The 47,434-nt window shown below is 70.7% G+C and carries 47 protein-coding genes, 2 rRNA genes and 1 riboswitch; of the genes, 34 read left to right on the top strand and 15 right to left on the bottom strand.

The features are described 5' to 3' along the window. The 12 genes from GTY56_RS03335 to GTY56_RS03280 form a co-directional block, all read left to right on the top strand. A 23S ribosomal RNA gene (locus tag GTY56_RS03335) occupies nt 1-141 on the top strand; the annotation flags it as partial. An 87-nt stretch (nt 142-228) separates the two neighbouring features. Beyond that, nucleotides 229-345, top strand: a 5S ribosomal RNA gene (gene rrf / locus GTY56_RS03330). A gap of 109 nt (nt 346-454) precedes the next feature. After that, nucleotides 455-1,063, top strand: coding sequence for a cardiolipin synthase ClsA (gene clsA, locus GTY56_RS03325; RefSeq protein ID WP_033307453.1), 609 nt, complete (start codon nt 455-457; stop codon nt 1,061-1,063). Between the two features lie 114 nt (nt 1,064-1,177). Next, on the top strand, nt 1,178-3,673 hold the full coding sequence (locus GTY56_RS03320; RefSeq protein WP_161362304.1) for a mannose-1-phosphate guanyltransferase: 2,496 nt from the start codon (nt 1,178-1,180) through the stop codon (nt 3,671-3,673). Nucleotides 3,674-3,771: 98 nt separating this feature from the next. Then, on the top strand, nt 3,772-4,686 hold the full coding sequence (locus GTY56_RS03315) for a DUF881 domain-containing protein (protein WP_202509675.1): 915 nt from the start codon (nt 3,772-3,774) through the stop codon (nt 4,684-4,686). Beyond that, on the top strand, nt 4,683-5,015 hold the full coding sequence (locus tag GTY56_RS03310; RefSeq protein ID WP_003988855.1) for a small basic family protein: 333 nt from the start codon (nt 4,683-4,685) through the stop codon (nt 5,013-5,015). Before GTY56_RS03315 ends, GTY56_RS03310 begins: the two co-directional genes overlap by 4 nt. Nucleotides 5,016-5,020: 5 nt before the next feature. Beyond that, complete coding sequence (locus GTY56_RS03305; protein ID WP_161362300.1) at nt 5,021-5,932, top strand: DUF881 domain-containing protein; 912 nt, start codon at nt 5,021-5,023, stop codon at nt 5,930-5,932. Between the two features lie 61 nt (nt 5,933-5,993). Then, entirely contained in the window at nt 5,994-6,947 is a 954-nt protein-coding gene (locus GTY56_RS03300) for a zinc-ribbon and FHA domain-containing protein (protein WP_161362298.1), read from the top strand. Between the two features lie 52 nt (nt 6,948-6,999). Beyond that, nucleotides 7,000-7,737, top strand: coding sequence for a transcriptional regulator FtsR (ftsR, locus tag GTY56_RS03295; protein WP_161362297.1), 738 nt, complete (start codon nt 7,000-7,002; stop codon nt 7,735-7,737). 83 nt (nt 7,738-7,820) lie between these two features. Then, a complete protein-coding gene (locus GTY56_RS03290) occupies nt 7,821-8,294 on the top strand; it encodes a bifunctional nuclease family protein (protein ID WP_003988851.1) in 474 nt (157 codons plus the stop codon). Nucleotides 8,295-8,589: 295 nt separating this feature from the next. Then, nucleotides 8,590-9,273 carry a MerR family transcriptional regulator gene (locus GTY56_RS03285; protein ID WP_161362295.1) on the top strand — a complete coding sequence of 228 codons (684 nt, stop codon included), beginning with the start codon at nt 8,590-8,592 and terminating at the stop codon, nt 9,271-9,273. A 136-nt stretch (nt 9,274-9,409) separates the two neighbouring features. Further along, complete coding sequence (locus GTY56_RS03280; RefSeq protein WP_161362293.1) at nt 9,410-10,864, top strand: DNA polymerase IV; 1,455 nt, start codon at nt 9,410-9,412, stop codon at nt 10,862-10,864. Here GTY56_RS03280 and GTY56_RS03275 read toward each other — a convergent pair. Further along, the gene (locus GTY56_RS03275; protein WP_031104789.1) at nt 10,783-11,157 is read right to left on the bottom strand and encodes a PRC-barrel domain-containing protein; all 375 of its coding nucleotides are present in this window, start codon (nt 11,155-11,157) and stop codon (nt 10,783-10,785) included. The genes GTY56_RS03280 and GTY56_RS03275 overlap by 82 nt on opposite strands. Nucleotides 11,158-11,270: 113 nt before the next feature. Continuing rightward, nucleotides 11,271-11,366: riboswitch (glycine riboswitch) on the top strand. 176 nt (nt 11,367-11,542) lie between these two features. Here GTY56_RS03275 and gcvP point away from each other — a divergent pair. Further along, nucleotides 11,543-14,428 (top strand): aminomethyl-transferring glycine dehydrogenase, encoded by a 2,886-nt coding sequence (gene gcvP / locus GTY56_RS03270; protein WP_161362291.1) that lies wholly within the window; start codon nt 11,543-11,545, stop codon nt 14,426-14,428. Nucleotides 14,429-14,492: 64 nt separating this feature from the next. On the opposite strand, the gene GTY56_RS03265 is transcribed toward gcvP, so the two are convergent. Further along, complete coding sequence (locus GTY56_RS03265) at nt 14,493-14,912, bottom strand: TOBE domain-containing protein (RefSeq protein WP_161362289.1); 420 nt, start codon at nt 14,910-14,912, stop codon at nt 14,493-14,495. 75 nt (nt 14,913-14,987) lie between these two features. Next, nucleotides 14,988-15,383 (bottom strand): TOBE domain-containing protein, encoded by a 396-nt coding sequence (locus tag GTY56_RS03260; RefSeq protein ID WP_202509673.1) that lies wholly within the window; start codon nt 15,381-15,383, stop codon nt 14,988-14,990. Between the two features lie 125 nt (nt 15,384-15,508). Here GTY56_RS03260 and GTY56_RS03255 point away from each other — a divergent pair, with 125 nt between their 5' ends. Further along, nucleotides 15,509-16,105: a DUF1707 SHOCT-like domain-containing protein gene (locus GTY56_RS03255; RefSeq protein ID WP_161362285.1), complete on the top strand. Its 597-nt coding sequence runs from the start codon at nt 15,509-15,511 to the stop codon at nt 16,103-16,105. Between the two features lies 1 nt (nt 16,106). On the opposite strand, the gene GTY56_RS03250 is transcribed toward GTY56_RS03255, so the two are convergent. Further along, entirely contained in the window at nt 16,107-18,086 is a 1,980-nt protein-coding gene (locus tag GTY56_RS03250) for an APC family permease (protein ID WP_161362283.1), read from the bottom strand. A 424-nt stretch (nt 18,087-18,510) separates the two neighbouring features. Between GTY56_RS03250 and GTY56_RS03245 the strand changes: the two genes are divergently transcribed. The 4 genes from GTY56_RS03245 to GTY56_RS03230 all read left to right on the top strand — a co-directional run bounded on the left by GTY56_RS03245 (nt 18,511) and on the right by GTY56_RS03230 (nt 22,754). Then, nucleotides 18,511-19,803, top strand: a complete 1,293-nt coding sequence (locus GTY56_RS03245) for an extracellular solute-binding protein (RefSeq protein ID WP_161362281.1) — start codon at nt 18,511-18,513, stop codon at nt 19,801-19,803. A 6-nt stretch (nt 19,804-19,809) separates the two neighbouring features. Further along, nucleotides 19,810-20,811 carry a carbohydrate ABC transporter permease gene (locus GTY56_RS03240; RefSeq protein WP_161362279.1) on the top strand — a complete coding sequence of 334 codons (1,002 nt, stop codon included), beginning with the start codon at nt 19,810-19,812 and terminating at the stop codon, nt 20,809-20,811. Between the two features lie 74 nt (nt 20,812-20,885). Continuing rightward, complete coding sequence (locus tag GTY56_RS03235; RefSeq protein WP_237524362.1) at nt 20,886-21,650, top strand: carbohydrate ABC transporter permease; 765 nt, start codon at nt 20,886-20,888, stop codon at nt 21,648-21,650. Nucleotides 21,651-21,704: 54 nt separating this feature from the next. Further along, complete coding sequence (locus GTY56_RS03230; protein WP_161362277.1) at nt 21,705-22,754, top strand: endo-1,4-beta-xylanase; 1,050 nt, start codon at nt 21,705-21,707, stop codon at nt 22,752-22,754. 60 nt (nt 22,755-22,814) lie between these two features. On the opposite strand, the gene GTY56_RS03225 is transcribed toward GTY56_RS03230, so the two are convergent. The 3 genes from GTY56_RS03225 to GTY56_RS03215 all read right to left on the bottom strand — a co-directional run bounded on the left by GTY56_RS03225 (nt 22,815) and on the right by GTY56_RS03215 (nt 25,321). Next, nucleotides 22,815-23,840 (bottom strand): substrate-binding domain-containing protein, encoded by a 1,026-nt coding sequence (locus GTY56_RS03225; protein ID WP_161362276.1) that lies wholly within the window; start codon nt 23,838-23,840, stop codon nt 22,815-22,817. 210 nt (nt 23,841-24,050) lie between these two features. Further along, entirely contained in the window at nt 24,051-24,254 is a 204-nt protein-coding gene (locus GTY56_RS03220; RefSeq protein ID WP_033307435.1) for a DUF5999 family protein, read from the bottom strand. A gap of 482 nt (nt 24,255-24,736) precedes the next feature. Then, nucleotides 24,737-25,321, bottom strand: coding sequence for a hypothetical protein (locus GTY56_RS03215; protein ID WP_161362274.1), 585 nt, complete (start codon nt 25,319-25,321; stop codon nt 24,737-24,739). 545 nt (nt 25,322-25,866) lie between these two features. Here GTY56_RS03215 and GTY56_RS03210 point away from each other — a divergent pair. Together GTY56_RS03210 and GTY56_RS03205 are read left to right on the top strand one after the other, a co-directional pair. After that, nucleotides 25,867-27,384 (top strand): glutamate-cysteine ligase family protein, encoded by a 1,518-nt coding sequence (locus GTY56_RS03210; protein ID WP_161362271.1) that lies wholly within the window; start codon nt 25,867-25,869, stop codon nt 27,382-27,384. 69 nt (nt 27,385-27,453) lie between these two features. After that, a complete protein-coding gene (locus GTY56_RS03205; RefSeq protein ID WP_161362269.1) occupies nt 27,454-28,254 on the top strand; it encodes a CPBP family glutamic-type intramembrane protease in 801 nt (266 codons plus the stop codon). A 51-nt stretch (nt 28,255-28,305) separates the two neighbouring features. Here GTY56_RS03205 and GTY56_RS03200 read toward each other — a convergent pair whose 3' ends face one another. Next, the gene (locus tag GTY56_RS03200) at nt 28,306-29,124 is read right to left on the bottom strand and encodes a PhzF family protein (RefSeq protein ID WP_161362266.1); all 819 of its coding nucleotides are present in this window, start codon (nt 29,122-29,124) and stop codon (nt 28,306-28,308) included. A gap of 165 nt (nt 29,125-29,289) precedes the next feature. Here GTY56_RS03200 and GTY56_RS03195 point away from each other — a divergent pair, with 165 nt between their 5' ends. Further along, complete coding sequence (locus GTY56_RS03195; RefSeq protein ID WP_161362263.1) at nt 29,290-29,892, top strand: PadR family transcriptional regulator; 603 nt, start codon at nt 29,290-29,292, stop codon at nt 29,890-29,892. A 65-nt stretch (nt 29,893-29,957) separates the two neighbouring features. On the opposite strand, the gene GTY56_RS03190 is transcribed toward GTY56_RS03195, so the two are convergent. Beyond that, nucleotides 29,958-30,386, bottom strand: coding sequence for a type II toxin-antitoxin system Rv0910 family toxin (locus tag GTY56_RS03190; RefSeq protein WP_161362260.1), 429 nt, complete (start codon nt 30,384-30,386; stop codon nt 29,958-29,960). 223 nt (nt 30,387-30,609) lie between these two features. On the opposite strand from GTY56_RS03190, the gene GTY56_RS03185 reads away from it, so the two are divergent. The 3 genes from GTY56_RS03185 (at nt 30,610) to GTY56_RS03175 (ending at nt 33,521) form a co-directional block, all read left to right on the top strand. Beyond that, on the top strand, nt 30,610-31,158 hold the full coding sequence (locus tag GTY56_RS03185) for a Clp protease N-terminal domain-containing protein (RefSeq protein WP_524540070.1): 549 nt from the start codon (nt 30,610-30,612) through the stop codon (nt 31,156-31,158). Nucleotides 31,159-31,336: 178 nt separating this feature from the next. Beyond that, nucleotides 31,337-32,341 carry an EamA family transporter gene (locus tag GTY56_RS03180; RefSeq protein WP_161362255.1) on the top strand — a complete coding sequence of 335 codons (1,005 nt, stop codon included), beginning with the start codon at nt 31,337-31,339 and terminating at the stop codon, nt 32,339-32,341. 229 nt (nt 32,342-32,570) lie between these two features. Further along, entirely contained in the window at nt 32,571-33,521 is a 951-nt protein-coding gene (locus GTY56_RS03175; RefSeq protein WP_161362253.1) for an EamA family transporter, read from the top strand. A 129-nt stretch (nt 33,522-33,650) separates the two neighbouring features. On the opposite strand, the gene GTY56_RS03170 is transcribed toward GTY56_RS03175, so the two are convergent. Next, on the bottom strand, nt 33,651-34,283 hold the full coding sequence (locus GTY56_RS03170; RefSeq protein ID WP_161362250.1) for an FMN-binding negative transcriptional regulator: 633 nt from the start codon (nt 34,281-34,283) through the stop codon (nt 33,651-33,653). Then, nucleotides 34,283-34,969 (bottom strand): pyridoxamine 5'-phosphate oxidase family protein, encoded by a 687-nt coding sequence (locus tag GTY56_RS03165; protein ID WP_161362248.1) that lies wholly within the window; start codon nt 34,967-34,969, stop codon nt 34,283-34,285. The genes GTY56_RS03170 and GTY56_RS03165 overlap by 1 nt, the downstream gene beginning before the upstream one ends. Nucleotides 34,970-35,004: 35 nt before the next feature. On the opposite strand from GTY56_RS03165, the gene GTY56_RS03160 reads away from it, so the two are divergent. Continuing rightward, entirely contained in the window at nt 35,005-36,336 is a 1,332-nt protein-coding gene (locus tag GTY56_RS03160; protein ID WP_161362245.1) for an aminotransferase class I/II-fold pyridoxal phosphate-dependent enzyme, read from the top strand. A 414-nt stretch (nt 36,337-36,750) separates the two neighbouring features. Here the strand turns inward: GTY56_RS03160 and GTY56_RS03155 are convergent, their stop codons facing one another. Beyond that, nucleotides 36,751-37,704, bottom strand: a complete 954-nt coding sequence (locus tag GTY56_RS03155; protein WP_161362243.1) for a DMT family transporter — start codon at nt 37,702-37,704, stop codon at nt 36,751-36,753. A gap of 75 nt (nt 37,705-37,779) precedes the next feature. On the opposite strand from GTY56_RS03155, the gene GTY56_RS03150 reads away from it, so the two are divergent. Continuing rightward, nucleotides 37,780-38,682: a LysR family transcriptional regulator gene (locus GTY56_RS03150; protein ID WP_161362241.1), complete on the top strand. Its 903-nt coding sequence runs from the start codon at nt 37,780-37,782 to the stop codon at nt 38,680-38,682. A gap of 51 nt (nt 38,683-38,733) precedes the next feature. Here the strand turns inward: GTY56_RS03150 and GTY56_RS03145 are convergent, their stop codons facing one another. Next, nucleotides 38,734-39,204 (bottom strand): pyridoxamine 5'-phosphate oxidase family protein, encoded by a 471-nt coding sequence (locus GTY56_RS03145; RefSeq protein ID WP_161362238.1) that lies wholly within the window; start codon nt 39,202-39,204, stop codon nt 38,734-38,736. Between the two features lie 132 nt (nt 39,205-39,336). Between GTY56_RS03145 and GTY56_RS03140 the strand changes: the two genes are divergently transcribed. Beyond that, on the top strand, nt 39,337-39,972 hold the full coding sequence (locus tag GTY56_RS03140; RefSeq protein ID WP_161362236.1) for an isochorismatase family protein: 636 nt from the start codon (nt 39,337-39,339) through the stop codon (nt 39,970-39,972). Between the two features lies 1 nt (nt 39,973). Here GTY56_RS03140 and GTY56_RS03135 read toward each other — a convergent pair whose 3' ends face one another. Next, on the bottom strand, nt 39,974-40,453 hold the full coding sequence (locus tag GTY56_RS03135) for a Rieske (2Fe-2S) protein (protein WP_161362234.1): 480 nt from the start codon (nt 40,451-40,453) through the stop codon (nt 39,974-39,976). A gap of 197 nt (nt 40,454-40,650) precedes the next feature. On the opposite strand from GTY56_RS03135, the gene GTY56_RS03130 reads away from it, so the two are divergent. Together GTY56_RS03130 and GTY56_RS03125 are read left to right on the top strand one after the other, a co-directional pair. Continuing rightward, nucleotides 40,651-41,406: a HipA family kinase gene (locus GTY56_RS03130; protein ID WP_161362232.1), complete on the top strand. Its 756-nt coding sequence runs from the start codon at nt 40,651-40,653 to the stop codon at nt 41,404-41,406. After that, entirely contained in the window at nt 41,403-41,816 is a 414-nt protein-coding gene (locus GTY56_RS03125; RefSeq protein ID WP_161362230.1) for a DUF3037 domain-containing protein, read from the top strand. Before GTY56_RS03130 ends, GTY56_RS03125 begins: the two co-directional genes overlap by 4 nt. 19 nt (nt 41,817-41,835) lie before the next feature. Here GTY56_RS03125 and GTY56_RS03120 read toward each other — a convergent pair whose 3' ends face one another. Then, the gene (locus GTY56_RS03120) at nt 41,836-42,357 is read right to left on the bottom strand and encodes an excalibur calcium-binding protein (RefSeq protein ID WP_161362228.1); all 522 of its coding nucleotides are present in this window, start codon (nt 42,355-42,357) and stop codon (nt 41,836-41,838) included. 230 nt (nt 42,358-42,587) lie between these two features. Between GTY56_RS03120 and fabG the strand changes: the two genes are divergently transcribed. The 5 genes from fabG to GTY56_RS03095 all read left to right on the top strand — a co-directional run bounded on the left by fabG (nt 42,588) and on the right by GTY56_RS03095 (nt 47,328). Beyond that, a complete protein-coding gene (gene fabG, locus GTY56_RS03115; protein ID WP_031143260.1) occupies nt 42,588-43,349 on the top strand; it encodes a 3-oxoacyl-ACP reductase FabG in 762 nt (253 codons plus the stop codon). A 12-nt stretch (nt 43,350-43,361) separates the two neighbouring features. Continuing rightward, nucleotides 43,362-44,120, top strand: coding sequence for an SDR family oxidoreductase (locus GTY56_RS03110; RefSeq protein ID WP_161362225.1), 759 nt, complete (start codon nt 43,362-43,364; stop codon nt 44,118-44,120). A 219-nt stretch (nt 44,121-44,339) separates the two neighbouring features. Continuing rightward, complete coding sequence (locus GTY56_RS03105; RefSeq protein ID WP_161362222.1) at nt 44,340-45,926, top strand: ABC transporter substrate-binding protein; 1,587 nt, start codon at nt 44,340-44,342, stop codon at nt 45,924-45,926. A gap of 91 nt (nt 45,927-46,017) precedes the next feature. After that, the gene (locus GTY56_RS03100) at nt 46,018-46,701 is read left to right on the top strand and encodes a uracil-DNA glycosylase (protein ID WP_161362219.1); all 684 of its coding nucleotides are present in this window, start codon (nt 46,018-46,020) and stop codon (nt 46,699-46,701) included. 126 nt (nt 46,702-46,827) lie between these two features. Beyond that, on the top strand, nt 46,828-47,328 hold the full coding sequence (locus GTY56_RS03095) for a hypothetical protein (RefSeq protein ID WP_161362217.1): 501 nt from the start codon (nt 46,828-46,830) through the stop codon (nt 47,326-47,328). Nucleotides 47,329-47,434: the final 106 nt, after the last annotated feature.

Genomic DNA, 47,434 nt, shown 5'->3' with positions numbered 1-47,434 from the left:
CGGGAAGCCTGCTTCGAGATGAGTATTCCCACCTCCTTGAGAGGGTAAGGCTCCCAGTAGACGACTGGGTTGATAGGCCGGATATGGAAGCACGGTAACGTGTGGAGTTGACCGGTACTAATAGGCCGAGGGCTTGTCCTCAGTTGCTCGCGTCCACTGTGTTGGTTCTGAAACCACGAACAGCCCCACGTGCCACACGTGGTGCGGCGGTTCACAGTTTCATAGTGTTTCGGTGGTTATAGCGTAGGGGAAACGCCCGGTTACATTCCGAACCCGGAAGCTAAGCCTTACAGCGCCGATGGTACTGCAGGGGGGACCCTGTGGGAGAGTAGGACGCCGCCGAACTCCTTTTAGAGCTCTGGCTCTTGGGCACGCAGCCCAAGAGCCAGAGCTTTTTTGCGTTGAGGTAAGGTCAGGGGGCATCGTCGGTACATTTCCCACAGGAGGCCCCCGGGTGGAGGTTCAGGAGACTCGTGTCCAGACGGACCGTGTGCTCACCATCCCGAACATCCTCAGCATGGCCCGCCTCGTCGGCGTGCCCGTGTTCCTGTGGTTGATCCTGCGGCCTGAGTTCGGTGGGCCCCAGAGTGACGGCTGGGCCCTTCTGGTACTGGCCCTGAGCGGTGTCAGTGACTATCTGGACGGCAAGCTCGCGCGGCGCTGGAACCAGATCAGCAGCCTCGGCCGGCTCCTCGATCCCGCGGCCGACCGGCTCTACATTCTCTCGACCCTGGTGGGCCTCACCTGGCGCGAGATTTTGCCCCTCTGGTTGACCGCTCTACTTCTGGCGCGAGAGCTGGTCCTGCTGGTCATGGTCGGCATCCTCCGCCGGCACGGCTATCCGCCGCCCCAGGTGAACTTCCTGGGCAAGGCCGCGACCTTCAACCTGATGTACGCCTTCCCCCTGCTGCTGCTCAGTGACGGAAGTGGTTGGATCTCGTCACTGGCTGCGATTTTCGGATGGGCGTTCGCCGGGTGGGGTACAACGCTGTACTGGTGGGCAGGAGTCCTCTACGTGGTACAAGTCCGCCGCCTGGTCCGAGCGGACGCCACGACCGATTGAACTCCCGGATGGTCCTGCTGCCGTAGCGGAGCGATGGCCCGTACTGGATATGTGCGGGACAATCCTGGCGGGGGAAGTCGGCCAGACCGTCTCTTCGAGGAGGACGCTTCCGACATGAAGGCCGTCGTGATGGCCGGAGGCGAAGGCACGCGCCTTCGTCCTATGACCTCAAGCATGCCCAAGCCGCTCCTGCCGGTGGCCAACCGGCCGATCATGGAGCACGTTCTGCGGCTGCTCAAGAGGCATGGGCTCAACGAAACAGTCGTGACTGTCCAGTTCCTGGCGTCGCTCGTCAAGAACTACTTCGGTGACGGCGAAGAGCTCGGCATGGAGCTCACCTATGCCAATGAGGAGAAGCCACTCGGTACCGCCGGAAGCGTCAAGAACGCAGAGGAAGCACTGAAGGACGACGCTTTCCTCGTCATCTCCGGCGATGCTCTGACGGATTTCGACCTCACCGAACTCATCAATTTCCACAAGGAGAAGGGCGCGCTCGTCACCGTCTGCCTGACGCGTGTGCCCAATCCGCTGGAATTCGGTATCACGATTGTCGACGAGGAAGGCAAGGTGGAGCGCTTCCTGGAGAAGCCCACCTGGGGCCAGGTCTTCTCCGACACCGTGAACACCGGGATCTACGTGATGGAGCCCGAGGTCTTCGACTACGTCGAGCCCGACGTGCCCGTCGACTGGTCCGGTGACGTCTTCCCGCAGCTGATGAAGGAAGGCAAGCCCATCTACGGCTACATCGCCGAGGGCTACTGGGAGGACGTCGGCACGCACGAGAGCTATGTGAAGGCCCAGGCCGATGTCCTGGAGGGCAAGGTCGACGTGGACGTCGACGGGTTCGAGATCTCCCCGGGCGTATGGGTCGCCGAGGGAGCGGAGGTCCATCCCGACGCCATCCTCCGCGGGCCCGTCTACATCGGTGACTACGCCAAGGTCGAGGCCGGCTCCGAGATCCGTGAGCACACCGTCGTGGGCTCCAACGTGGTCGTCAAGAGCGGTGCGTTCCTGCACAAGGCCGTTGTCCACGACAATGTCTACGTGGGGCCGCACAGCAATCTGCGTGGCTGCGTGGTCGGCAAGAACACCGACATCATGCGTGCGGCGCGGATCGAGGACGGGGCGGTCATCGGTGACGAGTGCCTGATCGGTGAAGAATCGATCGTCCAGGGCAATGTGCGGGTGTATCCCTTCAAGACCATCGAGGCCGGCGCCTTCGTCAACACCTCGGTGATCTGGGAGTCCAGGGGACAGGCGCATCTCTTCGGTGCCCGCGGTGTGTCCGGGATCCTGAACGTGGAGATCACGCCGGAGCTCGCGGTCCGTCTCGCAGGCGCGTATGCGACGACGCTGAAGAAGGGCTCGACCGTCACCACGGCCCGGGACCACTCCCGTGGTGCACGTGCCCTCAAGCGGGCGGTGATCTCCGCGCTGCAGGCCAGCGCGATCGACGTGCGCGACCTGGAGAACGTCCCGCTGCCCGTCGCCCGGCAGCAGACCGCGCGGGGCAGTGCGGGCGGCATCATGATCCGCACCACGCCCGGTGTGCCGGACTCCGTGGACATCATGTTCTTCGACGGGAACGGCGCGGACCTGTCGCAGGGCAGCCAGCGGAAGCTGGACCGGGTGTTCGCGCGGCAGGAGTACCGCCGGGCGTTCCCCGGTGAGATCGGCGATCTGCACTTCCCGGCCAGCGTCTTCGACTCGTACACCGGCTCGTTGCTGCGGAACGTCGACACGACGGGCATCTCCGAGTCCGGCCTGAAGGTCGTCGTGGACGCGTCCAACGGAAGCGCGGGACTCGTCCTGCCGAGCCTCCTCGGCAAGCTGGGGGTGGACTCGCTGACGATCAATCCCGGCCTCGATGAGTCCAGGCCCACGGAGACGGCCGACATGCGGCGGTCGGGGATGGTGCGTCTCGGGGAGATCGTGGCGTCCTCGGGGGCCGCGTTCGGTGTGCGGTTCGACCCCGTCGGTGAGCGGCTGTCGCTCGTCGACGAGAAGGGGCGGATCATCGAGGACGACCGGGCCCTGCTCGTGATGCTGGACCTCGTCGCGGCCGAGCGGCGCAGCGGCCGGGTCGCGCTTCCGGTGACCACGACCCGGATCGCCGAGCAGGTGGCGGCGTACCACGGGACGCAGGTCGAGTGGACGACCACCTCTCCGGACGACCTCACGCGGGTCGGCGGCGAGGAGGGGACGATCTTCGGCGGTGACGGTAAGGGCGGTTTCATCGTCCCCGAGTTCAGCAGCGTGTACGACGCCACCGCGGCCTTCGTACGGCTCATCGGGCTCGTGGCGCGGACGCAGCTCACGCTCAGCCAGATCGACGCGCGGATCCCGCGGGCGCACGTCCTGAAGCGTGATCTGGCGACTCCGTGGGCCGTCAAGGGGCTCGTGATGCGGCGGGTCGTCGAAGCGGCCGGAGATCGCTTCGTGGACACCACGGACGGGGTGCGGGTGGTGGAGACCGACGGTCGCTGGGTGATGGTGCTGCCCGATCCGGCCGAGGCCGTCACCCACCTGTGGGCCGAGGGGCCGGACGACGCCTCCGCGCAGGCCCTGCTGGACGAATGGTCGGCGGTCGTGGACAGCGCCGGCCGGTAGAACGGGCTGCACGCGTGCGTGCCGGACATGTGTCCCCAACGGGGCCTGTCCGGCACGCCGGTGGGGCCGTTCGGAGGTAGTGCCCGCGACGTGCGACGATGTGCGGCATGCCGCAGCAACCCCCCATTCGGAGTACACCCACGCGGCCCCGGCGCCCGGATGCGTCCATGTCGTTGCTGACCAACGTCATGGACCACAGCCTCGACGACGGATACGCCGAGGCCGCCGCGCGCAAGAAGGCCGCGGGTGACAGCGGCATGCCGAAGACGCTCCGGGCCAAGCTCGGACTCGCCGCCGGACTGGTGCTCGCGGCCCTCGTCGTGACCCTCGGAGCGGCGCAGGCGCGGGTCGCCGCTCCGGTCGTCGCCAAGGAGCGGGAAGAGCTCGTCGACCGCATCGACCGGGAGACCGAGGCGGCGGACAAGCTGGAGGACTCCGTCGACGAGCTGCGCGCGGACGTGAGCGCACGACAGCGCGAGGCGCTGAGGAACAGCGGCGGCAGCGCCGACTCCGACCTGGCGGGCATCCTGTCGGGTGCGGTCGCGGTACACGGCCCCGGCGTGAAGCTCGTGGTGAACGACGCCAAGGAAGCCGCCACAGGCGGCGACGGTGACCCGCGGGAGGCCTCCGGGTTCTCCGACACCGGCCGGGTGCGGGACCGGGACATGCAGCGCGTGGTGAACGGGCTGTGGGAGTCGGGTGCCGAGGCCGTCTCGATCAACGGGCAGCGGCTGACGGCGCTGTCCGCGATCAGGGCCGCCGGCGACGCCATACTGGTCGACAACAAGCCGCTGGTGCCGCCGTACACGGTGCTGGCGGTGGGGGACGGGCAGCGGCTGAGCACACGGTTCCAGAACAGCGCGGACGGGTTGTACCTGAACGCGCTGCAGGAGAGCTACGGCATCAGGACAGGCATCTCCGTGGAGGACGACCTCCGGCTGCCTGCCGCACCGAGTGTGACCGTACGTACAGCACAGCCGAGCGTTGAGAAGAGTGAGAAGGGCACATCGTGATCGCCGTACTGGGCCTCGTCGTGGGAGTCGTGGCCGGCCTCTTGGTCCGGCCTGAGGTTCCGGCGGTGGTCGAGCCTTATCTGCCGATCGCCGTCGTGGCGGCGCTCGACGCCGTCTTCGGCGGCCTGCGGGCCATGCTCGACGGCATCTTCGACGACAAGGTCTTCGTGGTGTCGTTCCTGTCGAACGTCGTCGTGGCCGCGTTGATCGTGTTCCTGGGCGACAAGCTCGGCGTGGGCGCCCAGCTGTCCACCGGTGTGGTGGTCGTCCTCGGTATCCGGATCTTCTCCAACGCCGCGGCGATCCGCCGGCACGTGTTCCGGGCGTGAGGCCGATGAGCGATCACGACGAGAAGAGCGCCGAGGACCGGGGCGACACGCGCGACGGCGGCGGCGAGTCCGGGAACGGGCTGCGCAAGGAGCTGCCCCAGGAGGTGCCCGCGGTGGCGCCCGTCGCCGAGGAGGCACCGAAGGAGCCGGAGCCCGAGCGGATGCCGGAACCACAGCCGGAGCCCGGGCCGCGGCTGACCGGCCGGCAGCGGCTGGTGCAGGGGCTGTGGCCGCCGCGTGTCACCCGGGCTCAACTCATCGTCGCGGTGCTGTTGTTCGGCCTGGGCTTCGGGCTGGCCGTGCAGGTGGCCTCGAACAGCGACAGCGACAGCGCCCTGCGGGGTGCGCGGCAGGAAGATCTTGTCCGCATCCTCGATGAACTGGATGACCGTACTCAGCGTCTTGAGGACGAGAAGCGAGGTCTCGAGCAGCAGCGCGACGAGCTGGAGAACAGCTCTGACCAGGCTGAGGAGGCCAGGAAGCAGACGATCGAGAAGGAGAGGCAACTCGGCATCCTGGCGGGCACGGTGGCTGCGCAGGGGCCCGGCATCACCATGACGATCGTGGACACGAAGGGGACGGTCGAGGCGAACATGCTGCTCGACGCGATCCAGGAATTGCGGGCCGCGGGCGCGGAGGCGATTCAGGTCAACGGCGTCCGGGTCGTCGCCGGCACCTACCTCGCGGACTCCGGCAAGGGCGTGAGCGTCGACGGGAACAAGATCAACGCGCCCTATCGTTTCAAGGTCATCGGCAAGCCGCAGGACCTGGAGCCGGCGCTCAACATCCCCGGAGGCGTGGTGCAGACTCTCGAGAAGGAACAGGCCACCGTGACGATCGAGCGGTCCACCGACATCGTGGTGGACGCCTTGCGAGCAGCGAAGCGGCCTGACTACGCTCGGTCGTCCTCGCAGTGAACCGGGGGTGCATGGGCGGCTTCGGGCGAGGGCATGAGGTTGCGGGGGGTCGGCGCACCGAATGGGCGGTGCGTGGTGGAAACTGTCTGGTGCAGACGGACGTTGTCAGGATGTCCGGGTCGGCCAGAGTGTTCAGTCAGGGTTCGTCCTGCCCCACGGGCGGGTCTGTTTCGGTCAAGGGGAATCGCCCGTGAAGTTGTTTGCGAAGTTGTTCGGCAAGAGCGCGCGAGAGGCCAGCGACAATGCGACCGCCCGCCATCGCGCACAGCCTGACGCGGAAGGTCAGCGGCCGCTGTTCCGGGACCAGGTCGGCGGCCCGGGCGGCGATGTTTCCGGTGGTCAGGGCGCGCCGTCGGTTGACCCTGCGCAGCCCGGCGGCATAGGTTTCGGGCAACCGTCAACCTCAAGTGCGGGTGGAGGGTTTTCCGACCCGTATGCGTCCAACGCCCCCGGTGGGCAGCCGCGGCAGGAGGATCCGATGTCGGCCCTGGTGTGTACGAGGTGCGGTAACCGCAACGCGGAAAACAGCCGTTTCTGCTCCAACTGCGGCGCGCCGCTGCGAGCGGGGGCGACGCCGGAGCGTCCGTCCGAGACGACCTCCACGATCTCCATCTCCGGTCTCGAGGCCTACGACAGCGAGACCACCGGCCAGACGCCGATGCCGACCCTGTCTCCGGAGGCTCAGGCCGCCGTGGAGGCGCTGCCGCTGGGCTCCGCGCTCCTGGTGGTGCGCCGCGGTCCGAATTCGGGCAGCCGCTTCCTGCTGGACGGCGATCTGACCACGGCCGGCCGGCACCCGCAGAGCGACATCTTCCTGGACGACGTGACGGTGTCCCGGCGTCACGTGGAGTTCCGTCGCGGTCAGGACGGTTCGTTCACGGTGGCGGACGTGGGCAGCCTGAACGGCACGTACGTGAACCGCGAGCGGATCGACCAGGTCGCTCTGACCAACGGCGACGAGGTGCAGATCGGCAAGTACCGCCTGGTCTTCTACGCCAGCCAGCGGGGCTACTGACCGGGTCCGTCCGGGCAGACCCCAGCGGGGGTCCATCCGTCAGGGAAGGTCCATGCTGCAAAAACCGAGCGGCGGTGCCGGGCGCGGCGCCGCCGCCACGGACAGTGGGCTGATGAGCATCGGCGCGGTGCTGAACGCGCTGCGCGACGAGTTCCCCGAAGTGACCATCTCCAAGATCCGTTTCCTGGAGTCGGAAGGGCTCATCGAGCCGCAGCGGACCCCGTCGGGGTACCGCAAGTTCAGCGCCCATGACGTCGAGCGCCTCGGTCACGTCCTGAGGATGCAGCGGGATCACTACCTGCCCCTGAAGGTGATCCGGGAGCACTTGGCGGCCATGGAGCGCGGTGAGGCCGCCCCGCTGCCCGTCGTGGGCCGTCAGCGGGACGGGGAATCGGCTCCCGAGCCGCCCGAGGGGCCCACAGCGGCCAGAATCGGGCGTGAAGAGCTGCTCGCCGCCGCGGGTGTCGACGAGCACGAACTCAAGGAGTGGGAGTCCTACGGTCTTCTCACCCCCCTGGAGGACGGGGCCTATGACGCGGAGGCGCTCACCGTCGCCCTGCTGGTCATCGAGCTCGGGCGGTTCGGGATCGAGCCGCGGCACCTGCGGGCCATGAAGGCCGCCGCCGACCGAGAGGCCGGGCTTGTGGACCAGGTGGTGGCCCCGTTGAGGCGGCACCGCAACCCGCAGACCAGAGCTCATGCCGAGGCCCGCACCAAGGAGCTGGCGGGGCTGACGGTGAAGCTGCACGCCGCGCTGGTGCGGACCGCGCTCGGCGTGCGGCTGCCCTGAGGAGGGCGCGCGCGGGGTCCGGATCAGGCGCCCGATACCGGCCCGACTACCCAAACGTCCCGGGCACGGCCTAGGGTTGCTGTGTGAACGAGCTCGATGTCGTAGGTGTCCGGGTCGAAATGCCCTCCAACCAACCGATCGTGCTGCTGCGTGAAGTGGGAGGCGACCGTTACCTCCCCATCTGGATCGGGCCGGGGGAGGCGACGGCGATCGCCTTCGCCCAGCAGGGCATGGCTCCCGCGCGGCCGCTGACTCACGACCTGTTCAAGGACGTGCTGGAAGCCGTCGGCCAGGAGCTCACGGAAGTGCGCATCACGGACCTGCGTGAGGGCGTCTTCTACGCGGAGCTGGTCTTCGCCAGCGGCGTCGAGGTGAGCGCCCGCCCGTCCGACGCCATAGCGCTCGCGCTGCGCACCGGAACGCCGATCTACGGCAGTGACACGGTGCTCGACGACGCCGGCATCGCGATTCCGGACGAGCAGGAGGACGAGGTGGAGAAGTTCCGCGAGTTCCTCGACCAGATCTCTCCGGAGGACTTCGGCAGCAGCAGCCAGTGAGTGCCCCGGACGGGGCAGCGGCCTGAGAAGGCGTGTGGGCGGCCCGGCGGACGACGTGGTCCGTGGTGGGGTCGCCCGCCGTATGTCGGAAGGGTGAAAAGGCCTGCATGTGCCGGTGGCGCGTGTGAGCGTCACACGGCTCGCGCCGGACACATTCGGCTAGCCTTTCCCCGCGGTGGGGCACGGGAAACCACTCTCAGGGTGATTATCACTCGGCGTGGCGAGTGTGGCGATCGTTGACGCACCCCTGGTGACTGCCTACCGTCGAGAAGGCAGGTCAAGGACGGAGGTCGGCGTGAGAAGCAGCGGCGACGGTACGGCTGGGGGCGGCCCCGAGCGCAGTCTCAGGGCGAGCGGTCCGTACCCTCCCCCCGGCTCACGGCCCCTCCCGGGTGGGGGATGCCCTCAGCCCGGAGGCACGGCCGAGCACGCTCCGCAGCGACCGGCAGCGGTGCCGAGCAGCGGAGGGACGACGTCCATGGCGTCCGAGCAGATCGGCTATCGCGGCCCCACGGCCTGCGCGGCCGCCGGTATCACCTACCGGCAGTTGGACTACTGGGCCCGCACGGGGCTCGTCGAGCCGAGCGTGCGCCCCGCCTACGGGTCCGGGACACAGCGGCTCTACAGCTTCCGGGACGTGGTCGTCCTGAAGATCGTGAAGCGGTTCCTCGACACCGGGGTGTCGCTCCAGAACATCCGTACGGCCGTCCACCACCTCAGGGAACGCGGTTTCAGCGACCTGGAGCGCATGACGCTGATGAGCGACGGCGCGACGGTCTACGAGTGCACCTCGCCCGACGAGGTCCATGCCCTGCTCCAGGGCGGCCAGGGTGTGTTCGGGATCGCTGTGGGCGTGGTGTGGCGGGATGTCGAGAGCGCGCTGTCGCAGCTGCACGGCGAGCGGATCGACACCGGCGAGACCCTGGTCGGCCGCAACCCCGCGGACGAGCTCGCACGTCGGCGTAACCGAGCCGTCTGAGGCGTCCCGGCAGCGCAGGACCGCACGCGGCCGCAGGAGGCGGGACGTTTCCGCATCGGAGCGCAAGCGGTTTCCCGTGGGACGTTCAGGGCGGTCGCGCGGGGCGTTGTCAGTGGCGTAGGGCAGCATCGGAGTTGTGAGAACCGCGCCCACGATCCTGCATCTCGACATGGATGCCTTCTTCGCCTCGGTGGAGCAGGCGTCCAAGCCGAGTCTGCGCGGGAAGGCCGTGGTCGTCGGCGGGCTGGGGCCGCGGGGCGTGGTGGCGACCGCGTCGTACGAGGCGCGGGTCTTCGGGGTGCATTCGGCGATGCCCATGGGGCAGGCCCGGCGGCTCGCGCCGAACGCCGCCTATCTCGTGCCGCGCTTCACCTTCTACCGGTCGATCAGCGAGCGGGTGATGGAGCTGCTGCGGGCGCTGTCGCCGCTGGTGGAGCCGCTGAGCCTGGACGAGGCGTTCGTGGACCTGGAGGCCGGGGGAGTGGCCTGGGACGAGCGGTCGGCGCGGCTGGCCGGGGTGAAGCTGCGAGCGGACATCCGGGCCGTCACGGGGCTCACCGGGTCGGTGGGTCTCGCCGCCTCCAAGATGCTCGCGAAGATCGCCTCGGAGGAGGCCAAGCCCGACGGGCTGGTGGTGATCGAGCCGGGGACGGAGCGGGCCATGCTCGGGCCGATGTCGGTGCGGACGCTGCCGGGGGTCGGGCCGGCCACGGGTGACCATCTGAGGCGGGCCGGCATCACCACCGTCGAGGAGATCGTCGAGGCCGGCGAGGACGAACTGGTCCGGCTGCTGGGGAGGGCGCACGGGCACGGTCTGTACGCCATGGCGCTGGCCCGGGACGACCGGCCCGTCGTGGCGGAGCGCGAGGCGAAGTCGGTGTCGGTCGAGGACACCTATGACGTCGACATCCACGACCGGACGCGGGTCGGGCTGGAGGTGCAGCGGCTCGCCGAGCGGTGCGTGCGGCGGCTGCGCGGGGCAGGACTGTCCGGGCGGACGATCGTACTGAAGGTGCGGCGGTACGACTTCTCCACGCTCACCCGCTCCGAGACGCTGCGCGGGCCCACGGACGACCCCGTGGTGATCCGCGAGGCGGCGGGCAGACTGCTGGACTCGGTCGACACGACGGGCGGTGTACGGCTCCTCGGGGTGGGCGTCAGCGGGCTCGCCGACTACACCCAGGAGGATCTGTTCGCGCAGGCGGCGGGGGAGCGGGCGGTCGCGGAGGGCCCGGTCGAGGAGCACACCGTGACGCCGCCCGAGGAGCAGCCGTCGCCGGCCGAGCGGCGATGGCCCGCAGGGCACGACGTGCGGCACACCCGGTTCGGGCACGGATGGGTGCAGGGCAGCGGTCTGGGGCGGGTCACCGTGCGCTTCGAGACGCCCTCCTCGGAGCCCGGGCGCGTGCGGACCTTCCGGGTCGACGACCCGGATCTGGAGGCGGCGGATCCGCTGCCGCTGGTGTTACGAGGACCCGAGGGGGGAGACGAAGTGCCCGGGGCGGGATCTCAGGCTGTCTCGTCGGTGCCCGCCAGCTTGCCGAAGTCGTGGTCCGGGAGCGGGGGCGGGGCGGCGACGTCGAGACCGTAGTGGTGGTAGAGCTGCAGCTCCTGCTCCGGGGAGAGGTGGCGGCCCACGCCGAAGTCGGGGGCGTCCTTGATCAGGGCGCGTTCGAAGGGGACGTGGAGGGCGCCCTCGATCAGCTCGCTGGGCTCCAGGGGGACGAAGGCGTCCCTGCTGAACAGGCCGGTCCGTATGGCCGCCCACTCCGGCTCGCCGGTGGCGTCGTCGAGGTAGACCTCGTCGATGGTGCCGATCCTGGTCCCGTTGCGGTCGAACGCCTTGCGGCCGATCAGGTTGCGCGGATCGATGTCGGTTCGCACGGGCCCTCCACATGGTCGCACCTCATCCGTAAACACTACAAAACGGTACAAGTAGGGATGCGGCCACTCGAAGGTTCGTGCGTTGACCTCGCTGGTACGCTGGCAGCGGCTGTTGACCCCGTGCGGGAGAGTCCTCCAGACACCATCGGAGGCGCCGAAGGAGCAAATCCTCCCCGGAATCTCTCAGGCTCACGTACCGCACGGACGAGGTCACTCTGGAAAGCAGGGCGGGTGTCGACGGCTCCCGCTCTCACCGACGGTGAAAGCCGGAGGCCCTTGGGGCGATCCGGTGAAGCTCTCAGGTTGAGATGACAGAGGGGGAGGCCGTCCGGGTACCCGTGCCGTGGTGCCCCTCGCAGGTCGTGTCGACCAGGAGGCCTCCGTAATGACCGCCCACCGCATTCCGCTCTCCGAGCTCGAAGAGGCAGTCCCCTTCGAGCAGCGCCACATCGGCCCCGACCACGAGGCCTGCGCCAAGATGCTCGCGCACGTCGGCTACGGCTCGCTGGACGAGCTGACCGCCGCCGCGGTCCCGGCCGTGATCAAGAGCGCCGAGGCACTGGACCTGCCGGGCGCCCGCAGTGAGGCCGAGGTGATCGCGGAGCTGCGCACCCTCGCCGACCGCAACGAGGTCCTCGGCTCCATGATCGGTCTCGGCTACTACGGCACGTTCACGCCGCCCGTCATCATGCGCAACGTCATGGAGAACCCGTCCTGGTACACGGCCTACACGCCGTATCAGCCGGAGATCTCGCAGGGCCGGCTGGAGGCGCTGCTCAACTTCCAGACGATGGTCGCCGAGCTGACCGGACTGCCGACCTCCGGCGCCTCCCTGCTCGACGAGGGCACCGCGGCCGCCGAGGCCATGGCGCTGTCGCGGCGGCTGGGCAAGAACAAGAAGGGCCTGTTCCTGGTCGACGCGGACACGCTGCCGCAGACCATCGCCGTGATCCAGACCCGCGCCGAACCGACCGGCGTCGAGGTCGTCGTCGCAGACCTGAGCGACGGCATCCCCGCCGAGATCGCCGAGCGCGAGATCAACGGCGTGCTGCTCCAGTACCCGGGCGCCTCCGGTGCCGTGCGGGACATCAAGCCGGTCATCGACCGGGCGCACGAGCTCGGGGCACTCGTCACCGTCGCCGCCGACCTGCTGGCGCTGACGCTGCTGAAGTCGCCCGGCGAGCTCGGCGCGGACATCGCCGTCGGGACGACCCAGCGCTTCGGCGTGCCCATGGGCTTCGGCGGACCGCACGCCGGCTACATGGCGGTCCAGGACAAGATGGCGCGCAGCCTGCCCGGGCGGCTCGTCGGCGTGTCCGTGGACGCCGACGGCAACAAGGCCTACCGGCTGGCGCTGCAGACGCGTGAGCAGCACATCCGCCGTGAGAAGGCCACCAGCAACATCTGCACCGCGCAGGTGCTGCTCGCCGTCATGGCCGGCATGTACGCCGTCTACCACGGCCCGGAGGGCCTGAAGGGCATCGCGCGGCGCACCCACCGGTACGCCACCGTCCTCGCCGCCGGGCTCGCGAACGGCGGGGTCGAGATCGTGCACGGCTCCTACTTCGACACCCTGACGGTGCGCGCCGAGGGCCGGGCCGCCGACGTCGTGGCCGCCGCCCGTGACAACGGGGTCAACCTGCGCCTCGTCGACGCCGACCACGTCTCCATCGCCTGCGACGAGACCACGACGCGGGCGCAGCTGCGTGCCGTATGGGCCGCCTTCGGGGTCGAGGGCGTCGTGGAAGCGCTGGACGCGGCCGCCGAGGACGGGCTTCCGGGCGCGCTGCTGCGCACCGACGACTACCTGACGCACCCCGTCTTCCACCAGCACCGCTCCGAGACCGCCATGCTGCGCTACCTGCGCAAGCTGGCCGACCGCGACTACGCGCTCGACCGGGGCATGATCCCGCTGGGCTCCTGCACCATGAAGCTCAACGCGACCACCGAGATGGAGCCGGTCACCTGGCCCGAGTTCGGGCACATGCACCCCTTCGCGCCCGCCGAGCAGGCCGGGGGCTACCTCACGCTCATCCACGAGCTGGAGGACCGGCTCGCCGAGGTCACCGGCTACGACAAGGTGTCCCTCCAGCCGAACGCCGGGTCGCAGGGTGAACTGGCCGGTCTGCTCGCCGTCCGCGGGTACCACCGGGCCAACGGGGACGAGCAGCGCATCGTCTGCCTGATCCCGTCGTCCGCGCACGGCACCAACGCCGCCAGCGCGGTGATGGCGGGCATGAAGGTGGTCGTGGTGAAGACCGCCGAGGACGGCGAGATCGACGTCGAGGACCTGCGGGCCAAGATCGAGCAGTACCGCGACGAGCTGGCCGTGCTGATGATCACCTACCCGTCCACGCACGGTGTGTTCGAGGAGCACGTCGCCGACATCTGCGCCCAGGTGCACGAGGCGGGCGGCCAGGTCTACGTCGACGGGGCCAACCTCAACGCGCTCGTCGGGCTCGCCAAGCCGGGGCACTTCGGCGGCGACGTCTCGCACCTGAATCTGCACAAGACCTTCTGCATCCCGCACGGCGGCGGCGGTCCCGGCGTCGGCCCGGTCGCGGTGCGCGAGCACCTCGCGCCCTACCTGCCCAACCACCCGCTCCAGCCCGAGGCAGGCCCGCAGACGGGCGTCGGTCCCATCTCGGCGGCGCCCTGGGGCTCGGCCGGCATCCTGCCCATCTCGTGGGCGTACGTCCGGCTCATGGGTGGCGAGGGGCTGAAGCGGGCCACGCAGGTGGCCGTGCTCAGCGCCAACTACATCGCCAAGCGCCTGGAGCCGCACTACCCGGTGCTCTACACCGGTCCCGGCGGGCTCGTCGCCCACGAGTGCATCATCGACCTGCGGCCGCTGACCAAGGCGACCGGTGTGAGCGTCGACGACGTCGCCAAGCGGCTGATCGACTACGGCTTCCATGCGCCGACCATGTCGTTCCCGGTGGCCGGGACGCTGATGATCGAGCCGACCGAGTCGGAGGACCTGGCCGAGCTCGACCGGTTCTGCGACGCGATGATCGCCATTCGCGCGGAGATCGAGAAGGTCGGCTCGGGCCAGTGGCCCGCGGAGGACAACCCGCTGCGCGGCGCCCCGCACACCGCCGGCGCGCTCGCCGGGGAGTGGGAGCACTCCTACAGCCGTGAGGAGGCCGTCTTCCCGGCCGGGGTGTCGACCGCCGACAAGTACTGGCCGCCGGTACGCCGCATCGACCAGGCCTACGGCGACCGGAACCTGGTGTGCTCCTGCCCGCCGCTGGACGCCTACGAGGACTGATCGGCCGACCGGTCGCAGGGAGGGGCTCCGCGGGGCGGGGCCCCTCTCGCCGTCTCCGGGCCCGTCAGAGGGCGGCGAGTGACACCTCGGTCGCCTTGATCAGGGCGACGACGGGGATCCCGGGTGACAGGGCCAAGTCTTCCGCAGCGTCCCTGGTGATCGCGGCGGTCAGTTCGCCGCCCTCGACCGTGACGCGGACCGACGCCATCGCGCCGCCGGCCGCGATGTCCGTGACGGTTCCGGGGAGCTGATTGCGGATCGACAGGCCCTCGATCGGCGCGGTGGCCAGGGAGACCTCCGTCGACTTCATCAGGGCGCGCACGGGGGCGCCCGGGGTGAGACGGAGGTCTTCCGCGGCCTCGCGGGTGATCGCCGCGGTGAGGTCCTGGCCGCCGGTGAGGCGGACCCTCACCGTCGCCATGGCCTCGCCAGGAGTGACGGTGGTGACGGTGCCGGGGAGCTGGTTGCGGATGCTCAGGCTCATGGGTGCACGGTAGCCCGATGGCGGCGTTCGCCCTGGCAGGCGTGTGTTTGCGTCACCTCCGCGGCCCCTCGGGGCTCAGACGCGGTCGATGTGGACGTTCGTCGACTTCACGCGGGCCGTCGCCTCCATGCCGACCTCCAGGCCCAGTTCCTCCACCGCCTCGCGGGTGAGCAGGGAGACGAGCCGGTGCGGGCCGGCCTGGATCTCGACCTGGGCGGCGACGTCGCCGAGTTTGATCGCGGTGACGATGCCCGGGAACGCGTTGCGGGCCGAGGTGTACGGCGTGTCCTCCTCGGCGGAGCCTGGCCGGGCCAGTTCGACCGAGAACGCGGCCAGGTCCCGCCCGTCGATGAGCCGACGCCCGGTCCCGTCGCGGTGAGTCGTGATGCGGCCCGCGTCCGCCCAGCGGCGGGCGGTGTCCGGGCTCACGCCGAGCAGCCGTGCTGCCTGGCCGATCGTGTAGGACTGCATGCCGGTCACGATAGGCGCGGGGGAAGGGAACGACGGATGCGGGGTTGGCCGTTGGGTATAACGCGATATAGCGTTAGTCTCGACTGGCTGGCCGGGTGCCGTGCCCGGGGGATCGGGGTGGAGTGATGGCGGCGGAGATCGTGCGGACCGGTGGATCGCCCGAGGTGAGGGCGTCGCACGCGGACCGGGACCGGACGGTGGATGTCCTGCGCGTCGCCGCGGGCGACGGCCGGCTCACCCTGGACGAGCTCGACGAGCGGCTGGAGGCCGCATGGTCGGCCCGGACGATGGGCGAGCTCGCCGTGCTGACGGAGGACCTGCCCGTGCCCGCGGGCGGGATGCCCGCCGAGGCCGACGGCGTGGTACGGATCCGCCAGGAGGGGGCCTCGACCCGGCGGGACGGCGGCTGGGTGGTGCCGCGGCGACTGGAGATCCGTTCGGCGTGGGGGGAGGTGACGCTCGACCTCACCGATGCGGTGATCACCCACGACACCCTGGACATCGACCTGGACCTGCGCGCCGGCTCCCTCAAGCTGCTGACCGGGCCGGGTGTTGTCGTGGACACCGACGGCCTGGTCATGAACCACTCGGCGATCAAGGCGCGTCGGCCGGCCGACGCCCCCGTCCTGCTGCGGGTCCGGATCACCGGCGAGGTCACCTACGGACAGGTTGTCGTGCGCTCACCGCGCAGGGGCTTCGGCAGGAGGAGTGCGACGGCCTGACTCAGCCCACGTGCACCCTCGGCCGCCGCTTGCGGTCCGGCTCCGCCTCGCGCAGCACCTCTCGGGTCACCGGGGCGACCTCGCCCTGCCCGAACAGGAAGAAGCGCAGGAAGTTGGCGAAGGGCCCGCCCTCGGTCCACTCGAAGTAGATGTGCGGGGTGCAGCCCGTCGAGTCGCGGACGTGCAGCAGCAGTGCGGCCAGAGCGTTGGGGATGGAGGACGACTCCAGGGTCAGCACGCGGTAGCGGCCGTGCAGCACCTCACCGCGTACGGTCAGGCCCGCCTCGAATTCGGACGGGTCGGTGACGGTCACCTCGACGAAGACGAAGTCCTCCTGGCCGGGCACGTCGTTGTCCTGCCGGATCTGCTCGATCTTGTCGCGGTACTCGGCGATGTCCCGCCGGTCCGGCTCGTTGGCGATGAACCGCATCCGGCGGCTGGCCATGTCACGGACGAAGCGTTCCGCCATGTCGTCCAGCGTCACGCTGGTGACGCGGAGCTCGAACGCCCGGGCCAGCCGTGACAGCAGGGAGACCAGGATGATGCCGGCGATGAAGCAGGCGCCGATCTTCACGCCGTCCGGACGCTCGATCACGTTGAGCACGGTCGTGTACAGGAACACCGCGGAGATCACCGCGAACGCGATCGTCCAGTGCCGCTGCCGGGCCTTGCGGGCGGCGATGGTCACCGCGATCGCGGCGGAGCTGATGAGGACCAGCACGCCGGTGGCGTAGGCACCGCCCTGGGCGTTGACGTCGGCGTCGAAGATCCAGGTGACCAGGAAGGCGATCAGGGTGAAGACGATGACCATGGGCCGCACGGCACGGGCCCAGTGCGGGGCCATGCCGTAGCGGGGGAGGTAGCGCGGCATCAGATTGAGCAGGCCGGCCATCGCGGAGGCGCCGGCGAACCACAGGATGGCGATCGTCGAGGCGTCGTAGACGGTGCCGAAGGTGTTGCCCAGGTAGTCGTGCGCCAGGTACGCGAGGGCACGTCCGTTGGCCTGGCCGCCCGCCTCGAACTCCTTCTCCGGGATGAGGAGCGTGGTGATGAAGCTGGTGGTGATCAGGAAGACGCTCATGATCAGCGCGGCGGTGGTGAGCAGCTTCTTCGTGTCGCGGATACGGCCGGTCGGCCGTGCCTCGGTGTCGTCCGGGTCGCCCTTGACGTGCGGCATCACGGCGACACCCGTCTCGAACCCGGAGAGGCCGAGCGCCAGTTTCGGGAAGACGAGCAGGGCGACGCCGATCATGGTGAAGACGTTGCCGTGCTGGGTGGTGAGGGCGCTCGACCAGTCGGTGACGACATGACCCGCGGTGACGACGTGGTAGAGGCCGACCACCACCACGACCGCGTTCAGCGCGAGGTAGGCACCGACGAGGGCGACCGCGACGCCGATGGCCTCAAGGAAGCCCTTGAGGAACACCGCGCCCAGCAGCGCCACCAGGACCAGCGTGATCAGCATCTGCTTGTCGTGCAGGACGCCGGTCAGATGCGGGTTCTCCACGAGGTGGGTGGAGGCGTCGGCGGCCGACAGGGTGATGGTGATGAGGAAGTCGGTGGCGGCGAAGCCCAGCAGGGTCAGTACGAACAACTTGCCCTGCCAGAAGGAGAGCAGCCTCTCCAGCATCGCGATGGAGCCCTCACCGTGCGGGCTCTCCTCGGCCACGCGGCGGTAGACGGGCAGGGCCCCGGCCAGCGTGACGACGACGAGGACGATGGTCGCGATCGGCGACAGCAGTCCGGCGGCGAGGGCCGCGATCCCCGGCTGGTAGCCGAGGGTCGAGAAGTAGTCGACGCCGGTCAGGCACATCACCCGCCACCAGGGCCGGCCCCGGTGCGGGGGTTCCGGCTCGGCATGGGGGCCGGTGGGGCCTCCGGCCTTGCCCATGTCGGACAGGCCTTCCAGCATCCAGGTGCGCAGACGGCTGGGTGAGGTGGGCACCGCACGGCTCGGTGCCTGGTGCTCGGTGGTGGCCATCGACGTGCTCCCGAAGTGCGGCTCAGCATGGTTCCGGCCATCACTGGACGGCCCGATCAGGGTAAGCGGAGCGTGATGCCGTGGCCCCTGAAAGCGGGGGCCGTGCGCGTCAAACTTCCGTTAAGACTCGCGGCCCGGGCGGACGCGGAGGTGAAAACGCGAGCTGAGAGCGCGTGGGACGGCTCGGCCTGAGCAGTGCGCGGAGTCGGTCTCCAGTCCCCCGGGCGGACACCCTGTGTGATCAGACCCGAGCCGACTTCGTAACGTTCGTCTGTCAAGCCGAATGTTTCGCCTTCCCTTCCCTTCCGCATCCGGATGCAAGATTCTGCATGTACGAGGGGTTGCCACCGTTTACCCGCTGTCTCTAGGGTGCGGCAGCAGCGAAGCTTTCTGGAACTACTTCGAAACTTTCGAGGAGCGCATGATGGGCGACCCCGCACTGTCCCGCCGCGGCTTCCTGGCGGCCTCCGCCGCGGCCGGTCTGGGGATGACGGCACTGACCGCATGCGGCGGGGACTCGGACGGAGGGTCGTCCGGGACGACCACGATCGAATGGTGGAACATCTCCACCACCGAGCCGTCCAAGACCGTCTGGGCCGCCCTCGCCCGGAAGTTCGAGGCGCAGAACCCCAAGGTCAAGATCAAGATCGTGCAGATGGAGAACGACGCCTACAAGTCGAAGATGACGGCTCTGACCGCCTCCGGGAAGCTGCCCGACATCTTCCACACCTGGGGTGGCGGCGTGCTGAAGCAGCAGGTCGACGCCGGGCTCGTCGAGAACCTCACGGACAGCACCAAACCGTGGGGCGAGGCCCTGCTGCCGGTCGCCAAGGAGCCCTACCTGTTCGACGACCAGGTCTACGGCATCCCGTTCGACATCGGCATGATCGGCTTCTGGTACAACAAGGCGCTCTTCAAGAAGGCCGGCATCGCCGAACCCCCGACCACCTGGGACGGCTTCCTCGACGCCGTACGCAAGCTCAAGGCCGCCGAGGTCACCCCGCTGGCACTGGCCGGCAAGGAGAAGTGGCCCGGGATGTACTACTGGGCCTACCTCGCGATGCGCACCGCCGGCGCCGAGGCGCTCCAGAAGGCCTACGACGACAAGGACTTCACCGGCGCCCCCTTCGTCGAGGCGGGCGACCACCTGAAGGAACTCGTCGGACTCCAGCCGTTCCAGAAGGGCTTCCTCGGCGCTGCCTACTCCACGCCCACCGGCCAGGCCGCCAGCGTCGGCAACGGCAAGGCGGCGATGGAGCTCATGGGCCAGTGGGCGCCCACGGTCCAGGCCGATGCGGGCAAGGGCCTCGGCAAGGACCTCGGCTTCTTCCCGTTCCCCGCGGTCGAGGGCGGCAAGGGCTCCATCACCGAGGTGTTCGGCGGAGGCGGCGGACACGCCCTGCGCCGCGGAGCCCCGCAGGAGGCCGTCGACTTCCTCAAGTTCTTCGCGTCCGAGGCGACCGACCTGGAACTCGTCAAGAAGACGGGCGTCCTGCCCGTGGTCCCCGCGGCCGAGAAGGCCATCGCCGACCCCAACATCAAGGCCGTACAGGCCCAGCTGAAGGCGGCCACCGGCTTCCAGCTCTACCTCGACCAGGCGTACGCGCCCGCCGTCGGCCAGGAGGTCAACGACAGTGTGGCCGCGCTCATCGCCGGCTCCAAGTCGCCCGGGCAGGTCGCCCAGTCGATCACGAAGACCGCGAAGGAAGAGCAGTAGCCGGCGATGACCTCCACGTTCCTGCCGGACAAACGGACCGGCCGCGGCGCCGGTTCCCCGCCCCCGGCCGCCGACCGGCGGCCCCCGGGGCGGGCCCGGCGACGCGCGCTGCACTGGCTCACCGCGGCCGGCTTCCAACTCCCGGCCCTGGTGCTGTTCATGGGGCTCGTGCTGCTGCCGATGCTGTTCGCCCTGTACGCCGCGTTCTTCCGCTGGGGCGGCTTCGGCATGCCGTCCGACTACATCGGCGGCGAGAACTTCAGCCGGCTCCTCCAGGACGACGTCTTCCTCGGTGACCTGTGGCGCTGCCTGGTCCTGGTGGTGCTGTCGCTCGCCTTCCAGCTGCCGTTCGCCCTCGCCATGGCCGTGCTGCTCAACCAGCGGATGCGCGGCCGGGCCGTCTACCGGATGCTGTTCTTCGCCCCTTACGTCCTGTCCGAGGCCATCACCGGGATCCTCTTCGGCATGATCTTCGCCCCGGACGACGGCTTCGCCGACCAGGTCCTCGGCAAGGTCGGCCTCGACGGGCTGGGCGGGGAGTGGTTCGCGGATCCGTCCACCGTCATGGCCACCGTCTTCCTGGTCATGACCTGGAAGTACTTCGGCTTCCACATGATGCTGTACCTCGCCGGACTACAGGCCGTCCCCCGGGAACTGACCGAGGCGGCGCTCATCGACGGGGCGAGTGCCTGGCAGCGGTTCCGCAACGTCACCCTGCCGCTGCTCGCGCCCACCCTGCGCATCAGTGTCTTCCTGTCGGTCATCGGGGCCATCCAGCTCTTCGACCTGGTCTGGGTCACCACCGCGGGCGGTCCCGACCACCACTCGGAAACCATGGCCGTGACCATGTTCCAGTACGGCTTCAAGCGCTACCAGGTCGGCTATGCCAGCGCCATCAGCGTGGTCATGTTCGGCATCAGCCTCGTCTTCGCCCTCGCCTACCAGCGGTTCGTGCTCCGGCGCGACCTCGAAGGCGCCACCACGACCATGCGGGGGGACGGAAAGTGACCACCAGCCAGAAGACCCGCGGGGGCGGCAGGACCTGGGGCCTGCACCTCGTCCTCACCGCAGTCGGTGCGGTCATGGCCGTCCCCCTGCTCTACGCCGTGCTCTCCGGCTTCAAGTCCACCGACGAGCTCTCCCGCAACCCGGTCGGTCTGCCCGAGTCGTGGGTGACCTCCAACTACACCCAGATCCTCGGCTCGGGGGACTTCTGGCGGCTGATCGGCAACAGCACGCTGATCGCGGTGGGCACGACCGTCCTGATCGTCGCCGTCTCCGCCCTGTCGGCGTTCTCCTTCGCGCGGTTCGCCTTCCGCGGCCGGGAGGCGCTGTTCACGCTGTTCACCATGGGGTTGATGTTCCCCTTCGCGGTGGCGGCCCTGCCGCTGTTCCTGCTGCTGCGCTCCCTGGACCTGCTGGACAATCCCCTCGGCGTGATCCTCCCGCAGGCCGCCTTCGGACTGCCCATGACGATCATCATCCTGCGCGGCTTCTTCCGGCAGATCCCCGGCGAGCTGGAGGAGGCGGCCACGCTCGACGGGTGCAGCTCGTTCGGGTTCTTCTGGCGGGTGCTGCTGCCCATGGCCCGGCCCGCGCTCGGCACCGTCTCCGTGCTGGCCGTCGTCACCAGCTGGAACAACTTCTTCCTGCCGCTGCTGGTGTTCACCGACGCGCAGTGGTGGACGCTGCCGATCGGCGTCCAGCAGTTCCAGGGGCAGTACTCCGCGGAGTACGCCAAGGTGTTCGCCTATCTGGTGCTCGCCATGGTGCCCGCACTCGCCTTCTACTCCGTCGCCGAGCGTCAGCTCGTCGGCGGTCTCACCGCCGGCGCCACCAAGGGCTGACGCGCTCCGCCAACGTACGGCTCTGCCCACCCACCTGTCGTGAGGAGTCGCACCATGCGCACCACCCGTCTGAGACTCGCCGGCGCCGTCGCCGCGCTCCTGGTCGCCGCCGGCATCACAGCCGGCACCCCCGCCCACGCGGGTCACCAGCAGCCCACCCTCGCCGACCTCGCCCAGCGGCACGGCCGCTACTTCGGCAGCGCCACCGACAACCCCGAGCTCGTGGACGGGCCGTACAAGGCCCTGCTCGGCAGCGAGTTCGACCAGATCACACCCGGCAACGGCATGAAGTGGTACGCGACCGAGCCCGAGCAGGGCGTCTTCGACTTCTCCCAGGGCGACGAGATCGTGAACCTCGCGCGCGCCAACCGGCAGAAGGTGCGCGGCCACACCCTGGTCTGGCACAGCCAGTTGCCCGGATGGCTCACGGACAGGGAGTGGACGGCCCCCGAACTGAGGGCCGTGCTGAAGAAGCACATCCAGACGGAGGTACGGCACTACCGGGGCAAGGTGTTCGCCTGGGACGTCGTCAACGAGGCGTTCAACGAGGACGGTACGTACCGCGAGTCGGTCTTCTACAAGACGCTCGGCCCCGGCTACATCGCCGACGCGCTGCGCTGGGCGCACCAGGCCGATCCGCGGGTCAAGCTGTACCTCAACGACTACAACATCGAGGCGACCGGCCCGAAGAGCGACGCCTACTACCGGCTGGCCAAGGAGCTGAAGGCCGCGGGCGTCCCGCTGCACGGCATCGGCCTCCAGGCCCATCTGGCCCTGCAGTACGGCTATCCGGCCACCCTGGAGGACAACCTCCGCCGCTTCTCCCGGCTCGGTCTCGACACCGCGCTCACCGAGGTCGACATCCGGATGCAACTGCCCGCGACCGAGGAGAAGCTGGCCCAGCAGGCCCAGTGGTACGCCGACCTGACCGAGGCGTGCCTGGCGGTACGCCGGTGCGTCGGCATCACCCTGTGGGACTACACCGACAAGTACTCGTGGATCCCGGCGTTCTTCCCGGGCGAGGGCGCGGCCCTGCCGTGGGACGAGGAACTGCGGCGCAAGCCGGCGTACTTCGCCCTGCGTGAGGCGCTCGGCGGCAGGTAGCGGGGGCGGACGGCGCCCCGCCCGACAGGGGGTGGCGGGGCGCCGTTCCTCGAACCGGACTCATGCCGGAGGTGCGGTGCTTGCCCGTACCACCAGGTCGGTGCCCAGTTCCACCCGCGGGGAGTCCGGCTGCTCGTCGCGGGTCAGCCGGAGCACCGTGCGCACGGCCAGTTTGCCCATGTCCGCCAGGGGCTGGCGGACCGTCGTCAGCGGCGGGGCCGACCAGCGGACTTCCGGGAGGTCGTCGAAGCCGACCACGCTCATGTCCTGCGGCACCCGCAGCCCGCGCCGGCGCAGCGCCTCGATCGCGCCGAGTGCCATCTGGTCGCTGGCCGCGAACAGGGCGGTCGGCGGCTCGGGGAGGCCGAGCAGGGTGGTGCAGGCGGTGAACCCGGACTCGGGCCGGAAGTCGCCGGGGACGACGAGGGACGCGTCCGGTGTGATGCCCGCACCCTCCAGGGCCGCGCGGTAGCCGTCCAGCCTGGCCCGGGAGCACAGCAGGCGGGGAGGGCCGGCGATCAGGCCGATCCGGCGGTGGCCGAGGGACAGCAGGTGCTCGGTGGCAGCGAGACCGCCCGACCAGTTCGCCGCGCCGATCGTGGGGGCGTCCAGGGCGGGGGAGCCCGCCGGGTCGACGACCACCAGGGGGACTCCGAGGATCCGCAGCTCCTCGTGCAGCGTGGGCTCCAGGGCCGACGTGACGAGGATGACGCCGTCGGAGGCGCGGGCCCTCAGGTTGCGCATCCACTCGCGGGCGTCGCCCGAGCGCCCGTGGATGGCCGACACCACCGTGCCCACCCCGGCGGCGTGTGCGACCTCCTCGACCCCGCGGATGATCTCCACGGCCCAGGGACTGTCGAGGTCGTTGAAGACCAGGTCGAGCAGGGCGGCACGGGTGCCCGGGGCCGCGGGACGCCTGCGGTAGCCGTGGCGGCGCAGGAGTTCCTCGACCAGGGCCCGGGTCCGCGGCGACACGTCGGACCGGCCGTTGACGACCCGGGACACCGTCGGTACGGACACGCCGGCCTGCCGGGCGATCTCCGTGATCGTGACCTTGCTCCCGGCGTCGGCCCCACGTGCTTCCACTTGCCCCACCTCCGTCGACGGGTGACCGCGAAACTTCCAGGAGTCTTCCGGAAAACGGGCATCCGTGGGAAGGCGTACGAGCCGGGAACGACCCGTCGCGAGGAGTAACGGTGAGTGACGGCCTTCTGACATGCGTCGGGGCCGGTTCGCAGGGTGTCCTGCGGCCGGCCCCTCATGTGTGCCGGCGGGGCGTCGCCCCGCCGAGCGGCCTCAGGCGGCCGTCATCACCTGGCCGGCCAGCGGACGGTGCGGGGCGATGGCCCGGCCGTCCGGCAGGAGCTCGCCGGTGTCCTCGAAGAGCACCACGCCGTTGCACAGCAGGCTCCATCCCTGCTCCGGGTGGTGCGCCACGAGACGGGCGGATTCCCGGTCGGCGGATTCTGCTGAGGGGCACTGGGTCTGGTGCTGGCACATGGGTGGGATCTTTCGCTGGGTCGAGATGGACGATGTGACTGAGTTGGCTGCGTCGGCTGTCATGTCTGTTCCGCGGCTAGAAGTGTCGTTCATGGCCGCCCCCCGTTGTGATAAGTCGTCGGAACCCAGTGTTGCCCCACGGGCGTAAATCCGCAGGGATTTCGCGGCACCGCTTCTCACAGGTTGATGACGCATCACCCGCGCGGACGGTTCATCCCAACTGCACTGTCCCTTCGGGTGGTTCGCAGTGGCCGAATGGGGCTAGTCCGCTCGGGCGGGCGGCTATTCCGGCTCGTACGAGCCATTCGACGCTCGTACGAGCGATCGCGTGAACGGGAAAGTGATCGTGTGAGCGGGAGTGTGTTCGTGTGAGCGGAAAGCGGGCAGCCGGTCGGGCGCGTGGCGGCGGGAAGGGAAACAACCGAAACGAATGACCCCGCCGCCGGAAATCGGCGACGGGGTGCGAGGGGGTGTGCGGCGCTTCAGGCGGGTGAGCCGAGGAGTCTGGTGGGAGTGACCCGGTGGGTCAGTACCGGGAGGAGTTCGGCGACGCGGTGCGGGCGATGGGCCGCGATGCCGGGAGGCGCGGGTGCCAGCGGCACGAGCAGGTCGGTGGCGGCGGGATGGCCGGCGGCGCCGTCCGCGGTGCAGTCCTCGTGCAGCCAGAGGGTCAGCATGTACAGGCCGGGCACCGACAGCAGGCGGGGCTGGTACGGCTGCGGCATCGTCTCCGCCTGGCGCAGGGCGCGCTCGGTGGAGGTGATGTACGGACCCTCGAAGAAGTGAGAGAAGGCCCAGCCGTCGGGAGTCAGCATGGTCTCCGCCGCGGCCACGGCGTGGTCACCGCAGCGGATCAGGAAGCGCCACCCGGCCAGCCGGGTCGCGGACACGCCCTCGGCCGTCACATGGTCGAGGACGTGCACGGGCAGGGGGAGCTCGGGTGTGGCGGGTCCCTGGGTGCCCAGCAGGGAGGGAGTGCGGGCTTCGCGGACCGCGGTGGGAGAGGAGAGCGCGGTGAGGACGGAACGGAGTGCGGGCGCGGGAGCCGGAGGGACATGCAGCGGCATGGTGGGTCGCCTCTCATTCAAAGGCACGGTGGCGCGAGGGCGGGGGCGGACGGCGCTGTCAGCTCACGAGGGTCAGAGAGGCAGGGGCCGGGGTCATGAGAACGAGAGGGGGTGGGGTCCGCGTCGCCTCGACGGCAAACCCATCGACCGTGGGCGCCAACCTTCTGCCTTGTTCGCGGAGTTTATACGACACGGGTTCAGACTGTGTTTCGTCTAGCCGTTTCCGGTGAGTAGAACAAGGGTACATTCGGTCGGCGATACGCGAGATTCATCCTGATTTCAGGTGGGGGTGCACTGCGGTGACCTCGGCGAATGTCCGCGAACCGGTCGGCCCATTCTCGTCGGCGTTTTTCACGAGTTCCTGGGGTCCCGAAACCTGTCCCGTGCGTCATGCCGAGTGAATGTGCCACCGGTCACTCGTGACCAGCGTAACGGCCGACGGGTACGCCCGGGACGTTATCGATCGCTTTCGCTGGGCATCCTCCACCTGACCGGGAGCCCGGCGGCCCTGGATCCTGGCCCGCAACACCGAGGAAGGACGTCCGATGGGGGAGAAGGTCGCGGCAGGCCGGTTCGACCTGTCCGATCGCCAGCGCTACCGCGACAAGCTGCGTCAGTGCCTGACGGGCTTGGAGCGACTCCTGGCGGAGAAGCGGTTCGATCGCCCCAGGAACCTCATGGGGCTGGAGATCGAGCTGAATCTGGCGGGCGCCGACGGCATGCCGAAAATGTTGAACGGGCAAGTCCTCGAACGCATCGCGAGCCGTGATTTCCAAACAGAACTCGCCATGTTCAATCTGGAAGTCAACATTCCCCCACATCGTCTGGGGGGCCGGGTATTCGACCGCCTCGCGGAAGAACTCCGTACGTCACTGGCATATGCCGACCGGAAAGCCGGCGAGGTCGACGCGGGTATTGTGATGATCGGTATTCTGCCGACTCTCGACCGTGACGACCTGGTGTCGTCGAACCTCTCCGACGTCGACCGGTACACCCTCCTCAACGACCAGATCGTGGCCGCCCGCGGCGAGGAGTTCACGCTCGACATCGAAGGTGTGGAGCACCTGAGCTGCACCTCGAAGTCCATCGCGCCGGAGGCCGCCTGCACCTCCGTGCAACTGCACCTCCAGGTGACCCCGGCCCGCTTCTCCGACGTGTGGAACGCGGCCCAGGCGGTCGCCGCCGCGCAGATCGCCGTCGGCGCCAACTCGCCCTTCCTCTTCGGCCGGGAACTGTGGCGCGAATCGCGGCCCCCGCTGTTCCAGCAGTCCACCGACACCCGTCCGCCCGAGCTCCAGGCCCAGGGCGTCCGGCCGCGCACCTGGTTCGGGGAGCGCTGGGTCACCTCGGCGTACGACCTCTTCGAGGAGAACCTGCGCTACTACCCGGCCCTGCTGCCGATCTGCGACGACGAGGACCCGCTGAAGGTGCTCGACCGGGGCGGTACGCCGTCGCTCGCCGAACTCGTCCTGCACAACGGCACGATCTACCGCTGGAACCGCCCGGTCTACGGCATCGCCGACGGCGTCCCGCACCTGCGCGTGGAGAACCGCGTGCTGCCGGCCGGGCCCACGGTCATCGACGTCATCGCCAACGCGGCCTTCTTCTACGGCGTCGTCCGGGCCCTCGCCGAGGAGTCCCGGCCGGTCTGGACGCGGCTGCCGTTCGAGGCGGCCGCCGCCAACTTCGACGCCGCGTGCAAGGACGGCATCGACGCCCGCTTCACCTGGCCCCGGCGCGGCCGCTACAGCGGTACCACCCAGGTCGACGCCGTGAGCCTGATCCGCGACGAACTGCTGCCGCTCGCCGAGGCCGGACTGGACGCCTGGGGAGTCGAGCCGGCCGACCGTGATCTGTACCTGGGCGTGATCGAGGAGCGGTGCCGGCGCAGGGTGAACGGGGCGAGCTGGCAGTCCGCCACCTTCCACAAGGCACTGGACGCGGGCCTCTCCCGGGACGACGCGCTGGCCGCCACGACCCGGCGGTACCGCGAGCTGATGCACAAGGGCGACCCGGTCCACACCTGGCCGGTGGGAGTGCCGGAGCCGGTGACCCCGGACTGACCGCCGCCGTCGGGCCGGCCTCCCCCTGCGGCCATACTGATCCGACACGTCGGTGAAGTGGAGGCAGGTGTGCAGGCGGAGGCGAGCCCGGTGGGCGGTTCCATTCCCGAGCAGGGGCTCTCACGGCGGATGCTCCGCAACGAGACGCTGCTGGTCCTCGCGCTCTCGCTGGGCGCGAGCGGAGTGTCCGCGCTGATCAGCTTCATCGGGTCGGTCACCAAGCCGGGCGGCCTCAAGGACCAGGCCGCCACGATGAACGCCTCGGCCGCGCCCGGCCGGCCCTGGCTCGACCTCGCCTGGCAGCTCTTCGGCATCACCACGGCGCTCGTCCCCGTCGCGCTCGTCGCGCACTTCCTGCTGCGCGAGGGCGCGAGCCTGCGCACGATCGGCTTCGACCGCACCCGGCCGTGGTTCGACCTCGGCCGCGGGGCGGCGATCGCGGCGGTCATCGGCAGCACCGGCATCGCCTTCTACCTCGCGGCACGGGGGCTCGGCTTCAACCTCACCGTGGTGCCCGAGGCGCTGCCGGCCGTGTGGTGGAAGTACCCCGTGCTGATCCTCGCGGCGATCCAGAACGCGGTGCTGGAAGAGGTGATCGTCGTCGGCTACCTGCTACGGCGCCTGGATCGGCTGGGCTGGTCCCCGACCGCCGCACTGGCCGGCAGCGCCGTGCTGCGCGGCTCGTACCACCTCTACCAGGGCATCGGCGGCTTCATCGGGAACATGGTCATGGGCGTCGTCTTCGTCTGCCTCTACCGGCGTTGGGGGCGGGTCGGCCCGCTCGTGGTCGCCCACTCGCTGCTCGACATCGGGGCGTTCGTCGGATACGCGCTGCTGGCGGGCAAGGTGGGCTGGCTGCCCACGGCGTGACGCGCTGCGAAAGGGGGCGTACGGCACCGTCGTACGCCCCCTTTCCGTCGCTCAGGCCAGCAGGTCGCCCTCGATGACGGTGACCGCGCTGCCGGTCAGCAGGGTGCGGTCGCCGCGCAGCTCCGTTCGGACGCGGCCGGAGCGCGGGGAGGCCTGGAGTCCGGTGAGGCCGGCGCGGCCCAGGCGCCCTGACCAGAACGGGGCGAGGGCGGTGTGGGCACTGCCGGTCACCGGGTCCTCGTCGATGCCGACGTTCGGGAAGAAACAGCGCGAGACGAAGTCGTAGCCACGGGCGGGGTCCTCGGCCAGGGCGGTGGCGATGACGCCGCGCTCGGAGTGGGCGGCGAGGGCCTTCAGGTCGGGGAGGAGTCCGTGCACCGTCTTCTCGTCGGCGACCTCGACGAGCAGGTCGCCCACGTTCGGGCCGGTGTCGAGGACCGTGAGCGGGTCGGTGCCCAGCGCGGCGGCCAGGCCGCCGGGCGGGTCGACGCGGGTCAGCGGGGCCGTCGGGAAGTCCAGTGTCACGGAGCCGTCCCCGCCGGGGGTGGCGACGAGGAGGCCGCTACGGGTGGCGAACCGTACCGGGCCCTCGTGGGTGCCGGTCGTGTGCAGCACGTGGGCGGTGGCGAGGGTCGCGTGCCCGCACATCGCGACCTCGGTGGCCGGGGTGAACCAGCGCAGGGCCCAGTCGGCTTCGGCGCCCTCGGGCAGCGGGTGGGCGAAGGCCGTCTCGGCGTGGTTGACCTCCAGGGCCACGTTCTGCAGCCAGGTGTCGTCCGGGAAGGCGTGCGCGCCGGTCAGGAGCAGGACCCCGGCCGGGTTGCCGGAGAAGGGGCGATCGGTGAAGGCGTCGACGATTCGGATCCGCATGCCCCGACGCTAGGGCCCCGGCGAAGCCGCAGGCCACGGCCAATTCACGGGCGCTGGACCGATTCCGCCGTCCGGCGTCGCAGGAGAGGTCCTTGCCGAGCGAGCACTACCGATATATCGTTGAGGCATCGCGACAGATCAACGATGGAATGGAGAGTGGTTGCGATGCGTACCCACGGATTCGAGCGTGGACATGGACACGGCGGCCCGCATCACGATCGGGGCGGCTTCGAGGGGTTGCGTGCGGCCTTCGGTCCGTTCGGGCCCGGTGGACCGGGCTTCGGTCCCGGCCCCTGGGGCGGACGAGGGCGCGGGGGGCCGAGGGGGAGGGCGCGGCGCGGCGACGTGCGCGCCTCGATCCTGGCCCTGCTCAAGGACCGGCCGATGCACGGCTACGAGATGATCCAGGAGATCGCCGAGCGCAGCGGCGGGGCGTGGAAGCCCAGCCCCGGCTCGGTGTACCCGACCCTCCAGCTGCTGGAGGACGAGGGGCTGATCGCCAGCGCGTCCGAGGGCGGCAAGAAGCTGTTCTCGCTCACCGAAGCGGGCCGTGAGGCCGCCGAGGAGGGGCCCGAGGCGCCCTGGGAGGAGGCCTCGCGCGGAGTCGACTGGGAGGCCCTGGGCGAGATCCGCCAGGCCGGCTTCGGTCTGATGGAGGCCTTCGGCCAGGTCTGGAAGACGGGCAGCAAGGAGCAGCGGGAGAAGGCACTGGGCGTCATCAACGAGGCCCGTAAGAAGCTGTATCTCATCCTCGCCGACGAGGACTGACCTGCGTCGCGGGACAGGCGCCCCCGGTCCGTTCCGGGGGCGCTTCCGCATGCCCGGCGCCGGGGTCAGGTCACCAGGCCGTCCAGCTTGCGCAGTGACTCGTGCAGGGCCGCCGTGGCCGAGTCCTTCAGCTTGCCGGCCATCAGGGACACCGTCGCGCCCGTGAACTCGCCGTCGATGCGGACCTTCGTGGCGTCGCCTTCGGGTGTGAGGGTGTAGCGCGTCGCCACGGTCACGGCCATCGGGCCCTTGCCGCGGATTGCGAGCACCCGTGCCGGTTCCAGTGCCTCGACGGTCCACGCCACCTCGGCCGGGAAGTTCATGAGCCGCATGTTCTCCTGGAACGTCGCGCCCACCTCCAGGGGGTCCGGGCCGCCCGCCGGGAAGCTCGTGTGGGTCGCGTTCCACTCGCCGTAGGCGGACCAGTCCGTGAGCCTCGCCCATACTTTCTCGGCCGGTGCCCCGATGCGTGCCTCCGCGCTGACTTCGGCCATGCGACCACCTCTTCGTGTCGGGGCTGGTTGTCGCGGAACGTAGCCGCGGCGGCCACAATGTTCAATACTGACGAACCGTCAGTCGTGCGGAGGCTCCGCCTGAATCTGCCTGATCTCCTCCGTAAGGAGGAGATTCCGCTCGCTGAGGTCCACTTCCCGTTGGACGCGAAAATGCTTCCCGCCGGGGATGACCCTGGTCCGCGGGACTGATGGGGTAGAGGATGTGCAACCCCTCATCCCCCGGCAGTCGGCCCATGAGCACGGCATTCAGCGCGTGGACAACGATGCCAGGCTCAGTGACGAGCTGGCGTCGGTGGTCGGCGGTGCCCGGCGCCGGGCCGTCCGGGACGGGGACCGGCAGATCGACACCGCCCATCTGCTCCACTCTCTGCTGGAGTCCGACCCCGAGGCGCGTGCCGTCTTCGGTGAGGGACCGCAGATCGCCCGGCTGCTCGGCTATCTCGTCCAGCGCAGCATCGGCTACGGCCTGCGCTGGCAGAGCGGCGTCGAGGACTCCGGCGCCGTCCCCGTGGTGACGGAGACGGCGGGCTTCTCCCCGCTCGCCGCCGGGTGCATGGAGTACGCCTGCGAACGCGCCGCCGGACGCGGCGGACCGGCCCGCGGCACCGACCTGCTCGCGGCGATCCTCGCCGACCCGCAGGCGCGTGCGGTCGAGGTGCTCGAACGGGCCGGCATCGACCCGCGCGAGGTGTTCGCCCGACTCGACGACCGGCCCGGCCTCACCGGGGAGTGCGGCGAACCCGCCCTCTGAGCCCCAGCCGCCCCTCGTGGCCGTCCTCTGGGGCGTAGCCGTCCTCCGATCGGCAGCCACCCGCTGAGCGAGCGGTCACCCTCTGTTCGGCAGTCACGCCCCGAGGGACGGTCCGCCGCGTCCAGGCAGTGAGACAGGTGCCATAGGGGGTGACGCTCCTGTCGCGGCCTGCCATCATGTGCCGGTGCGTACCTCTGACAGCAGCGTGAGCGGACGCGGCAGAGGTGTGGGGCTCGGCCTCGCGCTCCTGTCCGCGGTGGCCTTCGGCGGATCCGGCGTCGCGGCCAAGCCGCTGATCGAGGCAGGCCTGGACCCGCTGCATGTGGTGTGGCTGCGCGTGACGGGAGCTGCCGTGGCCATGCTGCCGCTCGCCGTGCGCCACCGCGCGCTGCTGCGGCGGCGCCCCGGGCTGCTCGCCGGGTTCGGGCTGCTCGCCGTCGCCGGTGTCCAGGCCTGTTACTTCGCGGCGCTCTCCCGCATCCCCGTCGGGGTCGCGCTGCTCATCGAGTACCTGGCGCCCGCGCTCGTGCTCGGCTGGGTGCGGTTCGTGCAGAAACGACCCGTGACGCGAGCCGCGGCCGTCGGTGTCGTGCTCGCGGTCGGCGGGCTCGCCTGCGTCGTCGAGGTGTGGTCGGGCCTCGGTTTCGACGCCCTGGGACTGCTGCTCGCGCTCGGCGCGGCCTGCTGCCAGGTCGGCTACTTCGTCCTGTCCGACCAGGGCAGCGACGCAGGGGAGGAGGCCCCCGACCCGCTGGGCGTCATCGCATATGGGCTGCTCGTCGGCGCCGCCGTGCTGACCGTCGTCGCCCGGCCCTGGACCATGGACTGGCCGGTGCTCCAGGGCACCGCGAGCATGGACGGCAGGCCCGTCGCCGCCGTCGTCCTGCTCGCGTGGATCGTCCTCGTCGCAACCGTCGTCGCCTACGTCACCGGTGTGGTGTCCGTGCGCCGGCTCTCCCCGCAGGTCGCGGGGGTCGTGGCCTGTCTCGAAGCGGTCATCGCCACCGTCCTGGCCTGGGTCCTGCTCGGCGAGCACCTCTCGGCACCGCAGATCGCCGGCGGGGCGATCGTGCTGGCGGGTGCGTTCATCGCGCAGTCCTCGACGCCCTCGAAGGGGTCCGCGAAGCCGGTGGCGAGCGGCGGCCCGGAAAGGGAATTGTCCCGGCGCGGAACCAGCGCCTAGGGTGTCGATCATGCCTTCGAACGCACTCGTTCTTCCGCCTCCGGCCGCCTGAGGCGGGCCCTCCGGACACCGCGCCCGGCGATTCGCCGCCGCTGCGCAGAACGGTGCTGCCCGCAGACGAAGTCCGTGAACCCCCGATCCCGACCGATCCGGGGTTCTTCCCGAACTTCCGCGCACCCGCCGCCGCTTGTCGCGTGCGGTGTGCCGTGCGCGTCTGCGGAGAGAACGCGTGTCGAACACTGCCTTCGGCCTGCCCGTCGGGCGAGGCCTTCTCTATCTGATCGTCGCCGGTGTCGCCTGGGGCACCGCCGGCGCGGCCGCCTCCCTGGTCTACCGGGCCAGTGACATGGGGCCCGTCGCCCTTTCCTTCTGGCGCTGCGCCGCCGGTCTCGTGCTGCTGCTCGCCGTCCGCCTGCTGCGGCCCCGCGCCGGAACTCCCGTGCGTGAACCGCTGGGCCGCCGGGCGCTGCGGGCCGGGGTCACCGGGGTCGGGCTCGCCGTTTTCCAGACCGCGTACTTCGCGGCCGTCTCGGCCACCGGACTCGCCGTGGCCACCGTCATTACCCTGGGCGCCGGGCCCGTCCTCATCGCGCTCGGCGCCCGGCTGACCCTGGCCGAGCGGCTGGGCCGGGGCGGAGCCGTCGCCGTCACGGGTGCCCTCGCCGGGCTGGCCGTCCTCGTCCTCGGGGGACAGGGCACGACCGTACGCCCGGTGGGGGTGCTGCTCGCACTGCTGTCCGCAGCCGGGTACAGCGCCATGACCCTGCTCACCCGCCGGTGGGGCCGCGACGGCGGGACCGACGCCACGCGGACGACCGTCGGGGCCTTCGCCGTCACGAGCCTGTGCCTGCTGCCGTTCGCCCTGGCGGAGGGACTGCTGCCGCACAGCGAGGAGCCCGGCCGGCTCCTGCTCCTGCTGGGCTACGTCGCCGCCGTCCCCACCGCGCTGGCCTACGGCCTCTACTTCGCGGGCGCGGCCGTCGTGCGGTCCGCCACCGTCTCGGTGATCATGCTGCTCGAACCGGTGAGTGCGGCGGTGCTCGCCGTCGTCCTGCTCGGTGAGCACCTCACGGCGGCGACGCTGGCCGGGATCCTGCTGATGCTGGGCTCGGTGGCGGGCCTCGCGGTGGCGGAGGCGCGAGGGGTCCGGACGCGCGAGGAGCCGGTGACGGTCGGGTGAGGCTGTGACGGTCGTCGTGTGAGGCGGTGGCAGCGGCGGCAGCGGTGTGAGGCAGTGAGGGCCGTGTGAGGCGGTGAGATGGTGGCGGCCGTGTGAGGTGTTGGCCGCCGTGGGGCGCGGGGTCGCCGCCTAGGCCTGCTGCCTGCGCAGGAGGTGGTCGCGAGCCCTTGCGTCACCCGGGCCGCCGCGGGCCGCGAGGCCCGCGGCGATCCGGTCCCGGACTTCGGCCGGCTTGTGGTTCGCGTACTTGAACTTCGCCCGTACGTCCGTCACTTCGAGACGCAGGACGCGAATGCCGGCCAGCATCCTGCCGTACGGGGCCTCACCCGCCGCAGCCCGTGCGGAGCCGCCCCGGGGCTGGAAGTGGTCGACCTGGCGGTTGAGCAGTGCTGCCTTCTCCGCCGGGTCGTCCACCACATGGGCACGGCAGCGGAGCTGTACGGCCGTGTAGAAGCTCGTCGGGGTGCCGTGCCCGGGCGGGACGTCCGGGGCGGCCTGCCAGGGTCCGGGTACGAACACGTAGTCGTCGACCACGCTCAGCAGGACCTCCGGGTCGGCCTCCAGTGCGGGCCAGAGCGGATTCGGGCGGGCGAGATGGGTGACGATCTCGCGGCCCTCGGCGTCGTAGGCGAAGTGCAGGGGCTGGACGTGGGGCGGTTCGCCGGGCAGGCCGTTGACGGCGAGCTGGCCGAAGTCGTGACCGGCCAGCCACTGTTGCCACTCGGCGTCGTCGCGGGGCGCGTCCCAGGGGTGGACCAGCATCACAGGGCCCCGAGGTAGCCGGGCAGTTCGGTGCCGGGGGCCAGGCCGGGGTCGGAGACCGGGGTGCCGTAGGCGCGCCGCACCGGGACGACGCCGGCCCAGTGGGGGAGGGCGAGGTCCTCCGGTTCGTCGTTCACGCCGCCGGTGCGCAGCTTCGCCGAGACCTCGTCCAGGTCCAGGCGGATCACGGCGGTCGCGGCGAGTTCCTTCTTGTTGGCGGGGCGCGAGTCGGCGGAGCGGCCGGGCACGACGTGGTCGACCAGCGCGTCCAGGGCCTGCCGCTTCTCGGCGGGGTCCGTCACGTCGTGGGCGACGCCGTGCACCACGACCGAGCGGTAGTTGATCGAGTGGTGGAAGGCCGAGCGGGCGAGGACCAGACCGTCGACGTGCGTGACCGTCAGGCAGACCTCAAGGCCCGGGCTGGACTGACCGGCCGCCCGCAACGGGCGCGAGCCCGTCGAACCGTGCACGTACAGCCGCTCGCCGACCCGGGCGTACAGCGTGGGCAGTACGACCGGCGCGCCGTCGCGGACGAAACCGAGGTGGCAGACGTAGGCCTCGTCGAGTATCGCGTGCACCAGGTCCTTGTCGTACGCGGCCCGGTCCGGGGAGCGGGTGGGGACGGTGCGGTCGGTCGGGGTGTAGCCGGTCTCGGGCTGCGACGGCGTCTGCGCGGTCCCCTGCATGGCGCTCTCCATTGCACTAGTGCATAATTGTCTTTGTGCTAGGAGAGTATCGGATCAGTGGGCGTCGTGCAGCGGACATTTCCGCGAGCATCGAGCGCGCGGTGGGAGCCGGTGAGCTGCCGCCGGGCCAACTGCTGCCTCCTATGCGGGAGTTGGCGGAACGGCTGGGGGTGAATCCCAACACGGTCGCGGCCGCGTACCGGACCCTGCGCGAGCGCGGGGTCATCGAGACCGCAGGCCGGCGGGGCAGCCGGGTGCGGCCCGCGCCGGCGACGACCGGGCGGGAGCACATCAGGGTGGACGTCCCCGAGGGCGTGCGGGACGTCGCACAGGGCAATCCGGACCCGGCGCTGCTGCCGCCGCTCGCGGGCGCCTTCGCGGCGGCGGCCGCCGAGGGCGACCGGGCGCCCGTGCTCTACGGGGACACCGCCGTGGAACCGGAGCTGGCCCGCCTCGCGCGGGCCGGCCTCGACGCCGACGGGGTGCCGGAGGGGCCGGTCGCCGTGGTCTCCGGGGCGCTGGACGGCGTCGAACGGGTGCTGGCGGCCCACCTCAAGCCCGGCGACACCGTCGCCGTGGAGGACCCCGGCTGGGGCCGCACCCTCGATCTCGTGCCGGCGCTCGGACTGCGGACCGTCCCGGTGGGGGTCGACGACGAGGGGCCGCGCGCGGAGGATGTGCGCCGGGCGCTGGAGGCCGGGGCACGCGCCCTGATCGTGACGGACCGGGCGCAGAACCCGACCGGCGCGGCGATGAGCGCGCCGCGCGCGCGTGTCCTGCGGGCCGTGCTCCGGGAGCACCCGGAGGTCCTGCTGATCGAGGACGATCACGGACACGGCATCGTCGACCTGCCGCTGCACCCGTTGGCCGGAGTCACCCGGCACTGGGCGTTCGTCCGCTCGGCGGCCAAGGCCTACGGCCCCGATCTGCGTCTCGCCCTCCTCACCGGCGACGCCCTCACCGTGGACCGGGTCCTTGGCCGGCACCGGCTCGGACCGGGCTGGGTCAGCCGGCTGATGCAGCGGGCCCTGGTGCGGCTGTGGGCCGACGATGTGGTGGACACGGCCGAGGTGGCGGCGTCGTACGGGAGGCGGCGGGACGCGCTGATCAACGCGCTCGAACGGCGCGGAGTCGTGGCGCACGGGCGCAGCGGCATGAACGTGTGGGTGCCGGTGCCGGACGAGACCGGCGCCGTCGCCCGGCTGCTGCACGCCGGCTGGGCCGTGGCCCCCGGAGCCCGTTTCCGGCTGGCCGCCCCGCCCGGCATCCGGGTCACCGTCTCGACGCTCGCCGGAGGCGAGATCGAGACGCTGGCCGACGCGATCACGTCGGCGGTCGGTCCCGCTCCGGCGCGCAGCTACGACTGAGACAGGGGCTCAGGCCCACGGCGGCGGCGGGGCTGGATCGCGGGCCATGGTGCGGAACTACGACTGGGTTGCGGCTCCCGGCCCCCGGACCTGCGCGCAGCTACGGCCGTGGCGCCGGCCCCCGCGGTGGCGTGACCGAGGCGCCGGCCGTGGCCGCGGGTGCCGTGTCCCCTTGGGGCTGGAGCTGGAGCTGGAGATCCGGGCCGGGGCTTCCGGGTTCGCGAGGGGCGACGGGGGCGCGGAGTAGGCCCTCCGCCCGTGAGGCCACGGCTGGGGCTGGGACGCGCGGCCCGGCCGTTGGGCCCTGCGGAGGTGACGTCTCCCTGGAGTTGGGGCGCGGAGACTCCATCGGGGTCTGCGGGGCCGCGCGCGGCCACGGCCGGGACGCCGCCCTGGCGTCGAGCCCCTGCCCGGCTACGGCCGGGATGGCCGGTGGGGCCTCGGGCGGATCTGGGTGAGTGCGGCTCCCGTCAGGACGATCGCCGCACCGACCGGGGTCGACCACGTGAGCGCCTCGCCGAGGAGGGCCACGCCCGCGGCTGTGGCGATGACCGGGATGAAGTACGTGACCATCTGGGCGGTCGTCGGGCCGACCTCGGCGACCAGGCCGTACTGGAGGAGCACCGCCAGCCCTGTGCCCAGGGCGCCCAGGGCGGCGATCGCCAGCAGCGGCCCGACGGACAGGCGGGTGGGCAGGGTCGTGAACAGCGGGGTGACCACCGCCAGTTGGACCGTCGCGAGCAGCAGCTGGGCTCCGGTCATCGACAGGTGGGAGTCGCCGGTTCCGGCCAGCGTGCGGCGGACGTAGATCCAGCCGATCGGGTAGCTGAGGGAGCCGAGCAGGGCCAGGGCCGTCCCGGTGCCGTCCAGGCCGTGGAAGCCCTGCCACGCGCCCAGTACCGTGAGCACCCCGAGGAAGCCGAGGCCGAGCCCGGCGACCCGCACCCGGGTCGGGCGGTCCTCCGACAGGGCGACCAGCGACAGCGCCATGCCCCACAGCGGCGAGGTCGCGTTGCAGATGCCCGCCAGCGTGGACGGGATGGTCAGCTCGGCGTACGCGAACAGCGAGAACGGCAGGGCGTTGAGCAGGAACGCGGCGACCGTCAGATGCCCCCAGACCCGAATTCCGCGGGGCAGCCGCTCACGGCGCACCGCCATCGCGGCGGCCAGCACCGCCGTGCCGAACAGCAGCCGGCCGAGCGTCACCTGGAACGGCGCGTAGGCCCCGGTGCCCACCTTGATGAGGAGGAAGCTGAAGCCCCAGATCAGGGACAGGGCGGCGAACCGGAGGCGCCAGTCGAGGCGGCGGCGGGCCGGTGCGGACGGGGCGCCGGCGAGCCGGCCGGTCGGTGTGGTGACGGTGCTCATGGCAGCCACGATGGGGCCACGGAACCTCTTAGCACAATCGAGATTTCGCACCCGATACTGCGTAGCATTGCTTACATGTTGAATCTGGAGCGCCTGCGTACCCTCGATGCCCTCGCCCGGCACGGCTCGGTCAGCGGCGCGGCCGAGGGGCTGCACATCACCACGTCCGCCGTCTCGCAGCAGCTCTCCAAGCTGGAGCGCGAGGTCGGGCAGCAGCTCCTCGCCAAGAACGGGCGGGGCGTGCGGCTCACCGACGCGGGCCGGCTGCTCGCCGAGCACGCCGCACGCATCCTGTCCCAGGTCGAACTCGCCCAGTCGGACCTGGAGGCACAGCGCGGGCAGGTCGTGGGCGAGCTCAGACTGTCGGCGTTCCCGACGGCCGCGCGGGGGCTGTTCCCCCACGCGCTGGCCGCGCTGCGCGAGCAGCACCCCGCGCTCCGGCTGCGTTCCTGCGAGCTCGAACCGGAGCTCGGCATCGCCGGAGTCGTGCGCGGTGACCTCGACCTCGCAGTGGTGCTCGACTGGTACAACAAGCCGATGGCGCTGCCCGACGGGCTGGTCAAGGCCTCCATCCTGGACGACCCGGCCGAGGTCGCCGTGCCGGTGGCCCACCGGCACGCGGCGCGCGAGGAGGTGGACCTCGCCGAGTTCGCCGACGACGAATGGATCACCTGGGGCGAGGGCGAGTTCTGCCACGAGTGGCTGATGTTCACCCTGCGCTCCAAGGGCGTCGAGCCGATCGTCGGCCACCGCGCCGCCGAGAACCACACCCAGCTGGCGCTGGTCGCCGCAGGGCTCGGGGTGTGCATCGCCCCCGTGCTCGGACGCCGTCCCGTGCCCGCAGGGGTTGTGACCGTGCCCCTCAGGCAGCGCGTCCGGCGGCACGTGTACGTCGTCTGGCGCGCGGACGCGGACCGCCGCCCGTCGATCCGGGCGGCGGTGCAGGCCCTGCGGGCGGCGGGGGAGAGCGTCGGCTGACGTTCCGGGACGGCCGCTGCCCGGCCCTCGGCCGGCGGTTCGGGGGAGCGGCTACTGCCCGGACAGTTTGCGGAAGTCCCAAGAGACGATCTTCTCCGGCGTCAGCCGGATCCAGGCGTGCCGGCCGTCGTGCGGCATCTCCTCCAGGCCGAAGTTCTTCCGCGCGAACAGCGTCTCAGGGACGTCGAGTTCGGCGCGCAGCTCACCCGTGCGCGGTATCTCGCCCACGAACTCGACCGTGCCGGACAGCTCGGCGCCGCGCAGCTCGTCGTACTCCTCGCCGGTGTCGACCACGATCGCCACCCGCGGGTCGCGCCGCAGATCGGTCCAGCGCTTGCTGCGCACGACCGAGTACAGCCACATCGACGTGCCGTCCCAGGCGAACCACAGCGTGCTCACGTGCGGTGCGCCGCCGACCGACACCGTGGCGACCCGGCAGGTGCGCTGGGTGGTCAGGAAGTCGTCCAGCTCGCCCGGCGTCATCATGATCTTCCGGCCTCTGCGCTGCTGCGTCACAGTCATGCTCCCCCTCTTTCTCCCACGTCGTGCCAGAGGAGATCCTCTGACATCACGTCAGAAAAGGATGGGTTCTCTTCCGTCCGTGCGCAATGGTGGTTACGCTCGCCCGCCCAGCCGCCGGTGACAGGGGGAACCGTGCCCTCGTACGAAGCGCTCAGCGAACTCCTCGACCCGGGCACCACCGTGCTGCTCACCGTCGAGTGCCAGGAGGGCGTGGTCGGGGCGGACAGCGCCCTGCCCGAACTCGCCGAAGAGGCACGCGCCGGCGGTGCCCTCGCCAACGTCGCCCGTCTGGTGGCGGCCGCCCACGCAGGGGGCGTCCAGGTCGTGCACGCCGTCGCCGAGCGGCGCCCCGACGGCCGCGGGGCCAGCCGCAACGCCCGGCTCTTCCGCGCCGCGGCACGCCTGCCCGTCCAGCAGGTGGCCGGCACCCCGGCGGTGCGGGTGGCGGCCCCGATCGAGGCCGCCGAAGAGGACCTCGTCGTACGGCGGCTGCACGGGCTGTCACCCCTGACGGGCACCGACGTCGACCCGCTGCTGCGCAACCTCGGCTGCCGCACGCTGATCGTCACCGGGGTCTCGGCCAACGTGGCCGTGCCCAATGCGGTGTTCGACGCCGTGAACCGTGGCTACACCGTCGTCGTCCCGGCGGACGCCATCGCGGGGGTGCCTTCCGACTACACCCCCGCGATGATCCGCCACACCCTCGCGTTGGTCGCCACGGTCGCGACCACGGACGAGGTACTGGCGTGCCTGGAGCGATCGGGCTGAATCAGGCGAGCGTGATGGAGTCGCCGTTCACCGTCACCTTCTTCGCCTCCAGCGGCTTGACCGCGGGGCCCTTCTTCACGCTGCCGTCGAGGACGGAGAACTGACTGCCGTGGCAGGCGCAGGAGATGACGTCGTCCTTGAGGTCCACCATCGGACAGTTCTGGTGGGTGCAGATCGTCGAGAAGGCCTTGTAGTCGCCCGCGGCCGGCTGCGAGACCACCACCTTCTCGTCCTTGAAGATCTTGCCGCCGCCCTCGGGGATGTCGGTGGTCTTCGCGAGCGCCGCACCACCGGCTCCCGCTCCGGCGGACGAGCCGCCCCCGTCGTTCGTCGCGCCGCCGCCCTGTTCGGTGGACGGGTCGGACGCCTTGTCGTCCGACCCGCACGCCGTCAGCGCCACGGAGAGCCCCGCCGCGCCAACCGCCGCCACGACGGTGCGGCGGCTCGGTCCCGACATCGGCTGAACTGATTCGCTGGTCATGCTGACGTTCCTTCCGGGGGTTTCGTGATCTGCGGAGAGGTACGGCCCTTGCGGACCGGCTGTTCAGACCCTGCCGAAATCCTGGCCCGTTCACGGAAGGACACGGGTAAAGCGGAGCTGTCGGTTGGCTGTCGGGTTCCGGCCCGGTGCCGCGAGGCCGTCGCCGGGACCGCCGCACACGTCAGTAACCTGGGACGATGCTCAAGGAAGTGATCGCGACCCGTTTCATCGCGCCGCTGCGCGAGGGCGGTTCGCTGCCGGGCCTGGTCGAGGCCGACGACTCCGGCACCTACGTCCTGAAGTTCACCGGTGCGGGACAGGGCCGCAAGACCCTGGTCGCCGAGGTCGTCTGCGGCGAACTCGCCCGCCGGCTCGGACTGCGGATGCCGCGCCTGGTCACCGTCGAGCTCGACCCGGAGCTCGGTCTTGGCGAACCGGACGAGCAGGTGCAGAGCCTGCTGAGGTCCAGCGGCGGCACCAACCTCGGCATGGACTTCCTCTCCGGCGCGCTCGGGTTCGACCCGCTCGCGTTCCCGGTGAGCCCCGAGGAGGCAGGCCGGGTGGTCTGGTTCGACGCGCTGATCAACAACGTCGACCGGTCCTGGCGCAATCCGAACCTGCTGAGGTGGCGGGGCGAGCTGTGGCTCGTCGACCACGGCGCGACGATGATCTGGCACCACAACTGGCCCGGCGTGGACGCCTCCGCGGCCCGCCCGTACGACGCCTCCGACCACGCGTTGGCGTCCTTCGCGCCCGATGTCGCCTCCGCCGCGGCCGAGTTGGCGCCCCTGGTCACGGAGGAACTCCTCGCCGACGTCACCGCACAGATCCCCGACGCCTGGCTCACGGACGAACCCGGCTTCGCCGCGCCGGACGACCTGAGGCAGGCCTACGCGCGCCCGCTGCTCGCCCGGGCCGCCGCCATCCACGACCGCATCCAGGGGCTGAAGTGAACGACCGGCACATCATCAAGGGCGGACCGCGGAACCGCCACGTCTACGAGTACGCCGTCCTGCGCGTCGTCCCGCGCATCGAACGCGGCGAGTGCGTCAACGCCGGGATCCTCGTCTACTGCCGTGCCGAGGCGTACGTCGGTGCCCGTACCCACCTCGACGAGACCCGCCTGCTGGCCCTGGATCCCCGGGCCGACGTGGCCGGGGTCCGAGCCGCCCTGAGCGCGGTCGAAAGCCTCTGCGCGGGCGGCTCAGCGGCCGGCCAGGCGGCGTCGGACGACCCGGGCCGCCGTTTCCGCTGGCTCGTCGCCCCCCGCTCCACGATCGTCCAGCCGGGCCCCGTGCACACCGGCCTGACCACGGACCCGGCGGCGGAGACCGAGCGGTTGCTGGACCTGCTGGTGCGGTGACGGACACCGGGCCGGTCCGTCAGTGCCGGCGGCGGCGCCTCACCAGGCAGCCGGCCGCGAGGACGGCACCCGCCGCGAAGGTCAGGCCGATCCCCGTCTCCCAGTCGCTCGGCCCCCAGGCCACCGCACCCCCGGCCCCGCCCCGCACCCCGCGGGAAGGGGCGGTGGTCGCGGGCGCCGTGGTGCCGGACCCGGACGGGCTCGGGGACCCGGAAGGGCTGACGGACGGGCTCGCGGAGCCCGAAGGGCTGACGGACGGGCTCGGGGACGGGGAAGGGCTCGCGGAGGCGGACGGCCGGAGTGGGGAGATGACGCCCGAGCCCACGCGGGGCAACGCCTCGCACGCGATGCCGTCGTCCGGCCCCGGGTCCTCGTCGAGTCGGTGGGGGTCGCCCGGTTCCGCCTCGAAGGCGGCCTGCGCGTCCTCCTGGAAGGCGAAATCACGGCAGTCCAGGTCCTGCCGGGCATGAGCGGCGTCGGCCGGCGGCACGATCGCGGCGATCGCGAACAGCGTGCCGATGGCACCGGTGCGACGGCGCATGGAGCGCCTCCCTTCCGGTCACGGATGGCTCGCGCTTTGACGCTAGGCGCCGAGCGGTGCGGCGGCGCGTGTCCGTAGGCCGATCGGGTGTCCCGGACGGTGCCGTCGGGCAGGGTGGGCCCGGGTGATGGATCACATGCCGCCTCCGGCCGTTGACACCGCGTGCCAGGGCTTCTAGCGTCACACCCACTGAAGGTACTAAGCGGTCGCTCACCTGAGGAGTAGCAGTCATGTCCACCACTGAGCAGCGGGTCGCCGTCGTGACCGGTGCCGCGCGCGGCATCGGTGCCGCCACCGCCGTACGACTGGCCGCCGAGGGCCGCGCGGTCGCCGTGCTCGACCTCGACGAGGCGGCCTGCAAGGACACCGTCGAGAAGATCACCGCCGCGGGCGGCAAGGCCCTCGCGGTCGGATGCGACGTCTCGGACGAGGCGCAGGTCGAGGCGGCCGTCGCCCGGATCGCCGAGGAGCTCGGCGCGCCGACGATCCTGGTCAACAACGCCGGCGTGCTGCGCGACAACCTGCTGTTCAAGATGAGCGTCTCCGACTGGGACACCGTCATGAACGTGCACCTGCGCGGCGCCTTCCTGATGTCCAAGGCCTGCCAGAAGCACATGGTGGACGCGGGCTTCGGCCGGATCGTCAACCTGTCGTCGTCGTCCGCGCTCGGCAACCGCGGCCAGGTGAACTACTCGGCCGCCAAGGCGGGCCTGCAGGGCTTCACCAAGACCCTCGCCAAGGAGCTCGGCAAGTTCGGCGTCACCGCCAACTCCGTCGCCCCCGGCTTCATCGCCACCGAGATGACCAAGGCCACCGCCGACCGCGTCGGCATGGGCTTCGAGGACTTCAAGGCCGCCGCCGCCACCCAGATCCCGGTGGCCCGGGTCGGTGAGCCGGAGGACATCGCCAACGCCATCGCCTTCTTCACCGGCGAGGCGGCCGGGTTCGTCTCCGGCCAGGTGCTGTACGTGGCCGGCGGACCGCTCGACTAAGGGACGAAGAACATGACTTCCGTGGAACTCTCCGGCAAGGTCGCCCTCGTCACGGGCGCCAGCCGCGGCATCGGCTACGGCGTCGCCGAGGCCCTCGTCGCGCGCGGTGACCGCGTGTGCATCACCGGCCGCAACGAGGACGCCCTCAAGGAGGCCGTCGAGCGGCTCGGCGCCGACCGCGCGGTCTACGTGGCGGGCAAGGCGCACGACGAGGCCCACCAGGCCGTCGCCGTCGAGCGCACGATGGAGGCCTTCGGCCGCGTCGACTACCTGGTCAACAACGCGGGGACGAACCCGGTGTTCGGGCCGATCGCCGACCTCGACCTGAACGTCGCCCGCAAGGTGTTCGAGACCAACGTCGTCTCGGCCCTGGGCTTCGCCCAGCGCACCTGGCACGCCTGGCAGAAGGACAACGGCGGTGCGATCGTCAACATCGCCTCCGTCGCGGGTCTGTCGCCCTCGCCCTTCATCGGCGCGTACGGAGTCAGCAAGGCCGCGATGATCAACCTGACGGTTCAGCTCGCGCACGAGTTCGCACCCAAGGTCCGGGTCAACGCGATCGCCCCGGCCGTCGTGAAGACCAAGTTCGCCCAGGCCCTGTACGAGGGCCGGGAGGAGGAGGCCGCCGCGGCCTACCCGCTGGGCCGGCTGGGCGTGCCCTCCGACATCGGCGGTGCCGCCGCGTTCCTCACCTCCGAGCAGTCCGACTGGGTCACCGGCCAGACGCTCGTGGTGGACGGCGGCATCTTCCTCAACGCCGGGACCGGCTGACTCGACGCAGGGACCGGCTGACGCGGACCGGAGCCGAGCACCGGCACGGGCGTCCGTCGACTTCGACGGCGCCCGTGCCGGCGTAAAGGCACGGCAAAGGACGATGACAACGTCGTCAAAGGTTTATCGATCACGCGGTCATGGACGGGGAGGGTCAGGGGGCGCGGCACTGCGGTATGGTCTGCCGACCCTTGGTATGGCAGATCGAGGAGCGTGCGCGTGTTCAAGCGGAACCGGTGCCTGTGGCAGGTGGCGGCCATCGCGTCCATATCGTCCCTGCTCGCCGGGTGCGGCGTGCTGTCGTCCGACACCCCGGAGGACGAAGGGCCGATCGTCGTGGGCACCACCAGCTCACCCAGCACGCTCGACCCTGCCGCGTCGTGGGACAGCTCCTGGGAGCTGTTCCGCAACATCTACCAGACGCTGCTGAGCTATCCGACGGGCGCGAGCACGCCCCAGCCGGACGCCGCCGAGCAGTGCGGCTTCAGCGACTCCTCGAACCAGGTCTACCGCTGCGAGCTGCGCGAGGGCCTGAAGTTCTCCAACGGCGACGCGCTCGACGCCCAGGCCGTGAAGTATTCGTTCGACCGGATCCGCAAGATCAAGGTCAACGGCGGCCCCGCCGGTCTGCTGGGCAGCCTGGAGCGGGTCCAGGCGCCGAACGACCGTGAGGTGATCTTCCACCTCAACAAGCCGGACGCGACCTTCCCGTTCGTGCTCGCCACCCCCGCGATGTCCATCGTGTCCCCGGAGGCCTATCCGCGGGACAGGCTGCGCGAGGGCGACGGCGTGGTCGGCTCCGGGCCGTACACCCTCGACTCGTACGCCGAGGGCAAGGAGGCCGTCCTCGTCCGCAACGACTCCTACACGGGCTTCGCGGAGCGCCGGAACGACGCGGTGACCGTCCGCTACTTCCAGGACTCCGGCGCCATGGTGAAGGCGCTGCGGGACAAGGACATCGACGTGACCTACCGCGGCCTGGCCGCCGGAGACGTCGTCGACCTCCAGAGCAAGTCCTCCAAGGACGAGGAGATCCAGCTCGTCGAGGGTACGGGCACCGACATCAACTACCTGGTGTTCAACCCGAAGGACTCCTGGGCGAACAAGAAGGCCGTGCGCCAGGCCATCGCGCAGGTCGTCGACCGGGCGGCGATCGCCCACAAGGTCTACAAGGACACCGTCGACCCGCTGTACTCCATGGTCCCCAAGGGCCTCACGGGCCACACCACGGGGTTCTTCGACGACTACGGCGACCCCGACGTGGACAAGGCCCGCAAGATCCTCAACGAGGCGGGCATCAACCAGCGCGTCCCCCTCACCTTCTGGTACACGAGCGACCGCTACGGCTCGGAGACGGCCGGGGAGTTCAAGGAGCTGGAGCGCCAGCTGGAGGACTCCGGCCTGTTCACGATCAGCCTGAAGAGCCGCCCCTGGAAGACCTACGTCGAGGGCTACCAGAAGGGCGAGTACCCCGTGTTCGGGCGCGGCTGGTTCCCCGACTTCCCGGACGCCGAGAACTTCATCGCGCCGTTCGTCGGCGACCAGAACGCCCTCGGCACGCCCTACCCGGCCCCCGAGATCACCGGCGATCTGCTGCCCAGGTCGCGCCGCGAGAGCGACCGCGCGAGTGTGGAGAAGGAGTTCGAGGAGGCCCAGCGGATCCTCGTGGACGACGCGAGGCTGCTGCCGCTGTGGCAGGGCCGGCAGTACGTGGCGGCCAGCCGGGACGTCTCGGGCGCCGAGCGGGCCCTGGACCCGTCGACGATCATGATGTTGTGGGAGCTGCACCGCAAGACCGCCTGGTAGCGGGCGGCTTCGGGCTCTCGCGGGGCACGGTGTCAGTGGTCGCCTGTAGGTTCTGTGGCCTGAAGTGACCGCACACCGTGAGGACGTTGACGTGACCGACATCGCCATGCTGCCCGAGTCCTGGCGCGGGGTTCTGGGTGACGAGCTGCAGCAGCCCTGGTTCAAGGAGCTGATGGAGTTCGTCGAGGAGGAGCGGGCGAAGGGTCCCGTCCATCCGCCGCGCGAGGAGGTCTTCGCGGCGCTGGACGCCACGCCGTACGAGGGGGTCAAGGTCCTGATCCTCGGTCAGGACCCGTACCACGGCGAGGGGCAGGGGCACGGGCTGTGCTTCTCGGTCCGGCCGGGGGTGCGGATCCCGCCGTCCCTGCGCAACATCTACAAGGAGATGCACCAGGAGCTGGGCACGCCGATCCCGGACAACGGCTACCTCATGCCGTGGGCCGAGCAGGGCGTGCTGCTGCTCAACGCGGTGCTCACGGTCCGTGGCGGCGAGGCCAACTCGCACAAGGGCCGGGGCTGGGAGAAGTTCACCGACGCCGTGATCCGGGCCGTGGCCGAGCGCCCCGACCCGGCGGTCTTCGTGCTGTGGGGGAACTACGCGCAGAAGAAGCTCCCCCTGATCGACGAGTCCCGGCACGTCGTGATCAAGGGCGCGCACCCCTCGCCCCTGTCCGCGAAGAAGTTCTTCGGCTCGCAACCCTTCACGCAGATCAACGAGGCGGTGGCGGCCCAGGGGCACACGCCGATCGACTGGACGATCCCGAACCTGGGCTGACGCACCCCGCCCGACGGCCGCGCCGCGCCGCGCCGGGTCCGGCGGCGTCCGGAGCCGCCTGAGCCGGATCGCCCTTGCCTGCGGTTAGCGTCGGCGGGAACAGCCGGCGAGTGCGCGGAGGGCGTCGTGGCGGAGCGACAGGAGCAGGCGGCGCCCGATGCCGTGCTGACGCGGATCGGGCAGGTCGTCATGCTGCACCACGCCGGGGACCGGGAGGAGGCCCGGCACCGCTACCTCGGCCTGTGGGCGGAGATCGGCGAGCACGGCGACCCGCTCCACCGCTGCACCCTCGCCCACTACCTGGCCGACACCCAGGACGACCCGGCGGACGAACTGGCCTGGGACCTGCGTGCCCTGACGGCGGCAGAGGAGGCCAGGGAGGAGGCCGTCGCGGTGGCCGAGGTGATCGCCATCTACCCCTCCCTGCACCTGAACCTGGCGGACGACTACCTCGGGCTCGGCCGCCGCGACGCCGCCCGCACCCACCTGCGGTGGGCCCGGGAAGCCGCCGCCGTCCTCGCCGACGACAGCTACGGCGAGGGCGTGTGGGCGGCCATCGCCCGGCTGGAGTCCCGGCTGGGGGAGGGCGGCGCGGACTCCTGGACGCCGCCACGGCAACGGCCCTGAGGCGACCGCGGTGACGCTCCGCGGTGCTGAGGGCTTGGCGCGACCGCCCTGGCGGCCTGCTGCGGCGGCGGCCTTGAGGCGACCTTGCCGGCGAGCCCGACGCGCC

It is taken from the genome of Streptomyces sp. SID5643 (assembly GCF_009872555.1).
Lineage (GTDB): Bacteria > Actinomycetota > Actinomycetes > Streptomycetales > Streptomycetaceae > Streptomyces > Streptomyces iakyrus.
Note: the sequence above shows the minus strand (reverse complement) of the source record. Positions and strands in the feature narration are given on the sequence as shown.

Coding starts and splice junctions, on each gene's coding strand:
- GTY56_RS03320 (WP_161362304.1), top strand. CDS start 1,178: ATGAAGGCCGTCGTGATGGCCGGAGGCGAAGGCACGCGCCTTCGTCCT.
- GTY56_RS03315 (WP_202509675.1), top strand. CDS start 3,772: ATGTGCGGCATGCCGCAGCAACCCCCCATTCGGAGTACACCCACGCGG.
- GTY56_RS03305 (WP_161362300.1), top strand. CDS start 5,021: ATGAGCGATCACGACGAGAAGAGCGCCGAGGACCGGGGCGACACGCGC.
- GTY56_RS03300 (WP_161362298.1), top strand. CDS start 5,994: ATGGGCGGTGCGTGGTGGAAACTGTCTGGTGCAGACGGACGTTGTCAG.
- ftsR (WP_161362297.1), top strand. CDS start 7,000: ATGCTGCAAAAACCGAGCGGCGGTGCCGGGCGCGGCGCCGCCGCCACG.
- gcvP (WP_161362291.1), top strand. CDS start 11,543: ATGACCGCCCACCGCATTCCGCTCTCCGAGCTCGAAGAGGCAGTCCCC.
- GTY56_RS03265 (WP_161362289.1), bottom strand. CDS start 14,912: ATGAGCCTGAGCATCCGCAACCAGCTCCCCGGCACCGTCACCACCGTC.
- GTY56_RS03260 (WP_202509673.1), bottom strand. CDS start 15,383: ATGCAGTCCTACACGATCGGCCAGGCAGCACGGCTGCTCGGCGTGAGC.
- GTY56_RS03255 (WP_161362285.1), top strand. CDS start 15,509: ATGGCGGCGGAGATCGTGCGGACCGGTGGATCGCCCGAGGTGAGGGCG.
- GTY56_RS03250 (WP_161362283.1), bottom strand. CDS start 18,086: ATGGCCACCACCGAGCACCAGGCACCGAGCCGTGCGGTGCCCACCTCA.
- GTY56_RS03245 (WP_161362281.1), top strand. CDS start 18,511: ATGGGCGACCCCGCACTGTCCCGCCGCGGCTTCCTGGCGGCCTCCGCC.
- GTY56_RS03240 (WP_161362279.1), top strand. CDS start 19,810: ATGACCTCCACGTTCCTGCCGGACAAACGGACCGGCCGCGGCGCCGGT.
- GTY56_RS03235 (WP_237524362.1), top strand. CDS start 20,886: ATGGCCGTCCCCCTGCTCTACGCCGTGCTCTCCGGCTTCAAGTCCACC.
- GTY56_RS03230 (WP_161362277.1), top strand. CDS start 21,705: ATGCGCACCACCCGTCTGAGACTCGCCGGCGCCGTCGCCGCGCTCCTG.
- GTY56_RS03220 (WP_033307435.1), bottom strand. CDS start 24,254: ATGTGCCAGCACCAGACCCAGTGCCCCTCAGCAGAATCCGCCGACCGG.
- GTY56_RS03215 (WP_161362274.1), bottom strand. CDS start 25,321: ATGCCGCTGCATGTCCCTCCGGCTCCCGCGCCCGCACTCCGTTCCGTC.
- GTY56_RS03210 (WP_161362271.1), top strand. CDS start 25,867: ATGGGGGAGAAGGTCGCGGCAGGCCGGTTCGACCTGTCCGATCGCCAG.
- GTY56_RS03200 (WP_161362266.1), bottom strand. CDS start 29,124: ATGCGGATCCGAATCGTCGACGCCTTCACCGATCGCCCCTTCTCCGGC.
- GTY56_RS03195 (WP_161362263.1), top strand. CDS start 29,290: ATGCGTACCCACGGATTCGAGCGTGGACATGGACACGGCGGCCCGCAT.
- GTY56_RS03190 (WP_161362260.1), bottom strand. CDS start 30,386: ATGGCCGAAGTCAGCGCGGAGGCACGCATCGGGGCACCGGCCGAGAAA.
- GTY56_RS03170 (WP_161362250.1), bottom strand. CDS start 34,283: ATGCTGGTCCACCCCTGGGACGCGCCCCGCGACGACGCCGAGTGGCAA.
- GTY56_RS03165 (WP_161362248.1), bottom strand. CDS start 34,969: ATGCAGGGGACCGCGCAGACGCCGTCGCAGCCCGAGACCGGCTACACC.
- GTY56_RS03155 (WP_161362243.1), bottom strand. CDS start 37,704: ATGAGCACCGTCACCACACCGACCGGCCGGCTCGCCGGCGCCCCGTCC.
- GTY56_RS03150 (WP_161362241.1), top strand. CDS start 37,780: ATGTTGAATCTGGAGCGCCTGCGTACCCTCGATGCCCTCGCCCGGCAC.
- GTY56_RS03145 (WP_161362238.1), bottom strand. CDS start 39,204: ATGACTGTGACGCAGCAGCGCAGAGGCCGGAAGATCATGATGACGCCG.
- GTY56_RS03135 (WP_161362234.1), bottom strand. CDS start 40,453: ATGACCAGCGAATCAGTTCAGCCGATGTCGGGACCGAGCCGCCGCACC.
- GTY56_RS03130 (WP_161362232.1), top strand. CDS start 40,651: ATGCTCAAGGAAGTGATCGCGACCCGTTTCATCGCGCCGCTGCGCGAG.
- GTY56_RS03120 (WP_161362228.1), bottom strand. CDS start 42,357: ATGCGCCGTCGCACCGGTGCCATCGGCACGCTGTTCGCGATCGCCGCG.
- fabG (WP_031143260.1), top strand. CDS start 42,588: ATGTCCACCACTGAGCAGCGGGTCGCCGTCGTGACCGGTGCCGCGCGC.
- GTY56_RS03110 (WP_161362225.1), top strand. CDS start 43,362: ATGACTTCCGTGGAACTCTCCGGCAAGGTCGCCCTCGTCACGGGCGCC.